This window comes from Xanthocytophaga flava (assembly GCF_030068545.1).
GTDB classification, from domain to species: Bacteria; Bacteroidota; Bacteroidia; order Cytophagales; family 172606-1; genus Xanthocytophaga; species Xanthocytophaga flava.
On record NZ_JASJOR010000007.1, the window covers coordinates 1 to 57,671 of the forward strand.

At 37.9% G+C, this 57,671-nt stretch carries 50 protein-coding genes (1 of these 50 running past the window's edge); 27 read left to right on the forward strand and 23 right to left on the reverse strand.

From position 1 onward, the window contains the following. Window positions 1-367 precede the first annotated feature (367 nt). A complete protein-coding gene (locus QNI15_RS12045; protein WP_314031935.1) occupies window positions 368-2,029 on the reverse strand; it encodes a TPM domain-containing protein in 1,662 nt (553 codons plus the stop codon). A 99-nt stretch (window positions 2,030-2,128) separates the two neighbouring features. Further along, a complete protein-coding gene (locus tag QNI15_RS12050; protein WP_314031936.1) occupies window positions 2,129-2,917 on the reverse strand; it encodes a DUF3667 domain-containing protein in 789 nt (262 codons plus the stop codon). Between the two features lie 215 nt (window positions 2,918-3,132). On the opposite strand from QNI15_RS12050, the gene QNI15_RS12055 reads away from it, so the two are divergent. Both QNI15_RS12055 and QNI15_RS12060 read left to right on the forward strand, forming a co-directional pair. Further along, window positions 3,133-3,693 carry an RNA polymerase sigma factor gene (locus tag QNI15_RS12055; protein ID WP_314001101.1) on the forward strand — a complete coding sequence of 187 codons (561 nt, stop codon included), beginning with the start codon at window positions 3,133-3,135 and terminating at the stop codon, window positions 3,691-3,693. Continuing rightward, window positions 3,683-4,312: a hypothetical protein gene (locus tag QNI15_RS12060; RefSeq protein WP_314031938.1), complete on the forward strand. Its 630-nt coding sequence runs from the start codon at window positions 3,683-3,685 to the stop codon at window positions 4,310-4,312. The genes QNI15_RS12055 and QNI15_RS12060 overlap by 11 nt, the downstream gene beginning before the upstream one ends. Before the next feature lie 17 nt (window positions 4,313-4,329). On the opposite strand, the gene QNI15_RS12065 is transcribed toward QNI15_RS12060, so the two are convergent. From QNI15_RS12065 to QNI15_RS12090, 6 genes are all read right to left on the reverse strand, one after another. Beyond that, window positions 4,330-4,653: a hypothetical protein gene (locus QNI15_RS12065; RefSeq protein ID WP_314031940.1), complete on the reverse strand. Its 324-nt coding sequence runs from the start codon at window positions 4,651-4,653 to the stop codon at window positions 4,330-4,332. A 147-nt stretch (window positions 4,654-4,800) separates the two neighbouring features. After that, window positions 4,801-5,385, reverse strand: a complete 585-nt coding sequence (locus tag QNI15_RS12070) for a hypothetical protein (RefSeq protein ID WP_314031942.1) — start codon at window positions 5,383-5,385, stop codon at window positions 4,801-4,803. A gap of 221 nt (window positions 5,386-5,606) precedes the next feature. Next, window positions 5,607-6,491 (reverse strand): CPBP family intramembrane glutamic endopeptidase, encoded by an 885-nt coding sequence (locus tag QNI15_RS12075; protein ID WP_314001109.1) that lies wholly within the window; start codon window positions 6,489-6,491, stop codon window positions 5,607-5,609. Between the two features lie 39 nt (window positions 6,492-6,530). Continuing rightward, entirely contained in the window at window positions 6,531-7,142 is a 612-nt protein-coding gene (locus tag QNI15_RS12080) for a hypothetical protein (protein ID WP_314001111.1), read from the reverse strand. A gap of 4 nt (window positions 7,143-7,146) precedes the next feature. Next, on the reverse strand, window positions 7,147-7,653 hold the full coding sequence (locus tag QNI15_RS12085; RefSeq protein WP_314001113.1) for an RNA polymerase sigma factor: 507 nt from the start codon (window positions 7,651-7,653) through the stop codon (window positions 7,147-7,149). Further along, complete coding sequence (locus QNI15_RS12090; RefSeq protein ID WP_314001115.1) at window positions 7,650-8,528, reverse strand: alpha/beta fold hydrolase; 879 nt, start codon at window positions 8,526-8,528, stop codon at window positions 7,650-7,652. The genes QNI15_RS12085 and QNI15_RS12090 overlap by 4 nt, the downstream gene beginning before the upstream one ends. Window positions 8,529-8,773: 245 nt before the next feature. Here QNI15_RS12090 and QNI15_RS12095 point away from each other — a divergent pair, with 245 nt between their 5' ends. The 3 genes from QNI15_RS12095 (at window position 8,774) to QNI15_RS12105 (ending at window position 11,286) form a co-directional block, all read left to right on the forward strand. Further along, window positions 8,774-9,571 carry an FxLYD domain-containing protein gene (locus tag QNI15_RS12095; protein WP_314001117.1) on the forward strand — a complete coding sequence of 266 codons (798 nt, stop codon included), beginning with the start codon at window positions 8,774-8,776 and terminating at the stop codon, window positions 9,569-9,571. A 66-nt stretch (window positions 9,572-9,637) separates the two neighbouring features. After that, a complete protein-coding gene (locus tag QNI15_RS12100; RefSeq protein WP_314001119.1) occupies window positions 9,638-10,054 on the forward strand; it encodes a lysozyme inhibitor LprI family protein in 417 nt (138 codons plus the stop codon). A 317-nt stretch (window positions 10,055-10,371) separates the two neighbouring features. Further along, window positions 10,372-11,286: a peroxiredoxin family protein gene (locus QNI15_RS12105; RefSeq protein ID WP_314031944.1), complete on the forward strand. Its 915-nt coding sequence runs from the start codon at window positions 10,372-10,374 to the stop codon at window positions 11,284-11,286. Between the two features lie 150 nt (window positions 11,287-11,436). Here QNI15_RS12105 and QNI15_RS12110 read toward each other — a convergent pair whose 3' ends face one another. From QNI15_RS12110 to murC, 5 genes are all read right to left on the reverse strand, one after another. Then, entirely contained in the window at window positions 11,437-12,063 is a 627-nt protein-coding gene (locus QNI15_RS12110) for an MgtC/SapB family protein (protein WP_314001123.1), read from the reverse strand. A 101-nt stretch (window positions 12,064-12,164) separates the two neighbouring features. Further along, window positions 12,165-13,574 carry a cell division protein FtsZ gene (gene ftsZ, locus QNI15_RS12115; RefSeq protein ID WP_314001125.1) on the reverse strand — a complete coding sequence of 470 codons (1,410 nt, stop codon included), beginning with the start codon at window positions 13,572-13,574 and terminating at the stop codon, window positions 12,165-12,167. Window positions 13,575-13,642: 68 nt separating this feature from the next. Continuing rightward, a complete protein-coding gene (gene ftsA / locus QNI15_RS12120) occupies window positions 13,643-14,950 on the reverse strand; it encodes a cell division protein FtsA (RefSeq protein WP_314001127.1) in 1,308 nt (435 codons plus the stop codon). Between the two features lie 143 nt (window positions 14,951-15,093). Beyond that, on the reverse strand, window positions 15,094-15,867 hold the full coding sequence (locus QNI15_RS12125; protein ID WP_314001129.1) for a cell division protein FtsQ/DivIB: 774 nt from the start codon (window positions 15,865-15,867) through the stop codon (window positions 15,094-15,096). Window positions 15,868-15,940: 73 nt separating this feature from the next. After that, window positions 15,941-17,332, reverse strand: a complete 1,392-nt coding sequence (gene murC / locus QNI15_RS12130; protein WP_314001131.1) for a UDP-N-acetylmuramate--L-alanine ligase — start codon at window positions 17,330-17,332, stop codon at window positions 15,941-15,943. A 653-nt stretch (window positions 17,333-17,985) separates the two neighbouring features. Here murC and mdh point away from each other — a divergent pair. Next, window positions 17,986-18,921 carry a malate dehydrogenase gene (gene mdh / locus QNI15_RS12135; RefSeq protein WP_314031946.1) on the forward strand — a complete coding sequence of 312 codons (936 nt, stop codon included), beginning with the start codon at window positions 17,986-17,988 and terminating at the stop codon, window positions 18,919-18,921. Window positions 18,922-18,956: 35 nt separating this feature from the next. Here the strand turns inward: mdh and QNI15_RS12140 are convergent, their stop codons facing one another. The 4 genes from QNI15_RS12140 to QNI15_RS12155 all read right to left on the reverse strand — a co-directional run bounded on the left by QNI15_RS12140 (window position 18,957) and on the right by QNI15_RS12155 (window position 23,201). Further along, complete coding sequence (locus QNI15_RS12140; protein WP_314031948.1) at window positions 18,957-20,462, reverse strand: oligosaccharide flippase family protein; 1,506 nt, start codon at window positions 20,460-20,462, stop codon at window positions 18,957-18,959. Between the two features lie 4 nt (window positions 20,463-20,466). Continuing rightward, window positions 20,467-21,228 carry a TylF/MycF/NovP-related O-methyltransferase gene (locus QNI15_RS12145; protein WP_314001136.1) on the reverse strand — a complete coding sequence of 254 codons (762 nt, stop codon included), beginning with the start codon at window positions 21,226-21,228 and terminating at the stop codon, window positions 20,467-20,469. Between the two features lie 177 nt (window positions 21,229-21,405). Next, window positions 21,406-22,509 carry a glycosyltransferase family 4 protein gene (locus QNI15_RS12150; protein ID WP_314031949.1) on the reverse strand — a complete coding sequence of 368 codons (1,104 nt, stop codon included), beginning with the start codon at window positions 22,507-22,509 and terminating at the stop codon, window positions 21,406-21,408. Next, entirely contained in the window at window positions 22,506-23,201 is a 696-nt protein-coding gene (locus QNI15_RS12155) for a class I SAM-dependent methyltransferase (protein WP_314001140.1), read from the reverse strand. Before QNI15_RS12155 ends, QNI15_RS12150 begins: the two co-directional genes overlap by 4 nt. A gap of 197 nt (window positions 23,202-23,398) precedes the next feature. Between QNI15_RS12155 and hemC the strand changes: the two genes are divergently transcribed. Further along, the gene (gene hemC / locus QNI15_RS12160) at window positions 23,399-24,346 is read left to right on the forward strand and encodes a hydroxymethylbilane synthase (protein WP_314001141.1); all 948 of its coding nucleotides are present in this window, start codon (window positions 23,399-23,401) and stop codon (window positions 24,344-24,346) included. A 41-nt stretch (window positions 24,347-24,387) separates the two neighbouring features. Here hemC and QNI15_RS12165 read toward each other — a convergent pair whose 3' ends face one another. After that, on the reverse strand, window positions 24,388-24,864 hold the full coding sequence (locus tag QNI15_RS12165) for a WbuC family cupin fold metalloprotein (RefSeq protein WP_314001144.1): 477 nt from the start codon (window positions 24,862-24,864) through the stop codon (window positions 24,388-24,390). A 219-nt stretch (window positions 24,865-25,083) separates the two neighbouring features. Here QNI15_RS12165 and QNI15_RS12170 point away from each other — a divergent pair, with 219 nt between their 5' ends. The 6 genes from QNI15_RS12170 (at window position 25,084) to QNI15_RS12195 (ending at window position 32,057) form a co-directional block, all read left to right on the forward strand. Beyond that, window positions 25,084-25,386 carry a FeoA family protein gene (locus QNI15_RS12170; protein ID WP_314001146.1) on the forward strand — a complete coding sequence of 101 codons (303 nt, stop codon included), beginning with the start codon at window positions 25,084-25,086 and terminating at the stop codon, window positions 25,384-25,386. Between the two features lie 29 nt (window positions 25,387-25,415). Next, window positions 25,416-27,530 carry a ferrous iron transport protein B gene (feoB, locus tag QNI15_RS12175; RefSeq protein WP_314001148.1) on the forward strand — a complete coding sequence of 705 codons (2,115 nt, stop codon included), beginning with the start codon at window positions 25,416-25,418 and terminating at the stop codon, window positions 27,528-27,530. A 14-nt stretch (window positions 27,531-27,544) separates the two neighbouring features. Next, complete coding sequence (locus QNI15_RS12180) at window positions 27,545-27,826, forward strand: DUF427 domain-containing protein (protein WP_314001150.1); 282 nt, start codon at window positions 27,545-27,547, stop codon at window positions 27,824-27,826. Between the two features lie 94 nt (window positions 27,827-27,920). Then, a complete protein-coding gene (locus QNI15_RS12185) occupies window positions 27,921-28,898 on the forward strand; it encodes an ABC transporter ATP-binding protein (protein WP_314001152.1) in 978 nt (325 codons plus the stop codon). Window positions 28,899-29,878: 980 nt separating this feature from the next. After that, the gene (locus QNI15_RS12190; protein WP_314001153.1) at window positions 29,879-30,799 is read left to right on the forward strand and encodes a nucleotide-diphospho-sugar transferase; all 921 of its coding nucleotides are present in this window, start codon (window positions 29,879-29,881) and stop codon (window positions 30,797-30,799) included. Window positions 30,800-30,809: 10 nt separating this feature from the next. Beyond that, window positions 30,810-32,057 (forward strand): glycosyltransferase family 4 protein, encoded by a 1,248-nt coding sequence (locus QNI15_RS12195; protein ID WP_314001155.1) that lies wholly within the window; start codon window positions 30,810-30,812, stop codon window positions 32,055-32,057. Between the two features lie 75 nt (window positions 32,058-32,132). Here the strand turns inward: QNI15_RS12195 and QNI15_RS12200 are convergent, their stop codons facing one another. Further along, on the reverse strand, window positions 32,133-32,582 hold the full coding sequence (locus QNI15_RS12200; protein WP_314001157.1) for a DUF7832 domain-containing protein: 450 nt from the start codon (window positions 32,580-32,582) through the stop codon (window positions 32,133-32,135). Between the two features lie 264 nt (window positions 32,583-32,846). On the opposite strand from QNI15_RS12200, the gene QNI15_RS12205 reads away from it, so the two are divergent. Both QNI15_RS12205 and QNI15_RS12210 read left to right on the forward strand, forming a co-directional pair. Further along, window positions 32,847-34,949, forward strand: a complete 2,103-nt coding sequence (locus tag QNI15_RS12205; protein WP_314001159.1) for a tetratricopeptide repeat protein — start codon at window positions 32,847-32,849, stop codon at window positions 34,947-34,949. A gap of 92 nt (window positions 34,950-35,041) precedes the next feature. Next, entirely contained in the window at window positions 35,042-35,986 is a 945-nt protein-coding gene (locus QNI15_RS12210) for a helix-turn-helix transcriptional regulator (RefSeq protein ID WP_314031950.1), read from the forward strand. Between the two features lie 37 nt (window positions 35,987-36,023). Here QNI15_RS12210 and QNI15_RS12215 read toward each other — a convergent pair whose 3' ends face one another. Next, window positions 36,024-37,748, reverse strand: a complete 1,725-nt coding sequence (locus QNI15_RS12215; protein WP_314031952.1) for a GAF domain-containing protein — start codon at window positions 37,746-37,748, stop codon at window positions 36,024-36,026. Window positions 37,749-38,216: 468 nt separating this feature from the next. Further along, on the reverse strand, window positions 38,217-39,557 hold the full coding sequence (locus QNI15_RS12220; RefSeq protein WP_314001165.1) for a sensor histidine kinase: 1,341 nt from the start codon (window positions 39,555-39,557) through the stop codon (window positions 38,217-38,219). A 299-nt stretch (window positions 39,558-39,856) separates the two neighbouring features. Here QNI15_RS12220 and QNI15_RS12225 point away from each other — a divergent pair, with 299 nt between their 5' ends. From QNI15_RS12225 to QNI15_RS12235, 3 genes are all read left to right on the forward strand, one after another. Further along, a complete protein-coding gene (locus QNI15_RS12225) occupies window positions 39,857-40,363 on the forward strand; it encodes a GNAT family N-acetyltransferase (protein ID WP_314031953.1) in 507 nt (168 codons plus the stop codon). A gap of 307 nt (window positions 40,364-40,670) precedes the next feature. Further along, complete coding sequence (locus QNI15_RS12230; RefSeq protein ID WP_313976947.1) at window positions 40,671-41,147, forward strand: Lrp/AsnC family transcriptional regulator; 477 nt, start codon at window positions 40,671-40,673, stop codon at window positions 41,145-41,147. A 59-nt stretch (window positions 41,148-41,206) separates the two neighbouring features. Next, window positions 41,207-41,791, forward strand: coding sequence for an NUDIX hydrolase (locus QNI15_RS12235; protein ID WP_314031954.1), 585 nt, complete (start codon window positions 41,207-41,209; stop codon window positions 41,789-41,791). Window positions 41,792-41,829: 38 nt separating this feature from the next. On the opposite strand, the gene QNI15_RS12240 is transcribed toward QNI15_RS12235, so the two are convergent. Beyond that, the gene (locus QNI15_RS12240; protein WP_314001171.1) at window positions 41,830-43,041 is read right to left on the reverse strand and encodes a tetratricopeptide repeat protein; all 1,212 of its coding nucleotides are present in this window, start codon (window positions 43,039-43,041) and stop codon (window positions 41,830-41,832) included. A 300-nt stretch (window positions 43,042-43,341) separates the two neighbouring features. Here QNI15_RS12240 and QNI15_RS12245 point away from each other — a divergent pair, with 300 nt between their 5' ends. The 4 genes from QNI15_RS12245 (at window position 43,342) to QNI15_RS12260 (ending at window position 49,736) form a co-directional block, all read left to right on the forward strand. Then, window positions 43,342-44,571 (forward strand): hypothetical protein, encoded by a 1,230-nt coding sequence (locus QNI15_RS12245; protein WP_314031955.1) that lies wholly within the window; start codon window positions 43,342-43,344, stop codon window positions 44,569-44,571. A gap of 89 nt (window positions 44,572-44,660) precedes the next feature. Continuing rightward, window positions 44,661-45,200 (forward strand): hypoxanthine phosphoribosyltransferase, encoded by a 540-nt coding sequence (hpt, locus tag QNI15_RS12250; protein WP_314001174.1) that lies wholly within the window; start codon window positions 44,661-44,663, stop codon window positions 45,198-45,200. Window positions 45,201-45,450: 250 nt separating this feature from the next. Continuing rightward, window positions 45,451-49,128, forward strand: coding sequence for a chromosome segregation protein SMC (gene smc, locus QNI15_RS12255; protein ID WP_314031956.1), 3,678 nt, complete (start codon window positions 45,451-45,453; stop codon window positions 49,126-49,128). Window positions 49,129-49,196: 68 nt separating this feature from the next. Beyond that, a complete protein-coding gene (locus tag QNI15_RS12260; protein ID WP_314001178.1) occupies window positions 49,197-49,736 on the forward strand; it encodes a DUF4240 domain-containing protein in 540 nt (179 codons plus the stop codon). 100 nt (window positions 49,737-49,836) lie between these two features. Here the strand turns inward: QNI15_RS12260 and QNI15_RS12265 are convergent, their stop codons facing one another. Then, window positions 49,837-50,628 (reverse strand): hypothetical protein, encoded by a 792-nt coding sequence (locus QNI15_RS12265; RefSeq protein ID WP_314031957.1) that lies wholly within the window; start codon window positions 50,626-50,628, stop codon window positions 49,837-49,839. Window positions 50,629-50,874: 246 nt separating this feature from the next. Between QNI15_RS12265 and QNI15_RS12270 the strand changes: the two genes are divergently transcribed. From QNI15_RS12270 to odhB, 5 genes are all read left to right on the forward strand, one after another. After that, window positions 50,875-52,452: an ABC transporter permease/substrate-binding protein gene (locus tag QNI15_RS12270; protein ID WP_314031958.1), complete on the forward strand. Its 1,578-nt coding sequence runs from the start codon at window positions 50,875-50,877 to the stop codon at window positions 52,450-52,452. A 98-nt stretch (window positions 52,453-52,550) separates the two neighbouring features. Further along, window positions 52,551-53,051 (forward strand): endonuclease V, encoded by a 501-nt coding sequence (locus tag QNI15_RS12275; protein WP_314031959.1) that lies wholly within the window; start codon window positions 52,551-52,553, stop codon window positions 53,049-53,051. A 36-nt stretch (window positions 53,052-53,087) separates the two neighbouring features. Next, window positions 53,088-54,023, forward strand: a complete 936-nt coding sequence (locus QNI15_RS12280; RefSeq protein WP_313976935.1) for a succinylglutamate desuccinylase/aspartoacylase family protein — start codon at window positions 53,088-53,090, stop codon at window positions 54,021-54,023. Between the two features lie 699 nt (window positions 54,024-54,722). Continuing rightward, the gene (locus tag QNI15_RS12285; RefSeq protein ID WP_313976931.1) at window positions 54,723-57,467 is read left to right on the forward strand and encodes a 2-oxoglutarate dehydrogenase E1 component; all 2,745 of its coding nucleotides are present in this window, start codon (window positions 54,723-54,725) and stop codon (window positions 57,465-57,467) included. Window positions 57,468-57,506: 39 nt separating this feature from the next. After that, window positions 57,507-57,671, forward strand: partial view of a 2-oxoglutarate dehydrogenase complex dihydrolipoyllysine-residue succinyltransferase gene (odhB, locus tag QNI15_RS12290; protein WP_314001187.1) — the beginning only. Its footprint extends 1,389 nt past the window's final position; the window shows 165 of its 1,554 coding nt (coding positions 1-165); its start codon is at window positions 57,507-57,509; its stop codon lies off the right edge, out of view.

The window sequence follows — 57,671 nt, forward strand, 5'->3', positions numbered from 1 at the left end:
TGTCGGATGAAATTTTGAGGATTCGCTCGATGTTCAATCTTGAACTGTTGGCTCATTAGCAAAGTATGAACCGTAGAAAAGAGGGTTTGTATTTTCGTTTCCATACTTACTTAACCCAATACTTAACTCTTAAGTTGACAGCATTGAGCGGACGCTTGCGCCAGAAACTTTCTTTATTTCCAGAAAAGATATGGGACACGATAAGGCCGATCCTTGCGGTGAGTTCCACTCAGAAAATATTTTGCCGTGAGTTATGCGCTAAGACTGTCCGTGCCGTGAACTATGCGCAAACGGCGGGATATGCGCAAACAAAAAACCTCTAAAAGAAGCGGCTTCTTTTAGAGGTTTTGGGAGGATTTATTCAAAATCAGTTTAGTAAGTCATAGCTAATGAGGCTAAAGCTTAGGGTCATCAAAGAATTTTCACGTACTACAAAAGAATACTTTTTGCCTTCGATAAGCTTGGCAGTCATAAGCGATTGGATATGAGGTGGCACATATAGTAATAATACCTTTCCATCGTCAGTTTTCATTTCCATTACCTGAGTTCCTTGTGGCATACCAATCATCACCGGATCAAATTTTGATTCCTTCTTTCCAGAGATTGATGTCAGTGTACCTTTTATACGTGCCATAGTTTTATGGTAGCCGGAGCGATAGTTAGGGTCATCACGTCGCTCTCCTATGGGTGTTTCCAATTCCTCCTGGGCTACTTTTTCCATAGCTGCAATATTTTGAAAACGGATGTCCCAGTTGTAATAATTGGTATTGCTATAAACTATATTGAATGCGTCTTCAAGAAAATTACTATTGTCATATTTGCCATTGGAACGTCGATAAGTGTCCGCAAATTCATTGTAGTGTTGCAATGTTTGCTTGAGTGTGTTTACAGTAGTTTCATCCAATTGTTCCGAAATACCAGGCATAGACGCCACACCTACTTCTTTTTGCTGAGGCGCTGCTACCAGACACACTCCATTGCCTAGTTCCAGCTTTCCAACTCGTAACTGACGTAGCATGGCCAGAGCATATTCATCACCCGACTTGCCCTGTAAATCTTTAGCTATAATAAAAACAACCTCCAGACCTTTCTCTTTCGTATAGTCAAATAACCTTTTGGATAGACTTTGTTTGACTGCCGGACTTACCAAATTTAGTTCATCAATGACAAAGCGGTCAAACTTAGTAGGAATAGCGGTCTCACTCACCTGTGGCAATACATCAGCACGTTCGGTCGTGGCCAAAGTAGCATCTGGTGATGTTTCGGAGGTAGTAGGTAATTCCGGGTTAGTTTCACCTGTAGTTGTAGTAGCAGTACTGTTTTCAACTTTCATTGCTGCAATCAATCCACTACAATCTGTTGACTGTTGCGTACAGGCTTGTTTCCAGCCATCTTCAATAGCATTCAACCGCTTTGGCCTGCCGGGATGGGTGGGGCCATCTTCTACTGGAATGAGTGTATTGATCGCTTTCTGCGCATCGGCTAGCACTGCCCCCATTTTATACAACACAAATCCACTAAACTTATCGGCTTCCAGTTCAGTTGGGGGTTGGCTACCACCTGGCATGATAGTATGTCCACAGAGGTGATGACCAATCTCATGAGCCAGAACGCTGATGGGTGCCCAGTTGCTATTTTGGGTTGCTGTGCGTACTTCGTTCATAAACTGTTTATTGTATGCAATAACCCGATGAGGCAAGTTGTCTTTTCCCATTACAATGATAGCTGCTGCATTAGGCACATCGGCTTCCATTACCTCAAAGTTTTGTGGCAACCCGGTAAATTTCATGATTTCACCAACTACAGCAGCGGCATCGGCATTGGTTCCAAAGTTAAGATTGTCAGGAGATAACGTTAGGGGTGCGCCATCATAAGAGCAGGCTTGTAATGCACCAGCAATATCTGCCACCATCTTTTTCTCATTGTCACTGGCCAGACCACTGGTATCTGATGAGCTTCCACAAGCCCATAACACACCTGTCAAAGTGGAGAGTAAAAGTGTTTTCTGAAAAGTTCTTTTTGTCTGCATAAAAAATTAATTTGTAATGTTTGAGTGAAAGGTTTGGTTTAGAAAGTTTGTCATGTCTTTTGTTTCCGAAATGGCGTTTCCGAAAAATAAAAAACAGTATTATTTAATAATCTGATTCATGATGAGTTTGACCAGTAGCCAGGCATAAAGATAAATCAGTCCCCGTTTGATACTAATGTATAAGACCAAAGCAATCAGAAGCTTCCACCATTCGGTGCGAAGCCGCAAAAAGAAAAACTGAGTAAATGCTATTGCTAGAATCACAACATCTACAATATCCATATAGATCTGTGAGTAGTGTTTGTGCCATAACTGCCATTGGGCGTCATTGATAAATAAATTAGGTAATAGATTCAGGATATTCAGCGCAATAATAACAAAGTGACAATAGGTAGCCAGTACCAGGTGCTCGGTAAAGTTATAGCGCAGGCGTTTCCAGAAAACCGTTAAGGTACCCACGGTAATGGCGATAATGCCCAATGAAAACGACCATTTCCCATACTCTTTTACCAATTCAATAACCCGGTTGGTTGCAGTATCGGCTGAGTGAATATAATTAGCCTTATCAATGACCAGCATTAGAATTCCAAGAGCTACGAGTAGGAGTTTTAGTGGATGCTGGTGTTTTTTTCGCATTCCCATCACATACTCACGGGCTACCAGACCGGGCTTGGTGAGAAGTTTGTATGCGGCCTGAACCAATTCCATTTCAAACCATCGCAGTGCCTGCCATATCTCATCCAAAATAAATTTGTAAGTAATACGCTTTACCTTACTTTGTCCGCACTGTATGCAATAATTTCCAGTTAAGTCTGCACCACAATTGCGACAAACATCCTCTGAAAAGTATTTTTTAGTAACTGAAAGATTGCTTGGATTATAGGCCATTTCTTCTGTTTTCTCCTCTTGATTGCACTACAAACCCAAAGGTTAACAGGTTAACAAGAATAATCTTGAAAAAAAGATGGAAATAAATACAGCACAGATGTGAATACCTATGGATAATGAATGGGCAATGCTGAAGAAACCTTGTTTTTTAAAGACAGTATGTCTTTTTTTGTGCTTTATGCCAGCGGCAGTGTTAACTTTTATAGTTTTAGGCAATGAAGCAATATGAGAATCCTGATGATGCTACACTAGTCAGGCAAATCCTGCAAGGAGAAGATTGGGCACTGACCCATGTGTATCATACGCATTGGCCAATGATTCTAAGGTTGGTTCAGCTCAATAGTGGAACAGAAGAAGATGCCAAAGATATTTATCAGGAAATAATCATTCATCTATACGAGAAAATCAAGGAGGGTAATTTTATACTTACCTGCCAGCTCAAAACCTATCTGTATGCTGTAGGCCGCAAGAAATGGTTGAATCGCCTGCGAGGAAACCATTTTGTAAGAGACTCTGAAGAAGTGCTGGAAGACCTGCCAGAAATTATTGAAGAAGAATCATTTATGCCTGAGCCAGCTCAATTGCAAAATGGTATAGAACAACTGGGTGAACCCTGCCGGACTCTGCTGATTTATTTTTATTATGAAAAGATGAGTCTGGAACAAATTGCGTCTCATATGCAATATGCCAGCCCAAATGTGGCAAAACAACAAAAATTCCGCTGCATCGAACGATTAAAGAAAAACTTTTTAAGCCTGCATACCAATGGATTCTGAGAATAATATAGAACGAATAGAGCGATATCTGCTGAATCAACTCAGTGAGCAGGAACGGATAGTATTGGAACAGCAGATGCATGCTGATGAGGTATTTCGGAAAGAAGTAGAGGCACAACGCTGGGCAATGACACAGGCTCGACAACTAGGTCGTGAGCAACTGAGATTAAAACTCAATTCCATTCATCAGCAAATGGATACGAATACAAATAAGCCATCTACAAAGCCAACACCTGCACCTTCCATCCAATCCACATGGATGAAGTATTGGCCGGTGGCAGCAGCTGTTGCTGCATTAGTTGTGGTGCTGGGAGTGATCTATACTACACGTACTTCTGATGAGATCACATCTGATCCAAAACCTGAACTAGTAATGGTGCCAGTACAGAATACAATTGGCTCAGGCTATGCAGGTACCGATTCACTGCCTAAAGAACCGGTACTGGTCTATCCTGACTCTGTGTTTCACTACCTGTTTTCGGATACATTACATATCTATGGACCTTTAGATAAATCCAAGATTGAGCTATTTTATGATGGTATTCAGCGCACCTATTTTATTCAGATTGATAGCCAGCGATATGCCATACATAAAGGAGGAGAAGGGAAACTACAGTAGACGATATGCCATGCAAATCATTTTCCAGCTGTACTGATGATGAAAATAAGTACGAGTAAATAAATAGAGGATGCAGGAATTGTCGTAATCCAAAATGCAGTCTTGAATTTCCATTCTGTATTATTTCGTTTAAAAAGCTGTTTATATAACCAGTTCATCAAGGCTGCTATTATCCAGAAACCAGCCAGAATAGCCAGGGTAAAACCAATCATCACACCTGAACGATCTTCACCACAGCAGCTATCACCTGACAGAAAGATCGCAAATAAGAACACCGGTGTAGCAATCAGCGCTATAACAGATAAAATGATAGAAAAAAGGTAATGCTTAAATTTAGACATACAATGTAACTCTTTTGGGTTTTGATTTTTGGTCGATTTAGCCACTTACTATATTGTATACAAGCTGGTGAAGATACAGAAATTTCGGTACTGACATACGAACAAAACCGGCCCAGAGGCCGGCTTGTTTGATAACAGAAGCAAAGCTTAAATCACATCTGCCAGAATGAGAATAGCCCATAACACGGCTGTACTTAGCGCCAAAGCGCCCAATATGTATACAATACTACTGGTAACTGCCAGCCCAATGATCAGAAGTAATAACCCTCCTGCACCTAACAACAATGGGGACTTATAATCAGAAAAACTCTTTTTACTTTTCTGTACAGAGTTTTCCTGTCGAAGGTTATTTTTTACTTTTTCTTTCTCCAGCTTTTTAATTACTGCTTTTACTACCAGGCGCTGTGCTACATTCAGTTTCTGGGTTTTCACCTGCGCCTTTAGTCCATGTTGTACCTCAGTGGTAGCATCCTGGGTTGTATTACTGGCTAGTACTTCTTCTGTTGGACTTTCATCCAATGCAGGAAGTGATTCTGCTGCTTGAAACTCTGCTTGAACAGATGTTTGGGCGGCAGCGACTGATTCTCTAGGAGTGTTCTCGATTTCCAATGCCAGTTGATGAGCCTGTTCTGGTGTGAATTGCTGACTTACACGAGAAGTGGTACAACTGGTTGCACTTACTAACAAGGCTGCTACCATCCAGGTGTAAAAAGAAGACATACGTTTTTTCATGTGGCGTAATGTTTTGAAATGATAGTGAAAAATGATAGTCAGAAGAATATCTATCTGCTGACAATGCTTGATTACAAGAGCCACCTGAGGTTAACAGCAGAAATAGTTTTTTTTCCAAAAAGGAAGTGCAAACCATTTTTCATGTTGCACGAGGTATAAAATAGCTACGTCAAATACACTACGTTCTGTTTATAGCTATAGTCACAAAGTTTATATGGCCATCAGGCCGACTTTAGAGGTTGTATCTTATAGGTAAAAGAGGATAATGACTGCCAGCGGATGTAAATCCAGCTTGCAGCAATCGTCATTACCAAAACCCCAATTAATCCATAGGAACCTGCCCATAAAGAAGGCATTTTAGATGTATCGACTAGAAAGTGTGTAAAGGTGTTGGTTGTCCAGGTAAGTGCGCCATGCATAAGAGCTGGCACAAAGATACAGCGGCTCCTGACATAGAAATATTGAAGAATGATACCTGTGGGTACACAAAAAAGAACCATCATTATGTTTCCGGCAATAGGCTGACCTGGATATTTCAATCCCAGTAAGATACCTATTGCCTGCCAGATAGCCCATATAAACCCGCCCACAATGAGTGCTGTTGCCTGCGGATATATGCACATCAGCCTGGGTAACAAAAAGCCACGCCATCCGATTTCCTCACCCAAAAACAAAAAAATATTGAGCATTGGAGCCAGAAATAAATTGATAAAAAACACAAGGCAGATGGTAGAGGCTGTATTGCCTGTGAATAAAGTGGTGTGCTGTGTCTCAATTTGAATGGCTTGTAGTGACTTTCGCATTTCAGGATACACTAGTACCGAAAGCGAAAAGCTGCAACTTACCAACAGAAACACCAGGACAGGCCCTAGTATCCAGTATCGGTTGAAGCGTATCTGTAGTTTGCTAAAACTATTCCAGAGTAATGTTCTTTTTCTGCAAGCATATAGTATAAATACCGTTAGCCCTGGAACATATACAGTATAAAGGGCTACAGGAAACTGATGAAAGCCGCCTTTTTCATAAGCAATGGCACCTAGTCCATAGGTAATTACAAATACAGGAATCAAAAACTGAATAATTTCTTTCTTTAGTTCTTTTGCCATAGATGGGTATCTTTTACGAAGATTTGCTTATGCAAACTCCTACAGTGCAGGGTTTTCGAGTATGCCCCGGTTTTTTTGAAGCAACTGAATAGTAGTAATGATCTGTTGATATTCCTTATAAAGAATCCGCTTACGGATTACAAACCAACAGACAATAGTCCAGAGTGTATATCCTATGCCTGAAACCCAATGGACTGTTGCAGATTCGGTTTTTAATATTTCAATACCTAACAATACCATACACACATTCAGGACAATGATATAAAAGTTACCATGTATATGGAGTATTTTCCGTCGCAGATCAAAGTAATTCTGCCAAAGTAGAATGTGTTCTGACGGTATCTGTAAGGAATTGATTCTGAGAAGAAAAAATACACAAACCCATTGTAGTATACTTTGCAGCAGGCATAGACCAACCAGCGTAAAGGCAGCTATATAACTGGTGGAATAATATAAATTTATATTGCCGTACAAAAACAGGTAGGCCAGAAATAAGGTTGTTGCCAAGAAAGTCACTCCTGAGAAAACAAGCTGGCGAATAAGCTTGTGTCTGGTAGATTGTGACTTGAGGAACAAGTCCTGAAATGCAGGAATAGCCACAGGTGCTTTCTGTGTTTTCCATAAGGTTTGTAGTGCATCGAACTCGGTCATGTTTCTACTGTTTTTGTAACTCTGTGAAAATGGTAGCCAACTGTTTTTTTACACGATGAATTTTAACCCGTAAAGTCCCTTCCTGAATACCTAGCGCTTCAGCTATCTGTTCGTAGGGTAATTCCTGAAGCACCATCCCGATGAGCAGGCGGTCAGGTTCAGGCAGTTGCTGAATGGCCTGGTATAACAGTGTAATGGATTGTTCATCGTCAATATTCTGGTCATCAGAATGGTGAGTCAGTAATGTTTGCGTTAGCGAATCAGTTTGTTTGTTTTGGGTACTACGTATATGGCCCAAACAGGTATTTACCGCAATGCGGTAAATCCAGGTTCGGACTTGCGCCTCTCCCCGAAACTTAGTACGGTTTTTCCAGACCAGAATAAAGGTTTCCTGTAACAAGTCATTGGCCAGATCCCGGTCGTTGCAATAACTCAGGCATAACTGATAAATTTGGTGGGAATACGACTGATACAATGCGGCAAAAGCTGCGTCAGATAGTAATTCACTCACAAGGGTTTATTGATAAAGGTTATCACTTCTTTTACGAACCAAGCCGGCTCATCCCAGTGCATAAAGTCTTTGCCAGTTTCGGTAAGGACAGTTTTGTGGTTTGGCAGTGAACTAAAAAAGTTCTCATGCATTTTATAGCCCTCTTCCAGAGGCATTTTTTTCAGGTTTTTACCAAAATACCAGGTACCTATTGTCAGTACTGGAATTTTGATAGAAGGTAATTGCGCCCGCAAATCTGTCTGAAGTTGATCAGCCAGTACACTGGCAATGGTTTTTCGGTCTGACTGTGTAAGCCAATGCGCATATTGTCTGGCTTTGACAGTATCATGGGTGATCATCCCTTTCCCTGTTTGATACATCATCTGTGCAAAGTCAGTAGCCGATGCTGCCAGATAGCCACTCTTCGCCTGAGAAGCATAGGTAGTTGCATCAGTTGCGGTGGCAGCCGGATTCAGAATCTGTGCCAGGAACGGGTAGGTATCTATGACAATGAGTTTAGATACAGCTGGTTGATTATGGAGTTGAAGTGCCAGAAACCCGCCATAGTTCATACCCAACAAAGTAATTTCCTTCAGTTTTTTTGTTTTTATGTAATTCCGAATCTGAGTCAGATATTGCTGAGTGTAGTTGCTGTCAAGTGGAGTTTGCCCGGCAAAGCCAGCCAGAGAAATGATATGACATTGGTAGGTTTTTCCTAATTCGTTGGCTACATACTGCCACATTTCACCAGGGCAGCCAATATGAGGAATAAATAAAACAGGCTTGCCTTTACCTGAGACTTTTACTTCAATGGCTGGTATTTGCGAATAGCTGAAAGTAATAAGGCAGATGAAAAACGAAAGTGTAAATGTGATGGATTTGTAACTGACTTTCATGGTGTAGTGTGTTTTTTGGAAGGTTAGATGTAGGCGGTTTGTGATTGTTACAGAAAAAGAAATATTTTTTTTAGACAAGCTCTAAAAATCAAACTTCTGGCAAAAGGCTACAGCCGAACAGATCTTAAATACACTCCTAACTAACTACAGAACTGATTACAAAATATTTTGTACTAACTCCTGTTAACCATTTCACCTATCTGCAATAGAGCTATATAAAATCAGTTCTTTTAATTATCAAATCTATGAGAAGTCTATTTTCTATTCCATTTTTAGTTGTAAGCACTTTATCTGTTTTTGAATCACCTTCTGTTTCGCCTGTTGCTGAAAAACAACCAATTAGTGTATCTGGCAACATCACTTCAATCAAACATGAATCCGGATTGCCGCAGTTGCCTGTAAAGATCCATTATACTTTTACCAGTGATGGATTTGTACATGCTACGGGTATAGTTACTAACACTACTGGTCATTGGCTTAGCAATGTATTTTTACGGATTGATATAGTTGATGCACAAGGTAAAAAATTGAAAGTCAGGAATCTGGTAGAGGAAAATTTTAAAAGTGGTGCTTCTGATGACTTTTCTCTAGCCATATCCTGTATCCCTCCCAATGCTGAAGTTCCATTTGAATATCTTCGAGACATGAAACGTATTGAGGGGGTATATAACAAACTAACTCTGAAAGCCGAAGGGGTCATTGTCAATGGAGGTGGTACCGAACTATCAATTACTCAAACCGAATCAAAAAAAGAATATGGTGCTATTATTAGCCGTGGCACTGTTGCATTGGAGTCAGGAAGCTGCCATACACCAGGTGTGGTCGCTGTTGGGTATGACAAAATGGGTAAAGTTCAAAAAGTAACGTCTAACGTAGTGTATAAAAATAATGATGGAAATGCAATGGGTGAGTCATTTACTGATTTTTCAGTAGGTGATAAGGGATACTTTAAAATTACCTTACGACCATCCTATAATACTAAAGGAAAGCCTGTTGGTGAATTGCAAACTGTAAAGTTGTTCAGTACCTGTAAGTGCCAGTAACTACAAAATAGTATCTTTGAAAGCTCAAAAAAATCTGATATCATTCGCTTATTATCAATGGCCTGTATGAAAAAAAATAGTGTAATTATTTCTCTTTTCTTCTTTTGTTTCAGTTTGGTTATTCAGGCTCAAACGCTGAAATCTGTCACTGATATCGAAAAAAAATACAAAGACTGTGTAGCACCTGGATATGGATTTATTGATTGTAGCAATACCTACTATGACAATCTGGATGATTTGCTGAATGTGGCTTATAAGAAAATACGTAGCACAATGACTCCTGAACAAAAAAATGCATTGAAAACCGAACAAGTCAAATGGTTAGCCAAACGTGATGCTTATTTCAAGAAGCTGGATAACCAATATTTTGATGCTATGGAAGCTGGTGGTGGTGATGAAATGGAGCGCTCAGCAGCTATTTTTGATAAAGCCGAATATGTGAAAGTGCGAGTAAAAGAACTGATCCAACGACTACCCAAATAAATTCCCCCCACTTAGAATAAATCCGGTCTCTGATAAGAGCCGGATTTATTTTTTGTATTTACTCTAACTCTGGATTAAGGCTTCCTGTTTTGACTATTTTTCCAGATCTCATTTGTTGTATAGTGCATATAATTTGCATTTCTATTAGGCTAAGGAATGACAATATTCAGAGTTTATAGCTTTATAAAAAACGAAATAAGTTATTATAGGTGATTACTTTACTTTTTTACGGCATTAGTTACTATTTTCAAAATAATTTAAACACTTTTTCGTTCTAAGGCAAATAAACACCACTTAACCTATATCCACTAACTCTTATGAGAATACTTACTGTCTTATTTTTTTTAAATATTGGTACACTATGTGTTGCGAAGGAAATCGTATTGAAGGGACAGTTTTTGAAAGGAAGGGTTCCTGATAAAGTCGCAATTACACTTTTTTATGGTACTATCTCTGGAAAAGGCGATTTCGATGTTTTAGTTAAGAATGGGCATTTTGAATTAAAAGGTATATTATCTCATCCTTGTCTCGCTTTGGTAAAAGCGACTGGTGCACCTCAGGAATTTGGAATCTGGTTAGATGATGGTACAATTGATGCAACCTTTGAGATCTATAATCATCCATCAATGAATAGACCTTACCTGGCTACTATCTCTTCTACAGGAACTGTCGATACTGAATTTTACACCCAGCTATATAATCATCTTAAAGTGTTAAGCCAAAAAGATAAACTTACTGGTGCTACTATTTACAAAGAGTTACAAAAGGATATAGAGCCTCATATTGAGCGATATCCTTCTTCCTATTTATCCTTAATATTAGTGGGAAATTTTATGGATGAGCTAGGAGAAGCTTGGGGAAAAAAATACATGAGTTATTTAGACCAGAGTCTGTTTAATTCCAGACCTGGAAAAGATTTACTACGCAAGATAAAGAGAGATGCAACCAATCAGGTAGGTTTTAAAATGGCTGATTTTGAGTTGCCAGATACAACAGGTAAGCCTGTTTCATTGAAAGACATACACTCAACGTATACTTTATTGGATTTCTGGTCTTCCTGGTGTGGCCCTTGTCGTGCAGAGAATAAGTTATTGGCAACGATTTATACAAAGTACAAAAGTAAAGGGCTTGAGATTGTGAGTATATCAATGGATCAAACAAAGAAACCATGGCTTAACGCAATCCACAAAGATGGACTTACCTGGCTTCAGTTATGTGATTTTAATGCCTAGAATGGTGTAGTTGCCAAACAGGTTAATCTCACCAGTATTCCTTACAATATATTGCTGGACAAAGATAAGAAGATTGTTGCCGTAAATTTAAAGGATGGAGAGTTAGAAACGATGCTTGAAAAATTGCTATCTAATTAAACTGCGGATAGCCTAAAATTCAAATTCGTGTATCTCTGGGTTGTCAAATATCTCCTGAGAAAATTCCTTGTGATTCTTTTCAGAACCGGTAACTGTCCAGGTGGCAGTTACCAGGTTTCCTATACGGTTGTGTTTAGATTGTTTAATTTTTAGGTCAAATCTGCGAAGCTCTTTCTCATAGTGTTTTATACTACCCTGGCCTTGTTTAAAAACAATTCTATAATTTCGAATTTGTTGCTTATGGTCAATAAGTCTTTGAACGTACACCAGCAAGAATAAAATAAACAGCACTAAAACAACTCCAACCATTGCTATACTATAATAGCCACTTCCGATACACATTCCCAATGCTGCTGTAACCCACACAGTTGCTGAAGTGGTCAAGCCACGAACATGACTTTCTTCTCTGAAAATAATACCTGCGCCCAGAAAGCCAATACCAACTACTATATTTGAAGCAATACGTTCAGTACCTTTGCCTATGTAGTTAGACATAATTGTGAATAGGGTTGCTCCAACACAAATAAGAGCAATTGTTCGCAACCCAGCAGACTTACTTCTATATTCCCGTTCCGCTCCAATTACCGAACCTGCCAGCAAGGCCATAAACAGTTTAAAAAAATCTTCGTAATGCATCATAAGAATTGAAAGGATGTGTTTCAAACATACTCAGCTATACCTTAAAAACTACAAAACCCTGACCTTCTGCCCAGGGTTTTGTAGTTTTATAGACGTTCGGATTAATCATCCAGATTATGCTTTGTGATATTCGGCTCAGAGGGTGGTTCGAAGATATGAATACCCCGACGAACGTAGGCTGGAGTCTCTGTTTTTTCTCGTATGTCTTCCAATGTAAGCGTACTGTTTAATTGTCGTAAGTCCTTTCGCTCTCCTAACTTTTTACGCTGTAAAAAGAGTTCAACTTCTTCTGACGGCTGAGATATGGGAGCAATTGGCTTTTCCTCAACTACTGATGAGGATTCCAATACTACAGGTGTAGGACCACCTACTGTAGATTTATCTTCCAGTGAAAATTCAAAAGGTAATGGCTTATTTACCTGTCCAGCAGGTACATTAACAACAACTTCTGGCTGAGAAACAGGTATCACCTCTACTTTGACTGGTTGTACAGGCTCTGATTCTATAATTGCTTTTACCGCAGTGTTTTCAGGTGCATCAAAGCCAGTAGCAATAATGGTTACCCGGATATGTTGTCCTAAAGAATCGTCAATAATATCACCATGAATCAATTCATCTACAAGGATACCTGTCTTCTCCTCAATATATTTCATGATTTCTTTAGTCTCACCCATGGTCATTTCAGCTTCCTGGCTGTAGAACATCGTAACCAGGATCTTTTTCGCCCCACGAATATCTCGACTATTCAATAATGGAGAGTTTAAAGCTGCCTCAATTACTTTTCTTGCACGACTTTCACCCTGAGCTGTTGCAGATCCAATCACCGCTTGACCTGCGTTTTTCATTACTTTCTTTACATCTTCAAAATCGACGTTTACATAACCAGGAACGGTAATAATTTCCGCAATACTTTTTGCTGCGTTAGTTAAGATATTATCTGCTTCTGCAAAGGCCTTACTTTTGGGAAGGTCTCCAAATATCTCAAGAAGTTTATCATTGGAAATAAGCAGAACTGTATCACAGTATTGTTTCAATTCATCAATGCCTTTGAATGCATTCTGAATTTTAATACGGCCTTCAAAGCTGAATGGTGCTGTGACAATAGCAACAGTCAAAACACCCATTTCTTTTGCAATTCGAGATATCACAGGTGCGGCTCCCGTTCCCGTCCCGCCACCCATACCGGCAGTGATGAAAACCATCTTTACATTGGGAGTGAATAATGCTTTAATATCTTCTTCACTTTCCAACGCAGCGGCTCTGCCTTGGTCAGGATTTGCACCTGCACCTAATCCTTCCGTAAGACTTGCGCCTAACTGAATCTTATATGGTACAGGACTAGATGTTAATGCTTGTGCGTCTGTGTTACAAACCACAAACTCAACATCCCGGATTCCCTGCCGAAACATGTGGTTAACAGCATTTCCACCACCACCACCAACACCAATCACCTTGATAATGGACTGATTATTGATGGGTAAGTCAAATTTTACGTTGCCTATATTAAACATATCGGTTGTGTGGGCTCTTAAATAATATCTTTCTAAACTTTAACTAAAACCGCTGATATCAATAACATTTAATAATCATTCTTATCCTCCAGATCTTCTGACAGCCATGTTCGGATTTTTCCAAATAATCCCCCTCCATTGTTTGTCTTAGGTGGATCATTGCGTGGTGTAACGGTTGGTTTAATTTGCTGATAACGGTTCTCTCTTGCATCTAGTGCATGAAATCCAACTAAGACCATCCCGACAGCTGTGGCATAGCAAGGTTCTTTGATAAAACTAACAGGACTTAATCCCAAGTGTTCTCCTGAATTACCAATTCGTGTTGGCATATCCGTTAGTTCTTCAAATAATTTATCTATATTCTGAAGTAATGCAGTTCCTCCTGTCAGTACGATCCCCACATTCCGAATACGGCTTTTATAACCTGACTTTTCAATTTCCATGTACACCATCTCAATTATCTCAGTCAGACGTGCTTCTATGATTTGAGCTACATTTTTCATGGACACCAGTGTAGGTTGGCGATCCCGTAAGCCAGGAACAACAATCCGGTCTTTGTGGCTTGTGAACTCAGGCGTTGCCATGCCGTATTTAACTTTCATTACCTCAGCCTGATTACGGGTTACTCCACATCCATGAGAAATATCCCGAGTAATTACATCTCCTCCAAAAGGTAATACAGCTACATGTCGAACAATTCCCTCATGGTAGATTACCACATCTGTAGTTCCTCCTCCAATATCAACCAGTACAACACCTTGTTCTTTTTCATCTTCACTCAATACTGCAAGCCCTGAAGCCAATGGAGAGAAAAATACTTTATTTACTTCAAGGCCTGCACGACGCATACAAATCCCCAGATTTTGCATCACAGTTGACTGCACACTGATTACATAAAAGTCTGCATCAAGTCGTACTCCCAGCATTCCAACAGGGTCTATTACTCCACTCTCTCCATCCACACGATATTTTTGCGGAAGTACATGAATGTTTTGGCTGCCCAATGGAGGTGTGACACGCTGCATATCTTCATTAAGCTGAGCAACATCCTGAATACTAATCTCCTCCTGCGTATTCCGGCGGGTCAATCCCAGCCGATGTTGTATACCCTTGATATGTATGCTGTCGATATTAACATTTACCTCTCCCACACTAATGTGGCCTTCCACACTGGTTTGTAGTTGATGTATTGCCTGATGAATCGCTTCTGATGTACGATCAATTTTTGTAACAATGCCTGAACGAACCACTCCCTCTTCCAGAGGTGCTTTACCAAACCCCAGAACCTCTATTTTTCCATACTCGTTTTTACGGCCTGCAATAACACACACCTTGGTGGTGCCAATATCGAGACCCACTACAATTTTATCGTCCATGTTGCTGCTCTTATCCCGCCTTTGTCGGGATGAGTGTTATTTCTGTAAGACTAGTCAGTTGCCCTCCTGTTTCAGAAACTTTTTTGAATGACCTAAATAGTATTTTTTAATGCAAAAAGTCTGCTTTTGTAAACTCTGCCAGATTATTCACAGACAATCTGATTCTGATACGCAACATTCACTCTTCTGTACCGGTTCCATCCCTGAGCAGGCATCACTTTCTGGTAAAAAATCCGAATCTTTTCAAATTTTCGTTTAATATCAGTTGGAGTACCAAACTCAATAATTTGTCGGCCAAGTTGAGGATACATCTGAATTGTACCGTCCTCTAATATTACTACTTGTGTTATTAACGCTTTAAAAAAGCGCTCATTATCAATCTGCTGTAATAATTCAAAATATTCCTTTGCTGTGCTATCTGCTTGTAAATTTTTATGGAGCAGCTTCTTTAGACCTCTTCCCTCTACTAATACAACCCTTGCTGTAAATCTTTCAGATAGAGGTAATATTTCTCCATCTTCACTAATGTATGCATCTGGAACATGGCTATCCGTTACACGGGCAATAGGTCGATTCTGCTGAATTATAACATTCAGCTTTCCCATCAGATCCACATATACCTGGCAACTTTTAACGAATTTATTGGTTTTAAGCCTTAATTCCAGATTTTTCAAATTTATTTCCTTAAAGGATTGACCATCAATTCGTTCTGTTCCGTTATTTGTTAATAAAGCTAAAACATCGATATCATTGATGAAATAGGTATCATATGCATCCTCAATGTGAATATTAATTCCCGAACAAACTTTATTATGTTGTTTATTTTCTACAAAGCCAATCAGAATAAAAAAGCACAATGCTCCTGCTAGTATCTTTACAGGAGTTCTTAGCTTGATCTTCCCTAAACTACCAAACATAGAAAGCTTGTGTCTTAAATGAAAAATTTTAATCAGGCCTAATTCTAGTCTTTCGTTGCCAGACTAACAACCTCTATTTCTTTTCTGTTTCTGTAAGCCAGTCCCGGATTGGAATAATGAATGTGTCAATATCCCCTGCGCCCATCGTTACCAGAACATCCCGTCTTTTTTGTGTTAACACCTGCATCAAATCACTTTTACGGCAAAGTTGCTTCTCGGGTGACTTAATTTCGTTAAAAATTATTTCTGATGTCACTCCTTCTATAGGCTGTTCCCTTGCAGGATAAATATCTAAGAGTATAACTTCATCTGCTAAGCTAAGGCTTGTCGCAAATTCTGATGCGAAATCCCGGGTACGACTATACAAATGTGGTTGAAAGATTACAGTTACCTTCCGATCCGGATATAAAGCCTTTGCTGACTTAATAAAAGCTTCTGTTTCTGCCGGATGATGAGCGTAATCATCAATATAGATTGTTGAATCACTCCGATAGATATATTCAAACCTGCGCTTCACTCCCAGATATGTTCGCAAACCTTCCCGCACATTGGTTTCAGATACACCCAGCAATAAAGCTACTGCTGCTGCTGCTGTAGCATTCTCTACATTGTGAAATCCAGGAACCTGGATCTGCAGATCTTTAATTTTACCATTGGGTGTATCCAGATCAAATGTGAAATAAGGAGCCTCAATACGGATATTTATTGCTGAAAAGTCTGCTGGTTGTCCACAGGCATATGTGTATCCGTGAACATGCTCAGGAATTGCTAATTCCAGTCCTTTTTTTACGATAACAACTCCATCATTTTTGATCTGGGCCACAAACTCATGAAAGGATTTTTTTATTTCATCGTGAGTGCCATAAATATCCAGATGGTCAGCATCCATAGAGGTAACTACTGCCACATTTGGAAATAGGGTCAAAAAAGATCTATCAAATTCATCAGCTTCTGCTACAACCAATGGATCTTCATTACTGTCTGCCTTGCCCAATAATAAATTTGTGCCATAGTTTTGGGTAATTCCTCCCAGAAAAGCTGTACAGTTTTTTCCTGCTGCCGTCAAAAGATGGGCAGTCATGGAGGAAGTTGTGGTTTTACCATGGGTGCCAGAAATGCCAATGGTAAATAAATCCTGTGTGATTCGCCCCAGAATCTGTGAACGTTTCAATTCAGAAAATCCATTGGTTCGGAAGAAAATCAACTCTTTATGATCAGATGGAACTGCAGGAGTATATACAATCAGACAGTTCTGAGGGGCCCGGAATGATTCCGGAATAAGATTTACATCATCAATATAATGAACAGCGATACCTTCTTTTTCCAACTGTTCTGTAAGAGTAGTACGTGTGCGATCATAGCCAGCCACTTCGCATCCATAGTGACGGAACCAGCGAGCCAAAGCACTCATACCTATGCCTCCAATACCGATAAAATAAACTCTGGAAATATCTTTTAAGTACAAGGTTCGTAAGGGTTATTTGATTGGCGCAAAGGTAGTGAAATTTCGCGTATGGTTTTTTGCGAAAAAACAGGTTTTTAATTTTGTTTTATAGAAAGAACGAATAGCAATACTTTTTATTTAATTCCTTAATGCAAGTGTGACAAAAATTATAGTCATGTTTTTTATATTGTTCTTTCTTCTATCTATCTGTTAGTCAAATTGAAATGGCAATAAAGAAAAAAGAAACCTATTCAAAACAACAAAAAGATCACATAGTAATAAGCAATTCTCCTGTATTCCTTAAAGATCACTCTGTTATGATTACTAAAAAACTTATGTACAATTTTAGATGTATACTGTATAAGGTATACGGTTAAAAGGATATTACCAAAAAAACTTTTGTACATAATGGTAATATCAAAGACATTCACTTTGTATCAGGTAATGCGAAGAAAGGAGTATTGGGAGTTAGTATGGAAGTAAAGAATAATGGATGTAGATCTAACATATAATAGGAAAATACATACAATTCTCAATTTGCAAAGTGGAGAAGTATACACTATGTTAAAAGGGAAATATTAATTTTCCAATTAAAGTTTGCTTTATAATTATTTTCTCACCTAATTTCAAGTATAAGAAAGTACTATCTCTTTAACCCAAACCAGGTCATTTTTATGAAAATAACAGTTGTAGGTGCAGGAGCTGTCGGAGCTACCACCGCTGATAATATTGTTCGTCGCGAGCTGGCAGAAGAAGTTGTATTAGTAGATATCAAAGAAGGATTAAGTGAAGGAAAAGCATTGGACATGTTTCAGACAGCCACGTTGCTGGAATTTGATACCAAAATCACCGGTTCAACAAATGATTACAGTAAAACTGCCGGATCAGATGTAGTGGTAATTACATCAGGTATTCCACGCAAGCCAGGAATGACCAGGGAAGAGTTGATCGGGACCAATGCCGGAATTGTAAAATCAGTAGTAGACAACGCCTTAAAATATTCGCCAGATGCCATATTTGTCATAGTCTCTAATCCTATGGATACTATGACGTATCTAACATTGAAAGAATCTGGACTACCCAAAAACCGGATCATTGGTATGGGAGGTATTCTGGATAGTTCACGCTTTAAAACTTATCTGTCATTGGCTATAGGATGCCAGCCTAATGATCTGCATGCTACTGTAATTGGTGGTCATGGAGATACAACCATGATTCCATTAACCCGACTGGCAACCTATAATGGAGTACCTGTAAGCCAATTCTTATCAGCAGATCAATTAAAACAAGTTGCAGCAGACACAATGGTGGGAGGAGCTACACTAACTAAGCTGATTGGTACATCTGCCTGGTATGCCCCTGGTGCTTCTAGTGCGCTGCTGGTAGAAAGTATTGTCAGAGATCAGAAACGTGTATTCCCTTGTTGTGTTTATTTGGATGGAGAATATGGTCAAAGTGATATTTGTCTGGGCGTTCCGGTAGTGATTGGCCGTACAGGATGGGAGAGGATTATAGACTATAAACTAAACTCGGAAGAGCAAGATGCATTTAGTAAGTCGGCTGATGCAGTACGTAATATGAATAACGTTTTAGCTACATTATCTCTGTGAAATATAAAAAAGGATAAAAGCCTGTATATAGGCTTTTATCCTACAAAAGATTTTATAGTCTTCCATATAGAATTTGTAAGATTATTTACATCTGGAGATACACGGAATCTTAAGATAAGAAATCCAAAAACAAGCAAGATCAATACAGAGCGTAAAAATAATGTAAGGATTACCTGTAATGTATTTGCTGTTGGAAAAGGCAAAAAAAGAATACTTGCTAAAGTAATAGCTGTTATAACGATTATGCTTAGAGTTTGCCTACTAAAAGGATGAATTTTAAATTTATCCCATACATACCAAACCCGTACAGAACAATAAACCAGAGTTGTTAGTGAGGTTGCCCATGCTGCACCATTGATATCATATAACGGAATGAGAATCTTGTTTGCTGCAATACTAAAGATAGCCATAATGATTACAAAAGTTGTAATTACACGATAATAAACAGAGTAAAGTAGTATTTCAGCATTTAAGCCCGTTGACATATCTAGCAGTTTCGCAATACAAATACTTAGGACTACATACTTGCCTTCACTAAAAACATCTTTTCTTGGTATAATACTAAATATCTCATCAATATTGCACCAAATACCCAGAAAAAATAAACAGCCAATAATAGCCTGATTAAGAGCTGTCTTCTGATATAATTCTTTCATCTTTCCTATGTCATTTTGTTGGATTGCGGCAGACAGAATAGGAACTGAGATTTGTGTTAATGTTTTTTTGGGTATCTCAATAATACTGGCGATATAAGTAGTGATTACAAAAATCCCTGTACTTCTAAGCCCACTTTCGCCGGCTAGCATTACTCTATCTACAAAGAGCACAATGTTTTGCCCAAGTCCTCCCAGAATGATAAATGTACCAAAAAAAAACATAGACTTAAATAGACTCCCTTGAAAATAACGCTTATCAAATGCAATAAAGAGCTTACCTAAATTCTTAATATATAGAAACAAAATAATAACTCCAATTCCATACGAGGCTACAAGCAGATACATCATAAGCTGAAAATCAATCCAGCCAAATGCGAAAATAAGAATCAACAGTATGTTTGCAATCTTCAGATATATTTCACGAACAATAGTAGGAACTGTAATACGGGCATGATTGCGACAATATACCTCAAGTACAGAAATATAAACCCAGAAAGCAGTTAGGGGGATACTCAAAAAATGATACTGGAGAATTAAAGGAGATTCTTTTGAGAAGTAATTGGCAATGACATCCTGAAAAAGCACATACAAACCTGTAAATGCTAGTATACCCAGCAATGGATACAGTAATAAAAACACCAAAAAGCCATGATGTTTCTGAACTTCGTTTCGGAATTGAGAAAAGAATTTATCAGCAATGTAAGGAGTTCCTAAATGTGAAATTGCTGCAAAGAGTATACTATTTTCAAGCAAAAGCCTGGATAAGGCCATTTGCTCTACAGAAAGATATTTTGTTGAAACAAAGAGTTGATTAATTACTCCAATTCCTACTCCAATATATGCAACAATGCTAGCCTTAAGACTCTGACGAATGATGACACCCATGAAATTATATTTTTATCCCTACTCTGCCTGTGTAATCAATTCTGTTTAAAAGCATTGTTACATTCTTTTCTTTAAAATAAGAGTCCACTGCTTCTCTGGCACCCTGCCAATGTCCATAATCGTCAATAATTAATACCCCATTTTTAGAAAGTATTGGGAAAAGATGTAACAACTCGTGATATGTAGAATCATACCAATCAGTATCTAATCTTAACAAAGCAACCTGATCAGGTATTACTCCTGGAATGGTATCTTCTACCTTACCTTTTACAAATTTTATATTATCAGGTGAATATCCTGTACCCAATATATTTTTCTGTACTTCATCCAAGGGTGAATAGCACCAAGTATTTTCCTGTGTGGTTTGGCTATCCTTCCAAGTACCAAATGCAGACTCTCCATCTATCGTTTTATCCTTAGTTGTAGGCTCTGACATTCCTTCAAATGTATCATATAGATATATCTGACGATTAGTAATTCCACGAGCAAGTAAAGTATAAATCATTACCATTGTACTCCCTCCTTTCCAGACACCACATTCTACAATTGCTCCTGTAATATTCTGTGAAATAATGTATTCAGTTGCTTTATAGGCAGCATACATTCGTTCTACAGATGTCAGTGTATAAGGACGACACTTTTTATAAATCTCAATAAACTCCTCCTCTAGTTCATTCCCAACAATTTCATTATAGATTTGTTGCTTATGGCTAATAACTCTTAATCCAGATTTATGAAGGATGTTTTTCAGAAGTGTTTTAATCATGATAAGTAGATAGAATTTATAAATAGGTTGTTACAAAGTAAAACAGGTAAAATAAATAAACAAAAGATCTTGATTTTTGAGCAAATGCAAAATAATTATCACTCTAATAAGCAGCACTTATCTTACTCTGAATTTGCTGATCAAAACCATTACTACGATCTTATTCTTCTTTGCAACTTATACTTTTTTTAAAACAGCTGTCAATTTTTGAATCTGCAATTTCATATCATATTCATGAATCATCTTTTCTCGGGCTTGAGCCCCCATTTGGCTCGCCAAAGCTGGATTCTCGAGTAATGTTATCATATGACTAGCCATAGTTCGAAAATCACCTTCATTTACAAGGAGGCCTGTTACACCATGTGTCACAGCATCCTTTATACCAGCATGGGTAGTACTTACTATTGGTAAACCCATAGAAGAAGCTTCTAAAACAGATGTAGGAGTTCCTTCTGAATCATTATTTACTGGATTAAACATGGAATGTTGTACAAAAAGTCTTGCTTGTTTCAGATAGGACATTATCTCATCAGGCGTTTTAATACCAACTAATTGGATAGAGCTTTGCAATCCCATCTCCTGGATCATTTGCTGGCACTCATCCCATAGTTCACCCTTTCCAATCATAACAAGTTTTGCATTCGGGCATTTTTCGAGAACAAGCTGAAATGCTTTAATCGTGAGATGTGGTGCTTTTTTAGGCGTAAAACGTCCCACTGCAACAACCAACTGTTGAGCATTTTCAGGATCAGCACCCCTAAACTTCTCTGTAATGACTCCACATGAAATAAAGTGCACCTTTTTTTTATCGGCTCCTAACTCTACCAATTGATTTACCATATCTCTGGATACAGCAACAATTGCTTTGGCATATATGAAAACTTTTTTATAGGAAGAACCGTATTGTTCAAGCGTGTTCTTATCAAAGGCATCAAAGCCGTGAAAATGAACAACTAATGGGATATTTCTTTTCTGACAAATATCCAAAACACTACATCCTGTTATTCCATACTCAGCTAAAACAACTTCTGGCTGTATTTTTAACAAATACTTATCGAGAAAGGAGTTATATAATGAAGGATAGAGGCCTGAGAATACTCTCTTTGTAAAAATACGTATAGGCTCAGATAGTGGAAAATCAAAAATTGATTTATCAGATTGATCTAAATATGGTCTCCAACCTCCTGTTAGTGTTGCAACTGGTTTTAAATATGCTTTATGATATTGAATGAATGTTTCAGAATACGCTTCTTTATTAGGATATAAAAGACAAAGTTTCATTTCTTGGCCCTCGCTACTACTATATATGTACAGGCATCTGCATCCTTACTTTTTTGTGAGGTTGTTTTATCAAACAAGCCAATGAGAGGTTGCATAAAGAGTGCCAATAGTGGACGTGAAAATTTAGGAATTTTAAACAAAAATCCATCTTGGAAGAGTTGTAAGCCCATCGCAGCTCTTCCAATAATGCCTTTGAAATAGATAACCTCAAATCCATTTTCTGATATGAGCTTTTGTAATCCGGCTGATGTCCAACGCCAATAATCTGTAGGATCAGGATGAAACATCCAATATCCATGTGTTGTCAAGATGAGCATTCCATCTGATTTCAAGATCCTTTTGGCTTCTGAAAGATAAAATGGAGGGTCTACCACATGTTCTAATACTTGAGTTGATAATACAATATCAACTTCATTATCTCCCATCTGAATTTTACCTGTTGGAGTAATATGGATAGCAGCCCGTTTATTCTCTTCCAAATCTATACCGATATACTCTTTTACATGTGGGTGTAGAAGAGGTTGGTATGGAGTATTTCCACAGCCATAGTCGGCAAGAACCAGGTTTTTTGAATTTTTTAAAAACTTTTGAATTACTGTTTCAATCAATTTACGTAATTGAATTAAATAATACCACCTAGGATTTAAAAAACCAGGATATAGTCTCTGAACGCCCTCTTCCCGTTCATGCATAAGAAATAAAAATGTTATTTAAGTGAAAACAATTCTCAAAACTACGTATTAAAAAAAGATCTTCAAAGCTTGAAACTTTTGTCACAATAGAATCTTTATCAGTAGTTATATATCTATCAGTATTCAATAATGAAAAATATACCTGTATAATCTATTATACACTAAAACGATGTGTAAATTTGGCCAAAATTTAAATTATGGAAGATATTATTCGTATTGGCACCCGAGGGAGCGCATTAGCCTTGTGGCAAGCTTACCATATTTCAGACTTGTTAGCTAGTGGGGGATTATCTACTGAAATTGTTAAGATAGAAACACAGGGCGATAAGATCCTGGATCGGTCACTCTCCAAGATTGGTAGCAAAGGTGTATTTACAGCTGAGTTGGAAGATGCTTTGTATACTAATCGAATTGATATTGCTGTGCATAGTGCCAAAGACTTGCCCTCTGAATTACCAGATGGATTAGAAATTATTGCTTTTACAGAGCGGGAACGTGTAAATGATGTACTTGTAAGCTTTAATAAAGAGATTTCACTCACAGATGGCAAGCCCTGGATAATTGGGACTTCATCCACACGTCGTGTAGCAATGCTTCAGCATTATTATCCTTACTTAAAAACAACAGATATGCGAGGCAACCTGCAGACCAGAATGAGAAAACTGCAGGAAGGTCAATGTGATGCACTAGTATTGGCCTTTGCAGGAGTACATCGTATGGAGTATGACGAGCATATTGTGGCTTATCTGCCTACAGATACCTTTACACCCGCGGTAGGGCAAGGTAGTGTAGCCGTTGAGGCTTCTGTAAAGTTGGAACCGTCAAAACGCCAGAGAATCCGGACCTTGGTTAATCACCCAACTACTGAGATAGCACTTCGTACAGAACGGGCTTACCTTAAAAGACTACAGGGAGGATGTAGCATTCCTTCTTTTGGATTGGCTAATTTTGATTCACAGGAAGATACAGTAACGTTACAGGCAGGTATTATTAGTTTGGATGGAACACGGCTGGTTGCTAAATCTCTGCAACAGTCCTCTGCTAATGCTGAATTAATGGGCTATCAAATGGCTGATGAGATTTTAAACTCTGGTGGTGCAGAAATTTTGCGCAAGATCAGAGAACAACAGATGCTTAATAAATAAAAAATCAGGAAGAACCATAGTAACATATGGTTCTTCCTGATTTAAGTAAGTGCAAGTTGTGTTAACAATTGTTTCATATAGTTTGCAGATTCTGCTGATCCTTCCGCTGGAGCCCAAGGGGCAAACTGTTTGTCATTTAATACATTATAAGGGCCATCTTTTAACTCATATACTACCGTTCCTGCTTCTAATGTAATTAGTGTATGATACGTACGAGGAGGAATTTCCAGGCCAAAGTTGCCTTTTAATGGATTTAACTCCATATGATCAATGATGTTGCCCATATCATCAAAGGCTATCACAAGTAATCTGCCCCGCAAGATTAAAAATGCTTCTCTTTTATCTGGATTTTCATGCTTGTGAGGGTGTACATATGTTCCTGGCTCCATCGCATTCAACATTCGATTCAACAAGTCATCGGGTGTATGATGGAAATTGTGATTCATTCTCAAGCGTAGTGACTTCTGGGCTTTTTCCGACACCTGATCTAACAAAGCTTGGTTGATAGGTATAAACATTATGGATAGTATGTTTGATTCTTTGTAAAGATATGGCTTAATATAATATATAAGATTGATATATTTAAGTTTTGTCATTCAATAAAACTTTTCAATCAAGTTAGTCAATCTGGCTATAGATAAAGACTTCCCTGATAAATACTTTTTGAAAAGAAGACGTTTTATCCTACCTTGCATTGTTTATAATAATTCTAAATACCAACATTAAATTAAATACCATTGGATTCCTCACAGGTTAAGACCATAGCAGATTTGCGTAAAGGTGAAACCGCTATTATATCTAAGATTGTTGATAATGAATTGGCATTGAAGCTTTTAGAAATGGGCTGTCTGCCAGGTGAATCTGTTACGCTACAACATATAGCTCCATTAGGAGATCCTATCTGTATTCGGGTTTCTGGCTATAGTTTGTCGTTACGTAAGAGGGAAGCTTCTGCAATTCAACTAGATAATGGCAAAAGTCATTCAGAACCATCCAATAATCATACTTCTGTGAGGGAAACCTCTAACTGGGTTTCATAATTTATTTAGTTAATTAGCTTGTTGTACCTGTGAAGTCTCATTATAAAATAGCATTAGTAGGAAATCCTAATGCTGGTAAGTCATCATTATTTAATCAACTAACTGGTTTAAGTCAGAAAGTAGGTAACTTTCCTGGTGTTACCGTTGATAAAAAAACCGGAACATGTCATCTCAATGATGTACATACTGCTGAAATAATTGATTTACCTGGTACATATAGTCTCTTTCCAAAGTCGCCGGACGAGCAGGTTGTTACAGATATACTTCTTAATCCCAAAGATGAGTGGTATCCTGATATGATTGTTGTAGTAGCTGATGCCTCTAATCTGAAACGTAATCTGTTATTATTTAGTGAAGTCAAAGACTTAGGAATTCCCGTTTTGCTGGCACTCAATATGATGGATGTAGTAAAGAAATCTGGTTTCCATATAGATCTTTCCTCTTTACAAAATAGCTTGAGAGTAGCAGTTATTACAACTAATGCACGTAGTGGAGAAGGGATTAAAGAATTAAAGCAGCAAATTATTACTACTCTTTCAGAAAAGAAACCACAATTATCTTCAGAAATCTTTGTTGATACTATTCAATTTCCGGAAGGTCTTACACAAAATATCCGGTCAAAGTTTGCTCTGCCTAATGACTATACAGCCGTTCAGTATGCACATCAGGCACAGGATGCTCACTTTCTGGATGATCAATCCCAACAATTTCTTGAGGAACAGAGACAAAGATATGGTTTTCAATCCCGCCAATGGCAAACAGAAGAGACATTGGCCCGCTATGCTAAAATTCGCCGGATTGTATCTGATGCAGTACATAAACCTTCTGCCTCTAAACAAAATCCTCTCACCACTCAATTAGATAATATACTCCTACACAGAGTCTGGGGATTTGTTATTTTTTTTGCTATTCTATTTTTAATCTTTCAGGCTATTTTTGCCTGGGCTCAATATCCAATGGATTTTATTGATGCAGAGATTGCTCAATTCACTGGATGGTTACATTCTGTATTACCACAGAGTATGTTAACAGATTTGCTTACAGATGGCCTTATTGCAGGTGTTGGAGGTGTCCTTATCTTTATTCCTTATATTGCTATCTTATTTGCTTTTATCAACATATTAGAGGAGACGGGATATATGGCACGTGTGGTCTTTATTACGGATCGTATCATGCGTACTTTTGGATTGAATGGTAAAAGCGTTGTACCACTTATTTCCAGTGTTGCCTGTGCTGTTCCTGCTATTATGGCTACCCGTAATATTGACAACTGGAAAGAACGCCTTATTACCATTATGGTCACTCCATTAATGAGTTGTTCGGCTCGAATACCTATCTATACTATTCTGGTTGCACTGGTTGTACCAGAACAAAAAGTGTTTGGTATATTTAACCTTCAGGGTATTATACTAATGGCGCTTTATCTACTGGGCTTTGTTGCGGCACTTGTTTCTGCATGGATTATGAAATTTTTTCTTCAGCGTAAAGATCGTAGTTTTTTGATCATGGAACTTCCTGATTATAAAACACCCAGATGGGGGAATGTAGGCTTGACAATACTGGAGAAAGTAAAAACATTTGTATTTGAGGCAGGCAAGGTAATTGTTGCTATCGCCACTGTACTATGGGTACTGGCTTCTTATGGGCCAGGTAATCAGATGGCTGAAGCAGAACAAGCTGTTCGGAGCCAGGCTAAAGAATCGACAGAACTGGAAGATCATGTTGCCGCAGCAAAGTTGGAGGCATCTTATGCAGGGCATTTTGGTAAATTTATCGAACCGGCAATACGTCCGCTGGGATATGACTGGAAAATAGGGATTGCCTTGATCAGTTCATTTGCGGCTCGGGAGGTTTTTGTTGGAACTTTATCTACTATTTATAGTGTAGGTAGTGAAAGCGAAGATATGACTACTATTCAGGATCGGCTTCGTTCTGAGGTTAATCCCCAAACAAATGGTCCTATGTATACACCAGCAGTAGCTTCTTCGCTTCTTCTATTTTATGCATTTGCCATGATGTGTATGAGTACTCTCGCAACGGTCTACCGCGAAACCAAAGGGTGGAAGTGGCCTATCATTCAGCTTGTATATATGACAGGTATTGCTTATCTGTCTGCATTTATTGTATATACTATTTTAAAGTGAAATTTTAAGGTTATATGAAAGCAATCTGGAACGGACAAATTATTGCAGAAAGTGATCAGACTATTGTCGTAGAAGGAAATCATTATTTCCCCCCACAATCAGTTCGAACAGAATTTTTTATACCTAGTTCAACTCATACTACCTGTCCATGGAAAGGAATTGCCTCTTACTACACGCTAGATGTTGAAGATAGTCAAAATAAAGATGCTGCCTGGTACTATAAGGAACCTAAGGAAGCCGCTCAACAGATAAAAGATTATATAGCGTTTTGGAAAGGCGTAAAAATAACAGAATAGTTTACCCTTACTTATCTCCTTGCTATTAGTATGTAGAAGTACTTGTGTCTAAAAGGTAGATTTGCCTACTTACAGTTTATTATCTTGTATTTCCATGATTCAAGTAGAGACGGTTACCAAATACTTTGGCAATAAAGTTGCTGTTAATGATGTTTCCTTTGAAGTTTCCAAAGGAGATACATTGGTCTTACTTGGCACAAGTGGTTCTGGAAAGACAACAACTCTACGAATGATCAATCGCCTTATTGAGGCTGACAAAGGCGATATATTTATTTCTAATCAGTCTATATATTCTCAACCTCCTGAGACCTTAAGAAAAAATATTGGTTATGTAATCCAGCAGGTGGGATTACTTCCTCATTATACAATTGCAGAAAATATTGCAATTGTCCCTAAATTACTGGAATGGAAAAAAGAGGACATTCAATTGCGAATATATGAATTATTACAAATGTTTCGTCTTCCAGAATCTGTTCTGACACAGCATCCTTCTCAACTTAGTGGTGGTCAGCAACAACGGGTGGGTTTAGCAAGAGCCCTCGCAGCCGATCCTCCTATTTTATTAATGGATGAACCCTTTGGTGCTTTAGATCAACTAACAAGAAATGCCATTTGTAAGGAATTTAAAATGTTGGCTGCTCTCAAAAATAAGACCATTGTATTGGTGACTCATGACATACAAGAGGCATTTGAACTTGGTGATAAAATAGGAATAATGGACAATGGACACATCCAGCAAATGGGTTCTTCTCAAGAGTTGCTCTTAACGCCTTCCCATGCTTTTGTGACCAAATTTTTGTCAGATCATCGGCTGATCTTAGAAATGAAAGCTACTAAGCTAAAGGAATTTTTTCCATTTGAGTCAGCATCCTCGAAATTATTAGATCAAACAGAAGAGATCACAGCAGATGCGTCTTTGTGGGATGCATTACAAAAGATTGCTGCCATAAATCATAAGAAGGCTTCATTTTTGAAAATGAAATCAGATAACACATGGTATCTTGTGGATACAGAGAAAGTGTGGCAAAAATTCTACATAAATAATTTTTTGGGTAGTAAAGAGAAAAAATAACCATGAACTCTTATTCTATAAGAATACATTTTAACAATTTGATAATAATATAATTTTTTATAACCAAGTAACTAAAAAATTATATTGCTCCTTTATAAACTATGTTTGTAACTTACCATAGAGTAAGTTAAATGTCATTAGTATATAACATTTTCTTAGTAAACTCTAAGAGATTGAATCTAAAGTACTGTCTGGCGTTATTATTGGATTAAATTTTTCTTGTATCTTCGGATTGCTTGCTGCCAATTGGCATAAACATCCTAAAATTAGTGAATTGTTTACAGTTAAACCGTTTCAACAAGCAATTCTATCAATAGTATCTAATTTCTATTCCCCAGCTTTCGTTTCTTTGAACATTCTCGTTTACCAATTCTCCCCATTAAAGCATTAAGTATGTTATTGCAGTAATCAAAGGAATATGCCTGATGTATATGTGTATAGTAAGATGGAAAAATTATATTCTAGCTTGTTTACCAGATATAATAACACTCTCAGAAAATTACCAATACTATTAAATTACCAGTAATATTTCTTACTGTTAGGAATTTAATATAAAATTAAGAATCAATAGGATACTTATAGTAATCCTTTTTAATTCATACTAATTAGAACTATTGTGCTCTTTTAAATCCAAAAATTATATTTAAGTTTGTGTGAGCCTTCTGTTAAAATATCTTTGAGTTTTTATAAAAGCTTTATATGGTTAATATATTTACCTATACACTTTTTAAAAGACTAATTTCCGTTTGAAGGATAATAATATAAAACCAAATCTAAGCAAGGCATTATTTTTACTACAGATTAGTAAAATACTTATCACTTATACAACCTCGCCTCTTTGCTTTACGTATATAGTTCAGAAAAATGCTATGTAAAAGAGGAATGTGTGGTTTTAAGTGATTATATCTATCAATTTATTTATGTAATAATCTGAGCTGTGTAGCCTCATGGTTTGTTTAACAAACCTTTTTTATATAAAAATGGAATATCAACTCAAAACCCCAGTCATCTTCATTATTTTTAATCGGCCTGATACAACAGAAAAGGTTTTTAATGCGATACGAGAAGCAAAACCTAAACAGTTATTGGTTGTGGCAGATGCGCCCCGACCAGATAGGCCGGAAGATATTGAAAAATGTGCTGCTACACGTGCAATCATTAATCGCGTAGATTGGGACTGTCAGGTCCTGACCAATTATTCAGAAGTCAATCTGGGTGCTGGTAAAAGACCAGCTACTGGTTTTGACTGGGCATTCAGCATCGTAGAAGAAGCTATTATTCTTGAAGATGATTGTCTTCCAGATCCTAGTTTCTTCAGATTTTGCGAAGAATTACTGGAGCGTTACAGATATGATTCACGTGTTATGTGTATCTCCGGACAGAACGTACAGTTTGGTCAAAGTAGAACTCCTTACAGTTACTATTTCTCACGATATAATCACGGATGGGGATGGGCAACCTGGCGTCGTGCGTGGCAACATTTTGATTTTCAAATGAAACTTTGGCCAGAGGCTCGGGAGAACAATTTGCTGGCAAGCGTTTTCGAAAATGAAAAAGGATTAAAGAACTGGACTGATACTCTTCAAAAAACATATGAAGGACAATTACCTGCTTGGGATTATCAATTTACGTTTGCGTGCTGGATGCAAAATGGGCTTAGTATATTATCAGATGTAAATCTGATCTCTAATATTGGCTTTGGTGAAGGTGCTAGTAATACTATGGATACACATAGTCCATATAATGCCGCAAAGACTTATCCAATGACATTCCCATTAAAACATCCTCCCTACCTGATTAGAAACAAAGAAGCGGATGCTTTTACTGAAAATACCCTATTTGATTATCACCCAAGTATACTTAAAAGAGTAAAACGCAAGCTACAGAAAGTGCTTTTGTAACCAAGCCGCTATGAAAATCTTACACTTTAATCAACGGGATGACGGAGGTGCAGGTCGGGCAATGATGCGCCTGCATCAGGGGCTACGAGCTAACAAAGTTGAATCATTTGCTTTTGTACAGGTCAAGACCTCAGATGACGAGTGGGTTTCATCCCCCCAATCTCTGATTGGTAAACTTTCTGCAAAACTTAAACTTAGCGAACATATTGCGCATCTTCCGCTACGTTTATACCAGGATAAGACGGATGGACATTTTTCTCCGTCTTTTGCACTTGAATCCCCTGTAACAGTCATTAAAGAACGTGATCCGGATATTATTCATCTTCATTGGATTAATCACGGATTTATTAACATTGAAGCACTTGCCAAGCTGAATAAGCCGATAGTATGGACACTTCATGATATGTGGCCTTTTACAGGAGGTTGTCATTACAGCAATGAATGTACAGCATACAAAAGCCAATGTGGAAGTTGTCCTGCCTTAGGTAGCCAGAAAGAAAATGATCTTTCCCGAACTATCTGGAAGCGCAAAAGTAAAGCATGGAAAAATCTGAATCTTACAATAGCTGCTCCCAGTAACTGGATGGCGAATTGTGCAAGGGAAAGCTCTCTATTTGGTGAGTTACCAATAGAAGTGATACCTAACGGGTTGGATACAAGTGAGTTTAAACCTGTTGACAAAAAAATGGCTCGCCAATTGATGAATCTTCCACAGGATAAACATCTGGTTTTATTTGGAGCGGCCAATGTACAGGATGTGCGAAAAGGAATGCATTTACTATTGCCGGCATTGGACAAATTGCATAGTAATGGATTAAAAGATAAAATAGAGTTGATGGTGTTTGGTGCAGCCTCTACTCAAATGCAGGATGTGGAGTTTAAGATTAATTCTCTGGGACGCTTGAATGATAACATTTCACTATCTCTGGCATACTCTGCAGCAGATGTATTTATAGCACCATCTCTGGAAGATAATCTTCCAAATACGTTGGTAGAATCATTAGCTTGTGGAACACCTGGAGTTGCATTTAATGTTGGTGGAATTCCAGATATCATTGATCACAAACACAATGGTTACCTGGCTACACCGTTTGAACCAGAGTCTCTGGCAGAAGGTATCCGGTGGGTATTACAGGCTGATGAGAGCCATGCACTACGTATTAATTCTTATCAGAAAGCAGAACAAATGTTTGAGTTATTATCACAAGCTCGTCATTATAAAAAGTTATACGATACTATTCTCGCAAAGAAAAAATAATTAAAAGAAAGGGCTGGTATTTTAATAGTACCAGCCCTTTCTTTGATTAAAGAGAGTATAAGTATATCATCAGCTTTAAGCGTTATCTTTTTTCCATTCCTGAAAACGTTCATCTATTTTTTTCTTCATAAGATCATAGTTCTCCCAACTATCTTCTACATGATACATAGTAGGGTATGACTTACATAAAGTTGCAATGTAATCGTCTACATAATCTCCTATCAGGTAATAGTCTTCAGAGAAGTCATTTCCTTCCTTATTAAACATATCAGGACCGAGATGTCCATCCCAGATCTCACTTAGTACAGTGCAGCTTATCTGACGATTCTGAAAACGAAACATTTGAATTTCAGATTCATCTAGAAAGAACTCACTATAGAGATGATTCTCAATCATCCAGCCAATGTATATCCCAATATGTAAATATGCTTGCTCTATAGGCAATTCACTGGGAAATTTTCCTAAAAAGTGCTCTTTCGCCTGATCGTAAACCGTAGCAGCCTGAGAATTTGTCTGATTCTTCATAGATAAAGGAATGATTCAAAAGAATGCTAAAATTAACTATTTTCTTTGATACACTATCTATCAGGTTGCAATTCATATAGCTATTTATCAACTATATAAGTAAGATTGCAAGAGTTTTGTAGAAACATTGGGGTCAGATTACTATTTATATTAACACATTTTTAGTAATTTGAATTTGATTCTTTCTTTTTTACAATCATAAGTGTTAGTCAATGGCAGTTTTTGAGGCTGTGACTTATTCTTTGCAAATTTTTTTGCAGATAAATGGCAGTGTGTCTTTTTTCTTCTTTTTCTCTTAAAAACAATTATGCGCATTTCCGGCAAATAGCTGGAACATTGTTGGTTATTGCCATTTGCATAGTAAATGTAAGTGTGCTGGCTGCCCAAACCCCCAATGTGGATACATTAAATGCACAGTCACAAAGGCTCCTTGAAAACTCTCCCGAACAATCCCTCCGGTTAAGTTTACAGTCAGTACAACTTTCCCTCAAAACAAATTATTTATCGGGTCATACAAAAGCACTTAATCTGGCAGGCTTAGGATATTACCACCTTAATAACTACAAGAAATCACTTCAATATTTCTCTCAAGCCTTAGATAAAGCCCTGGTACGTAGACAAGACCCGGAAGCTGGGGATGCTTATGAATATCTTGGGCAGGCTTATTTTGGGTTTGGGGATTATGATCAATCTCTAAGTCTGTTTTTTAAATCCTTACGTATTCGTGAAAAAATTCGGGATAAAAAAGGCACTGCTCAATCTTTAACTCTGATAGGTAGTGTATATGAGGCTTCTGGAAAGCTGGATAAAGCACTGGAGTATTACCAGAAAGCATTAAAATTATGGACTACATTGGAAGATGCTACAGGCCTTGCAATAGTATATAATCATTTGGGACAGTTATACGATAAACGTTCTGAATATAGCCATGCCCTGGAATATCTGACAAATTCCCTGTCCATCTATCAGAAACAGAAATCGGAGCGAGGGATCAGTCAGGCTTTACATTCTATAGGAGAGGTCTATTTCCATCAGAAAAAATATGACTTTGCGATCAATTATTATTTTCGGGCTTTAAAACGAGAGCAACGTCTCCAGCTTTTGCATGCGGTAGCACGCAGTTATAACAGCATTGCAGCTTGTTATTATGAAACAGGCAAATATCAACAGGCTATATTTTATTATGAGAAAGCGATTGTGAAAGGTCGCAGGGCACAAACCAGGGATCCGCTAATGAATGCTTATCTTGGACTTGCTTCCAGTCAGGATGCCTTAAAGAATTACAAAGAGGCATATAGTAACCATCGTATTTATAGTCAGATCCGGGATTCTATATTCAATGCCCGGACAAATGTTGAAATTGCAGAGGTAGAGGCCAAATACTTGCTTGAAAATCAACAGCAGGAAGTTGAGCTTCTCAGAAAGGAGAAACGTATTAACACAATTACATTGCGAGAAAACAGAAACCTGACATACCTGATGGGTGTATTGCTGGTTGCACTACTATTTTTAGCAATAGTATTAATAAGTCGCTTTAGGATTAAACAACGCTCAAGTCATTTACTGGAAAACAGAAACCAGATTATTTATACCCAGAATGTAGAATTGCAGGAGACCAATCTGAAACTTACCGAGTCAGAAGCCAGTTTGCGTAGTTTGATTGCAACTAAAGACAAGTTCTTTACAATCGTTTCACATGATTTACGGGGGCCGTTAAATTCGCTGGCTGGTCTATTTCAGGTACTGATAAAACATATTGACCATTTTGATAAAAACGAACTGAAAAAGTTTGTTCAGGATATGAATACCAGTGTAAAAAGTGTATTGGATTTAGTTGAAAACCTTCTGCACTGGTCCCGAACACAACGTGGTGGTATCCGATATGAACCGGAGCTACTTTTACTAGATGATATAATTCATGAATTACTATCAACAGTAGGAGTAATGGCCTCCAACAAAGGAGTACATCTTTTAGTAGATGTATCCTCAGATAATCATATCTATGCAGATAAAAACATGTTATTGTTTACTCTTCGAAATTTAGTTGATAATGCTATCAAATTTTCGCACATAGGGGGAAATGTGATTATTTCAACGAATTACAAAGATAACCTGATCGAAATCTCTATCGCTGATAACGGAATCGGTATTTCACCGAATGATTTGCAGAAACTATTCAGGATAGATACATACCATACTACAAATGGTACAGCTAATGAGAATGGAACGGGGTTAGGTCTGATATTATGCCAGGAATTTGTAAACAGAAATGGTGGCGAAATTGGAGTTGTCAGTGAAGTAGGAAAAGGTACTACATTTTGGTTTACAGTACCAGCCCAAGTACTAGTGTCCACAGAAAGACAATAATTGTTTTCCTTCAACTTTACTCTTTAACAATTCTCCTGAGAAATTGTAAGTTTTTGTACTTTTGCTAAAAGTTTTATCAAAAAGATTTCTCTATGTCTGAAGTTATCGCCAACAATATCAAATATCTTCGTAGGATGAACGGGTTAACACAGGAACAATTTGCCCGTAAGATTGGAATAAAACGATCCTTGTTAGGTGCTTATGAAGAAGGTAGAGCAAATCCAAATCTGGAGAATCTTACTAACATAGCTAAGATTTTTGGTACTACAGTAGATAATCTGATAAAGAATGATATTCGGAACTTACGGGAAAAGCAAGGGATACCTATACCTCAGCCTGCACCACAGTTAATGGAACCAAATGATCCTAATCCTCCTAAACCTGTAGCATCCATTATCGACAAATATTATCAGCCACAAGCTGAGAATCCGATACTTACTTCTCCAACATTTACACCTACACATAAGACTGAACCCGTTAATACTAATACACCCTATACTCCTCCATCTAATGATTTGTTCCAAAAGCCACAATCTTCTCTGTTTCAGAAAAGTCTGAATGAAGAGGTTTTCTGGATTGCTCAAAAAGATGTTGCGGGCTATCTTACAGGTTATGCATACAAAGACTATCTGGAAAAGCTTCCTCAGCTTTCACTACCTACTTTGCCATCAGGAAAATATCGGGCATTTGAAGTGGGAAGTGATTTTCCTGTAGCCGGAGCTACTGTAATTGGAGAATTTACTCCTAACTGGTATGATATTCGGGATGGACAACACTATATTATTGTATTACACAAACAAGGTATTTTATACAGACGTATTTATAACCATGTAAAGATCAAAGGAACAATTCTGTTGTTGTCAGACTCTGCAACTATTCCTACCATTGAAGTGCCTGTAAAAGACGTATTGGAATTATGGGAAGCACGCCAATATATTGGCTTATCAATGCCAGAGCCTAAGACTTCTTTGCCGCTGGAAAGACTAATGGCATTAGTAGCCGAGCTGCAGCGAGAAATAGAAAGTCTTCAAAAATAAGCAAATACTTATCTGTAAAGGTTGACGTTCATTCTTGTTAAGAAAGTTTGTTTTTGTGCATCTCAACTTCTTGTTGTAATGTATTTATCTTCTGCTGCATTTCACTTTCTTTTATTTTTTGTTTATCAAGCACTTTCTGCATAATCTTCTTTTGCGACTCAATCAGTGCATCTGCCCGTGCTTTTTCTTCTTGTTTTGTGCGTTCAATCTCACCATTCTTTATCTGAAGTTCTTCTTTGGTCAGTTGAATCTCCTCCAGTGTTGCCCGTAATGTTTCTTCTTGCTGGCGTAATTGTTCCTCATTTCTATGAGCTTCATGCAATAGCTGTTCAATTTCAAGTTGTTTTGTTTCCATCTCCCGCCGGGTAATTTCCAGTAACTCCAAACTATTTACAAGATCACTCTCTCTTACTTTTGATTGAGCATATAACTCCTCCATCTCTCTTGTTTTTCGCTCCATTTCTTCTTGTGTTGCCGCCAGTTCTTCCATGTTCTGGCGCATTTCTTCTTCCTGACTGCGCATTTGCTCAGTTTGCCACTGAGATGCTTCCAATAGTTGTTTGGTTCTTTCGTTGATTCTTGTAGTTGCAATCGTAGAGGCAATACTTTCTCCTATTTTTTCCAGAAATTCCCGTTGATATAGAGGAATTTCTTCAAATGATGCTATTTCTAGTACACCTTCAACTTTGTCATTTACTTTCAGTGGAATAATTGTTAAACAGGTAGGATTCGCTTTGCCTAACCCGGAGGTAATCTGGATGTAATCCTGAGGAAGGTCTGTTAAGTATAATGTGTCAATTTCCTGTACTGCTTGCCCTACCAGACCTTCACCAATTTCAAGGCGCTTTTTTAGGTATTTCTTTCGTTCATAAGCATAACAGGCAATCAGTTCAATAAACGCATCCTGAGTATTCTCACTTTGAACCAGAAATAATCCTCCCTGGTTTGCGTTGATGTATTTTACCAGTTTGGAAATTAGTATTTCATAGAGATGGACTGTATCATTACTCTCTTTGCGTAATATATCTGCAAACATGGCAAGTCCATCTGATACCCATTGCCGCTGTTGATTTATACGTTGATTCTCTTCTACTTCTTTAACATAGCTATTCAGCTTCTCTTCTTTCTCCTGTAGTAAAAGTTGCTGAGACTGCATTGTATCAATTAGTTTACTACTATTTGTAATAGTATTCTGATGGCTTTTTTGCAAAACGTATAATCCTGCTGAAAGAACCATAATACTAGTAAACGCATATAAGAAGATCTGTTCTGATGTTTGAATAAAAGAATAATCGACTCCTGTTTCAATCCAATCTCCTCCAATATGAATGCACAACAGACAAATGATATGAATACTTAGTGTAAATGTAAGCTTCCATCTTTCTGAAAGATCAAATAATAGCCAGGGAATGATTGTGATAATGACCATTACAATGATTAAACCTGTTATATATTCTCCATTGGAAGGTTGGAGCAAAATATACAATAATGTGGTAGATATACTTGTAAACAAGCAAGTCATTATTCTAGAAAAAGAATAAAAGCCAAAGGCATTAAGAGCCACAATTACTGCAAAAAACACAGAGTTAACTATGTAACCATTTCGTAAGACATCCGAATGATTATAGGTAACCAAAACGTTCACAAAGGAAGCCACAAAGCCAATCAATGCAACTGAATTAGATATGCGAATCTTATCCTGTATATACTCGGTTTGAGTTGCTTTGACACCAGTACTGGTAATAATGGTTAATACATTCATTTGATTACCCGTTTGCCTTTAAGAAAAGGAGATTTAAACAAATTTCATGATAACCGATCTGAAATAAGAATCATATACAGTACTTTTATTACACATATGGCATTTGTTTATATTATGTTATTGATAGTACTTTATAATGATTTTCTTTAATAAGGTTAAGTTTCTTTGAGTAAGATCCTGTTAGTTATACTAAATGGTTGTAGGATGCTAAATATAGAGTTGAATATAGTTTCTATGCAGGATAAGTAATTGCACTTCTACACGTAACAGATTGAATACGCACTATAAACTAGTGTAAATCAGAAAAATAATATTTTCTCTGAAATTTATCAGATAGATAAAGATGTGAGATTTTGACAGAAGAATTAATAAGTTACTTAAGGATCTACAAATTTGTTACCAATCAAACTTATATCGATTCAGGAAAGATAGATGATTTATATCATACTCTAGATCTGCAATAACAAACTACCTACCTAGTTTAGGTAAAGAAAACGTGAATATAGATCCTTTGCCTTGTTCGCTGGTTACACGAATTGTACCATTGTTCTTTTCCAGAAGTTCCATGCAAAGTATAAGTCCAAGGCCGGAGCCTTTCTCATTTGAAGTCCCTAGTGTTGTAAAATGATTACCTAGCTGAAAAAGCTTATCAGTTGTGTCTGCATCCATTCCTATTCCATTATCTATAACAGATATTTCTACCTGATCTGGTGTTTCTTTTGCCTGTATCTTAACTGTTCCTGATTGATTGGTAAACTTGATGGCATTCACCAAAAGATTTCGCAGTACCATCATAATCATCTGATCATCTGCAAATGCATACGTTCTGGGTGATACCTGATTTTTAATTACTATGGCTTTGTCTGCTGCCATGGTTGCAATTTGTGCCACACTTTCATTGGTAAGATTGTATAGATCTACAGGGGCTGGCATAAAGTCAAGACGTCCCATCTGGAACTTCGCCCAACTAAGCAGGTTCTCTAATAGCTTCTGTAGGTTCTGTGCTGCCTTATGCAGATGTAATGTCATTGATTTTTGATCTGTTTCGGCTAGATTCGGTTCGAGTAGAAATTCAGAAAGGCGTACAATATTTGATGTTGGACCTCTTAGATCGTGGCTAATGATTGAAAAGAATTTATCTTTATTCAGATTCAGTTCTGTTAGATTAGACTCTACTTTCAAACGTTCTTCTCTATCACGGAAAAATATAAAGAGACTAACTATGCCAAAAAGTAATGCAATGCTTACAGATACAATATTTAAATACAAGGATCTTTTTTGCTGTTCAATAGCCGCTCTACGAAAATTATTCATTTTAAGCGTTTCCAATTCTGCCAGCTGAGCAGCAGTCTCTTTTATTTTGACAACATAAACAGAATCTGTTAGTGTGTTTTTTTTGAGGCTTTGATTTTGTTTTATCTTTTCCCACCTGTCTGTTACCAATTCTCCCAGAGCAGTAATGTTTACTGTTTGATAAGGATCTGTTACAACTCTAAGTGCTATAGTATCAATTAAGTTTTCAACATTTTGATAATCAATGCTGTCTTTTTGTTTATTATGGGTGTAAGCTACTCGGGTTGCTTCGTTGAGAAGAATAGTGTGCATCAACTTTTCTGTATCATTTATTACTTCTTGAGATGCCATCATTTTTTCCAGATCACTATCCTGATTATAAAAACTTTTGTAGCTCAGATGCAATACAACCGCTAGAATAACGGTCACAACTAACAGTACAATAAGTATAAGACGGTTTTTGGGTGGATTTTTTACAGATATGAATTTGTTAAAAATCTCTATTATTTTTTTCATTATTCTCTGCTGTCGAAATAAGTATTATTAAAAATACATTTAATTACAGGCCATTAACTGTGCAAAACATATCATTACCTTACATTTTACAGAGAAGTTGTGAGTTAAGTATTTAATCAAAAATAGATTATTTGCAAACGAGAAGCAAACAGACAATCTATTGAAAATGAAAGTGATAAAAAAGAGTTGCTTTTTGTGGTTATTACTTCTGTTTTGCATGTTTACAACATACTTTCTTTTCTTCTTACCTTTGATACTATAAATAGACTCTAACCTACATCTGATTTTCTGTCATAAACATGAATGCAACAAATTTTCCCAATATAATTATACGGAAGGGTACACAGGAAGATATTCCTTCCATGCTGAAATTAGTGAAAGAATTGGCTGAGTATGAAAAAGCTCCAGACGAAGTAGAAAACACAGAAGAAAAAATGCTGGAAGATGGTTTTGGGCCACAACCTATATATGGATTGATTGTTGCGGAATTGGAAAAAAAAATAGTAGGAATTTCTGTCTACTATTTTAGATATTCTACCTGGAAGGGGAAGCGCTTATATCTGGAAGATATCGTGGTAACAGAGTCACATCGTGGAAAAAAAATAGGACGCATGTTATTTAATGCAACCATGCAGGTTTCATTGGAGACAAACTGTAATGGAATGTTATGGCAGGTCTTAGACTGGAATACTCCTGCTATTGAATTTTACAAGAAATACAATGCACATTTTGATGGGGAATGGATTAACTGCAGCCTTAGTAAGTTACAGATTCAAGAACAACTTTCCTTTGCAAAGCCGGATTAAGCAATAGTATTGTCGTTATACTATTCTGGGCTTACTAAATAATAGTAGATATTTTTTAATTTTGCCTCTGTTGAAAAAATATTTTTACATTGATAGCTTGCTGTTATTCAATAGAGTATTTGTACTTAAACAAATAATAAGCTTTAATAACAGAATACTACCTGGTTTTATTTTGCGTTATTCTAAAATAGTTAGAATAAAATATGTTATTTTTGCATAAGTAAAGATTTGTTTATAGGCAAATTTTAATTTTATAAAGAAAAAATTATATAACTAATTACAGGTACCAAATTTTATTTTTTCACCCATGGCTTTCAAACTTGATCAGATAGACCGTAAAATACTTGAAATTTTACAGGCTAATGCCAAAATTACAAATGCACAACTTTCCAAAGAGATAGGCCTTTCTCCAGCGCCAACACTCGAAAGAGTTAAGAAACTCGAAACTGCCGGGCTTATACGAAGCTACCATGCCCAATTAGATACAGAGAAAATAGGTTTAGGTGTTACCACTTTTGTACAGGTAACTCTTGTTGGCCATAGAAAGTCATATATTGATGCTTTCGTACGTAAAATTAGTGATATTGACGAGATTATAGAATGTCACCATATCACAGGTAGTGGTGATTTTTTGTTAAAAGTGATCACAAAAGATATTCCTTCTTACCAGAAATTAATGCTGGAAAAGGTAAATGAAATTGAAGAAGTAGACAGTACTCAGTCAATGGTGATTCTGTCTACTTTTAAGAACAGCAAGGTGCTACCAATCCCGCCTGATAAGTAATAACTCTTATAGGGTTCTCTAGTCTGATAAAAAAATATTTTTTCATCAGATGCCTATCTTTGTTTTCAACTTCAACTATTTTACCTCCTTTGACTACACCAGATCCTCAACCATGGAAGGTCCTGGCATCCGAGTATATTGCCAAAGAGCCTTGGTTTACTGTTCGCAAAGAAAAAGTAGAAATGCCTAATGGCAGCCAGATTGCATCGTATTATGTATCTGAGTTTCCGGACTGGGTTAATGTAATTGCTGTTACAAAAGATCAAAAGATAGTGCTTGTAAAGCAATACAGGCATGGTATAGGTAAAGTGAGTTATGAGCTTTGTGCAGGTGTATGCGACCCTACAGATAAGTCTCCATTAGAAAGTGCTCAGCGTGAGTTGATGGAAGAGACAGGATATGGAGGAGGTAGCTGGCAGGAGTGGATGGTCATATGTCCTAATCCAAGTATACAAACAAATTACACGCATTGTTTTCTGGCAACAGATGTAGAATGGCTTCAGGAACCAACATTGGAGCATACGGAAGATATAACGGTGCATTTGCTCTCAAAGCAGGATGTGAGAGCTCTGTTAAATAACAATGAAATTTTACAGGCCCTGATGGCGGCTCCGCTTTGGAAATATCTGGCGCTATTTCCTTAAAGTATAAAAGAGAAATAGGCTATACTTAGTAGTATAGCCTATTTTCTTTTCTGTCTACGTTCTTCTTTCCTCTGCTCTTTTTCTTTTTTCTGTATATCTTTCAGGTATCTCTCTGCTTCTTTGCGCTGATCAGATTTCTTTTCTGCTCGTTTCACAACCACTTCCAGGTATTTCTTTGCTTCAGGCAGATTTTCTTCTTTATAATATATCTTACCAAGTGTAATTAGCGAACTATGGTAATAGGCGCTTTCATACGCCTTTAGTAATTCAGAGTATGCAATTGCCTTTTTAAACAGCGATTTTGCTACTTCCGTATTTTTGTGTAGCTGATACTCAATATAACCTAGATAATAACTAGCATACCGGCCACTCATAGCTTCATAGCCAGGCATATTCTGGTCAATCTTTTCCAGGATACTTCTCGATTCTTTTTCTACTTCTGGTATACGTCCCTGCGCATAAGCACTACGTGCATAATAGCGATGGAAGTAGGCGTTATCAGGAAATGTCTCGTGTAGGTATTTAGAAAGTTCGTATGCTTTCTGTAGCTGATTTTCCACACTATAAATCCGCATCAGATGATACTGAGCTTCTGTTCGGGTGTAAAAAGCGTTGTTGGAAACTTCTTTCAACTGCTTGATTCCTTCTTCTTTATTGCCTTTTGGAAATAGCCAAAGGATAGTTTTCAAAGCTGGAAAGTTTTCAGGGATCCAGTCTCTATAGTAGTTGTAAAGTCCATCGCCAAATAAGAATTCTGGGCTAAGGTCTCCCTTGGAGCGGGACTTTTCAAGGTATTTTAATGCGTTTCTGGACGCCCAGGCTGCTTTTCCCCAATCTTTCCGGTCAGAATACAGTCTGCCTTTGAATGCATAGGCAGCTGCAAGAAAGAAGGATGCTTCTGTATTCTCCTCATTTTCCTCATAGAGTTTATCTGCCTTGGTAATAGAAGTGTCCATGTACGCCAGAAATGTTGCATCATATTCTTCATTGTCTTCGTTAGGCATGATTTTCCACCAAGTGCTTAAACCCATAAGAAAATAGGGAAGTGGATGGTCAGGGTATTTAAACTTGAACCAGCGGAATTCAGACTCAGCTTCGGCAAATTTGAAATTATACATATTGTTTACTGCATGAGTCGAAACAACCTGCATATCCATGTTTTCCAACAAAATTGGTGGACCTACATTTTTCTGGGCAAGTACCATGCAGGAATAGACCAAGGCAATAAGAGTAACAGTAAGCTTTTTCATTGTCTGATTTTTCTATATCTCTCGCAATAATCGTACTACAATTATACATATAAAAAATTGTAAAAGCTTTATGTAATATTTGGCTGTTATTTTGTGTGTTTCAATTAGTTGTAAAAAAAATAAAGACTCATGTTTACTTTTAATCTATTTTGCATACTAATATATGATACTGAAAATCTGATAGTTATAAAATTTAACTTGTTTTGTTTTTAGTTTTAGTTACCTTTGCAACCGAAAACTCGTCTTCAGTAATTATGTAATAATTGAAGGCGATTTGTTCAAATAGTTTTTTTATACTTTATGCGTAACAACCTAAGTAATGAAATCGCTGTATTGCTCAACGTCATTTTTGGTCGTTCTGGTTCGTTGGCAACGTTGCGTACTCCGTTTTCTGTAGCTGTAACGCAGAAACCTTTCCGCCCCAATTTTAAGATGTGGGCGGCTCGTTCGTACAAACCACTTACGGTATTTGTATTGTCCGCGTTGGTACTGCTTCTTTGTTATGTTAAAGCTGGTTTTGAGATTTTGAGTGTGGCTCAAACCGCTATTATGGCAGGAGCAGGTTGTATTATTTTAAGTATACTGCTGAGTCCGGAATGGACCAGAAAGGCAGTTATTAAATTTGCCAAAAGCGCCCTTTCTTTATCCTTGCAGTTATCTCCCAGCAAGGCATTTTCACATGTAGGCAGTCTGCTTATTAGTATGAACGGTTTGATGTTGGTATATGCCAACCATCATAGCCAGTTTGCCTGGACGGTTTATCCTACATTGTCTTTACTTGGTGGATTTGCATTAGGTAGTTCTGCTATTATGCTACTGATAAATGCATTGGATCGGGAAGATATACATAAGCCAGCAATGGTGCGTTCCGAGGTATTGAAGAAAGCACACCACCTGGGAGTATTGCCTGAAAGAATGGACGTTCTTGGCGGTGCTGTAGTGGCGGGAATACTTCTGGGTACAACTCTTGTCGAAATCAATGCATCCAATATGGATGATTTAAGCCTTACAGCAGGTGTTGTTTGGCTACCAGTAGTATTGGCATGGTGTGGCATATGTACATCTGTTGTGATGGGTTATATGCTAAAACATGCAGATCTTCCTGCTGCTATTAAACGTATATTGAATGTTTTGGTAATGATGGTAGTGGCATATGCATCTGTTGTAACCATAATGCCTGCTTATTGGGTGGTAGAAGGCAAAGAAATTCTATCATCTGAAATCTTTCTTGCTGCTGGTATAGGTACTATTGGTAGTTTTCTTTTATGGGAAGCTAACTATGCCTATCAGTGGTTACGTACCCATTATTATGATTGGGTAATAAACAAGCTGCAAAAAGAGTTCTGGTATTTACGTCCGCTACGTCATATGTTTCGTATTATTTGTCTTACTATTCCAGTTATACTAATTGGATGGTTTATGAAACAGGCATTCGACCATGTTGGCTTATATGGAATTATAATTGCAACAATTGCATTGTTGTCTAATCTGAATGTGCAATTGCCATTCAAAAGAACGATCACACTTTAATTGTAATTCACACTCATTTTTAAAAATAGCGGGCAAAATTATTTGCTCGCTATTTTTATTTTTGCACCTTCATTCAATCCTCCTATTTTATGGTGCAGATCAAAGACAAACAATTTGACATATATATTCCTGAAAGTAGCATTCTGGAACGGGTTTCAGAATTGTCGAATCAATTGAACCAGGAATATGCTACCAAAGAACCTGTTTTCATTTCAGTACTGAATGGTTCTTTTATGTTTGCAGCAGATCTGATGAAAAGAATTTCTATTGCCTGTCATATCTCATTTATTCGGGTCAGCTCCTATGAGGCTACTCAAAGTACAGGGAAGATTACAGAAATTATTGGCCTTCAGGAAAATATCAAAGGTCGTCATGTAGTTATTGTAGAAGACATTGTGGATACAGCATTAACTATGTCACAGTTACTGGTACAATTGAAACAACACGAACCTGCATCATTGGAAATAGCTACACTCTTGTGCAAACGTGAAGCCATGCAGAAAGATATCAAGCTAAAGTATGTTGGTTTTGACATTCCCAATGCATTTGTAGTAGGTTATGGCCTGGATTATGATGGTCTGGGCAGAAATCTGCCAGATTTATATGTAGTAAAAGAGGAAGGCTTCTAATCTCTCAGCTTTCTATCGGATAAATAGAACAGCTTTAGTCTCAGGCCTATAAAGGACTACTTTACAGATAACTTCTAAGTGATAATCGGCTTCTGATTTATCTATTCTAAAATCACTGTTTTTCACGTATCTTTGAATAAATTTAAAGAGGTATGACCAGGGTTCTCAAGACTCTTCTCTGCTCATTAGGAAATAACTCAGCGCAGTAAATTCAAAATCAAGAGAAACCAGTAAACACCGATTAACCTAAATGCAGTTACATCAGTTAGAGATCAAAGGATTCAAAAGTTTTGCAGATAAGGTTCTCATCAATTTTGATAATGGTATTACAGGTATTGTTGGGCCAAACGGATGTGGAAAGTCAAATGTAGTCGATGCTATTCGCTGGGTGTTAGGTGAACAAAAGACGAAAAATCTCCGGTCTGAAAAGATGGAGAACGTTATCTTTAATGGGACAAAGCGCCGAAAACCTCTGCAAATGGCAGAAGTATCCCTGACTTTTAACAACACCAAAAACATTCTTCCTACTGAATACTCTCAAGTCACAATCAGCCGTCGTTATTATCGTGTAGGAGAAAGCGAGTATTTGCTCAATGGGGTTCCCTGTCGTTTGAAAGATATCAATAATCTGTTTATGGATACAGGTATTGGTCCTGACAGCTATGCGATCATTGAGTTGAAAATGGTCGATGAAATTCTCAATGATAAGGATAACTCACGACGGGGATTGTTTGAAGAGGCAGCCGGTATCTCAAAGTTTAAAGTTCGTAAAAAAGAGACGCTGAAAAAACTGGAAGATACAGATGGTGATCTGGAACGGGTAGAAGACTTGCTTCATGAAATTACCAAAAACATGAAGTCGCTGGAACGTCAGGCTCGCCAGGCTGAAGAATATTTCCAGATCAAAAACAAATACAAAAGTTATAGTGTAGCACTGGCTCATCAGTCTGTAAGCCGTTTTCAGGAGACACTGGATAAATTAAAAGGGCAGCTGGATGCTGAGAGTGAAAAACGTATACGGGTTCAGGCAGAGACAGCTCAAAAGGATGCGGGTATTGAAAAGCTGAAAGCTGATTTGTTAAACAAGGAGAAACTGCTGGCATCACGTCAAAAAGCTCTCAATGAACATGTAAACCTGATCCGGCAACATGAAAGTGAAAAGAAAATTAAGAATGAACGCCTAAAGTTCCTGACAGACAAAGCACATTCGTTACGAAATCAGATTACAGAAGGACAACGCCAAAAGACAGAGGCTGAAGAGAAGATTACACGACTGGAAGCAGAAAAACAAGGAATTGAAAGACAGGCCAATGAACTTATTGCTCAAGTAGCAGAACTAAAAAGTGAATACGAAGCACAAAAGGTAGCTACTGCTGAACTGCAGCAACAGCTTACCAGCAAAAATGCTGCGTTTCGCCAACGGCAGGATGAATTGTTTTCGTTGACAAAATCACTTGATATCAAGCAGGTTCAGATCTCAACTATTAAACAGGAATTAGAAAAAACCACCTCTGACAATGCTGCACAAACGGCTGATCTGGAAGCTATGGCAACCACATTAGGTGAAGCAAATGTGCAACTCCGCCAGAAGATGGACGAATTGCAGCAGACTCAGCAGGAGATTGAAAGTATACAGGATCAACTGGACTCGCTGGAAACTGAGAATGAGTCTATTCGCCAGGAACAGATCACGACACAACGACAGCTGGACGCAAAACAGAATGAATACAATCTAACCAAATCAATGGTGGATAGTCTGGAAGGTTTTCCTGAGGCTGTACAGTTCTTGAGTAAAAATCCGAAATGGGATAAAAAAACACCATTGGTATCGGATATCATTGCCTGTCCGGACCAATACCGTGTGGCTCTGGAAAATTACCTGGAAGTGGTTCTGAACTACTATGTTGTAGAAACTTCAGAGACTGCTTTTTCTGCTATTGCCTTATTAAGTGAGGCTGGCAAGGGTAAGGCCAATTTCTTTATTCTGGAAAAACTTCAGCATGCAACCTATCGGAAGCCGGATGCTATAGGCCTTCCTGATGGGGCCGTTTCTGTACTGGACATTGTGGAGTATGATAGTCGTTATCAAAAACTGGCCGAACATCTGCTGGGAAATGTATTTATTGTTCCGGATCTTGCTATTATATCTAATTCGACTGGTAACCTTATCTTTCTCACAGAAAGTGGAAAGGTGATTAACCGTTCAGTAAGTATATCCGGTGGATCAGTAGGGTTATTTGAAGGAAAGCGAATCGGTCGTGGTAAAAACCTGGAAAAGCTTCAGGATGAAATAGAGAAGCTTCGATATACTATCGATAAAATAACAACTCGTCAGTCTGATCAGAAAATTGCCAGAGAAGAGTTGCTGGTGCGTAAAAACAGTATCCAACGTAAAGTACAGGCACTTCAGTCAGAGATTAATGACCTGAACCGTCAGCAGATTACTTTAAAAGCTCGTCAGGAACAACTGACACTTATGTTGCAGAACCAGTCTTTGCGACGGGAAGATTTCCTGAATCAACTGGAAACATTGACGGAAGAACTAGCTATATCCCGTCCCCAAACGGAAGCGAAACAAGCTGAACTTCGTGAAGTGGAACGACAGATTATGGATCTGAACGAGGAACTGACATCACAGAACGAGCAAACCTCTGTAAAGTCCAATGCCTATAATACTGAAAATATCCGGCTGATTCAGCAGCAAAATCGGCTGAATAGTATGGAACAGGAAATTCGTTTCTCTGAGGATACACTAAGAAACAGCCAGTTTCGCCTTCAAAATAATCAGAATGAACTGGAACGTACAGAAACAGATATTTCGACGCTAACTGAGGCAGAGGAAGTAGGGGATGAGGAACTGGTTGAGATGTACAAAGAGAAAGAGGCGATTGAAGCAGGGCTAAATGAAGCAGAAAGAGATTATTATGCCGCTCGGGGAGAAATCGATAAAACAGAAAAAGAAGTTCGTGATCTGACAAGACAACGTGAACTGGCAGATAGCCTGACTATGGAGTTGCAAGGAAAACGCAACGAAACGCAACTCCAGATTACCGCTATTAAAGATCGTTTGTCTGTTGAGTTCAATGTTAATCTGGATGCGCCTGAAGAGCCTGTAGAGGAAGTAGTGATACAGGAAGCAAAAGAACCACAAATAGATGAGAATGGAAATTCGGTTGTTTCAGAAGAACCTAAACCTGCGGCTCCTAAAAGCAAGATGGGTAAAACCTGGAATTTTGAAGAAGCCAGAACTTTGTTTGGAGAGCGTGAAGACGAACTTCGTGCCCGGGTAAATGAATTAAAAGCTCGTCTGGACCGCCTGGGACCTATCAATCCAATGGCACTAGAGGCGTATGAAGAAATCAAACAACGGTTTGACTTTATAAACGGACAGAAAAATGATCTGCTAAATGCGAAGAATTCCTTGCTGGCTACCATTTCGGAGATAGATACAGTTGCCAGAGAAACCTTTATGACTGCATTTACAACTATTCGGGAGCATTTTATCCGTGTATTCCGTTCGTTGTTCTCAGATGAAGATACCTGTGACCTGAAACTGGTCGATCCGGAAAATCCATTGGATTCCAGCATTGATATCATTGCCAGACCAAAAGGCAAGCGTCCTTTGACAATCAATCAGCTTTCTGGTGGAGAGAAAACATTAACAGCTATCTCACTGTTGTTTGCTATCTACCTGTTAAAGCCTGCGCCGTTTTGTATCTTTGATGAGGTAGATGCCCCACTGGATGATGCCAATATCGATAAATTCAACAATATCATCCGTAGGTTTGCTAACGAGTCACAGTTTATTATTGTGACACACAATAAACGTACAATGGCATCCACTGATGTAGTCTATGGCATTACTCAGACAGAGGATGATACAGGAGTGTCTAAAGTAGTCCCTGTAGATTTACGGGCTCTGGCATAAAGAAATGGATAGTCTATCTTGATACATATATTTTCAAATTAAGTCAAATCACTGATTTGTCTGAATGTATGAAAGACCAAAATTATTGGGATTTAATTAATGAGGCTTGTCTCTGGGTTGGAGAACCTTATTTTAAGAACAATGAAGATAAGGCCAACTATTTAGTGAATAACTTATCAAAGCTATCAAAAGAAGAATTAATTGGTTTTGAACGATTTGTTGTGAGTAAAGTTGTAGAAGCTGACCATTACAATGTTCTTGCACTACTTGAAATTACAGTAGGATTATCTGGGTCTGATGATTCCTATCTCTATTTTAGATACCAATTAGTGGTGCAGGGACAAAAAGTTTTTGAAGATGCTATATCCAACACCGACTCTCTGGCTATGATCTTAAATCAGCATTTCGATTATGCAGATGGAGAATGGTTTATGTACATGGCTGATAAGGCATATACTAATAAATTTGGAGAGCCTGAGGATTGTTATGAACTTCCTAATGCGCATGCAGAGGATATTGGTGGTTATACAAAAGGTGAAGCATGGGAAACGGAAGATTTACCAGTACTTTTTCCAAATCTTTGTAGAAAGTTTAATTATACTGCCTAGCATACTATACACACATATACTCTGGTGTCGATTTTCAGGGTGTTTTGCCCAACTGTCAGTGTTGAGTGTACTACACTAGCTGGTAAAGTTTTGATCTCTATTATCGCAAATCTGAACAAGACTCTCTTTGTACCAATATAACTGATGTTGCTTTCGAATTGGGACTGAATGCACGCTCGAAACAGTGGTTCAAAATGTCAGCCTCTGCTTTGATACTACAAAGAGTTTTAGAAAAATCCGTATTATGACGAGATGGAATAACAGAATCCACGTTTCTGGTAGCGTAAACAACTGGAATAAAGCGAGTTGCTATTTCTGCTGGTTTGGATAAAGATGTCATTATATTTTTGAGAGCCTCTTTCACCATAGTTTCTTTTTGAACAGCAGCTTGCTTTATTTGCTTAACAAAGTATAAAGCCTGAAACATTTCAAAGTCCATAAACTCATACTGCTCTTCCTGCTCAAGTCTCTTCCAGATATCATATGCTGTTTTAATACGAATACGTACTGCATCGCGCTTTAGTTCTTTGAGAACATACTTAGCTGCATTGTCTTTGTCCTTTTTCTTTTCCAGCACAGCTAGGTGATACTCATTGCGTTTGTATTTGGCATTAACTTCCTTATACTCTTTTTCCGCTTTTTTGAGTTGCTTATCACGTTCTTTGGAGGCAGGTTGGGCTTCCAGTTCAGCCTTTTGCTGTGTTGCATGTGTCAACAGTTTAGTCAGAAGGATTTGGTCTGCAAGAGATTGTTTCTCATCTTCCTGAATGGCTTTAATACGTTTCAATAGATGGTGAAGCTGCTCATTTAAACGAGCTTCATGCACCATTAAGCGATGGTATTCAGATTTATATTTGCGGATTGCAGTTTCGTTTGTATGATATTTTGACATAAAATAGTTTCTCTGGTAATTAAATTGTAGTGAATTATTATGTTACAATATACATAAAAAATACGTACAGATTACGTGAGTGCGAAATAAAATATGTTAGGGGATAACAAGTTTACAATCAATAGAATATAGCTTTTGAGTGTGCATTAAAACGAGGATAAGACTTTGTTTTGAGCACTATATTTTATAATTAGAGTTAACTTTCATCAGATAGTATCAATCAAGCCATTGCTTATAACCTCCTACATGATTCAATTCTTCTACGAACAATCTGACAAAATTCTTCAGCAAACCCTTACACACATTGGCTTAACCTTCCTGGCATTACTGGTTGCATTAGTTATTGGGGTTCCTTTGGGTTGCTGGATTAGTCATAAACCTAGAGTTGCATCCCTTGTGATAGGTTTTACTGGCGTTTTACAAACTATACCCAGCATTGCTTTACTGGGTATTCTTATTCCTGTGTTAGGAATAGGAGTGAAGCCTGCTATTTTTGCTTTGTTTCTGTATGCCTTGCTTCCGATTGTACGAAATACGTATGTGGGTATCAGAGAAGTAGACGCCTCTGTTAGAGATGCTGCATTAGGACTGGGTATGAACCAATGGCAAATTCTGACCAAAGTTGAAATTCCTCTGGCAATGCCTGTAATCTTTGCAGGCATACGTACAGCAACAGTTATTAATGTAGGTGTAGCTACACTAGCTGCTTATGTAGCTGCAGGTGGATTGGGTGAATTTATTTTTGGAGGTATTGCACTTAACAACTCAGCCATGATTATGGCAGGAGCGATTCCTGCAGCATTACTGGCTGTTTTATTTGATAGTTTGTTGGGTTGGTTGCAAAAACGCACAGATTACAAAACACACAAGTCTGCTAAATCCGGGTTGAAAATAAGTGGTTGGATACTGATAGGTATACTTTGTCTGTCGGGTCTCTATATAATCCCTAAAACAAAACAAACCCGTTTACTGGCAGGCTTTGCTCATGAGTTTGCTGGACGTGATGATGGTTACCCGGGACTAATAAACAAATATGGATTATCAATCAGTAATTTGTTACTGGATCAGTCTCTTATGTATGAGGCTATTTTTCATGAGAATGTAGATGTAATCAGTGGGTACTCCACAGATGGCCGTATCAAAGCCTATCACTTGCGTGTGCTGGAAGATGACAAGCAGGCCTTTCCTCCTTACCAGGCGGCCTGGGTGGTAAGAAGGCAAACCTTGGTAAAATATCCTCAGCTACAAGCTGTATTGGGTGTGTTTTCACATTCCATCAATGATTCAGTCATGACTGCTTTAAACTATGAGGTCGATTACCTGCACAAACTACCTGCTGAGGTTGCCAAACAGTTTATACAGCAACAGAAAGAATTTCATCTGGAAAAAAGTACAGGACCTGAAGGTACTATCAGTATTGGTTCGAAAGTATTTTCAGAGCAATACATTCTGGCTGAGCTCTTAAAGCAGTTAATCGAAGGCTACACGAATTTGCAGGTAGTTACCAAAACCGGATTGGGAGGAACTAAGATTTGTTTTGATGCACTGAACGCTGGAGCCATTGACTTATATCCTGAATATACAGGAACAGGCTTACTTGTTATTTTACAGCCAGAAAGCCAGAAGCTGGATTCTCTTAAAGGAGATCCGGATAAAGTGTATACATATGTAGCTCAGGAATTTAACAAGAGATATGAGTTGGAATGGCAAAAGCCTATTGGATTTAATAATGCCTATGCTTTAATGATGCGGGAAGCAGAAAGTAAAAAGCTACATATACGAACCATATCTGAGTTACAGAGATATCTCGTGTCTGAAAGATAAATTATATATACAGTTATTGGGGACTATTGCTAAATATATGCTTTATATCATAGTTGATTAGATTTTGACAGTTTCGAATTTTTGATAACCTATTTTTTATGATTGCTTGTCTTGATGTTGACTACCGGGATGATCACGCAGCGGTAGCTTGTCTGCTCTTTACTTCCTGGGCGGATGAAACGGAAACACAACAGATTAGTAAGCGTATTGATGATGTAGCACCTTACGTATCTGGTGAATTCTATAAACGTGAATTACCTTGTCTGCTTGCTGTACTTGAACCTATAGCTGAAATGCTGACCACTATTGTAATTGACGGATACGTATATCTTACTCCGGAAAAGAAAGGCTTAGGAGGATATCTGTTTCATGCACTGAATCAGAAGATTCCGGTTGTGGGAGTTGCCAAAACCCGATTTCACGAAGCTCCTTCTGTGGCTGTACTACGAGGTGACAGTCAGAATCCCTTATTTGTCACATCCGCCGGACTGGATATACAACATGCAGGTGAGTATATAAAACAGATGCATGGTGAATTTAGATTACCTACTTTACTTAAAAAAGTAGATCGGTTATGTAGGGACGCTGTTTTTGCGTAATCTTGTGGCATCTGAGATTTTCTTTGATATAATTCCATGTCTGACATCTACATTTACAATACACCTGTTCCTGTAGGAAAAGCCGTTTCTATTAAGATTCCTATTGCCCGACTGCCATCACATACATTGATTGATCTACCTGTATATGTGTTTCGTGGCAAGACAGATGGTCCTGGTTTATTGCTAACGGCTGGAATTCATGGAGATGAGATCAATGGAATAGAGATAGTAAGACGGCTTATCAACGAGAATTACCTCATGCCTGACATGGGAACTGTGATAGCTATACCACTGGTCAATGTATATGGATTTATTTTCAATTCCCGTAATCTGCCAGATGGTAAAGATCTGAATCGTTGTTTTCCAGGATCTGCCAATGGTTCACTTGCCAATCGAATGGCACACATTCTTATGACAGAGATTTTACCTCATGTGCACCATGGGGTTGACTTTCATACAGGAGGTGACCGGATAGCTAACTTTCCTCAGATTCGTTGCAATCTGGATCATGCAAAGAACAAAGAGCTGGCATCAGCTTTTGGGGCTCCCTTTATTGTCAATACTGAATTAATTGATAAATCATTTCGTAAAGAAGCCTTAAAGACAGGCAAATCCATTCTGGTCTTTGAGGGTGGTGAATCATTACGACTGGATGAGCATGCTATTGCCGAAGGCAAAGCGGGTGTAAGGAGAATCATGCACTATCTGAAAATGCGGGATCAGGAGGAGAAAAAACAGATTCCGATTACTATTAAAAGTACTACCTGGATGAGAACCAAAGATTCCGGTATTTTTAATCCATTTGTCATTTCAGGCTCTAAAGTGGTAAAAAATCAGCCTTTGGCAACTATTACAGATCCATATGGTGAGTCTCAGGTAACAATTAAGAGTCCTTATGATGGATATATTATTGGTTTGAACAATATGCCAGTTGTAAACTCTGGTGATGCTCTTATTCATGTCGGAAAATAAATCATTCTCAGATCTGCTTATGAAAAAGCTGGCTTCTTGTCTGATAGAGGTTGTCTAATCTATTTTTAACGAAGTTTAACAATCAGTTTTTATAGCAAGCCTCAATTCGCTACAGATTGAAAAACATGTGAAGATAAAACACAAAAGATGCCTTTGTAGCCCTTACAAAATGATTTGTATAGCCTTTTAGAGGTTGTTTAAACTATTCTTAAAGGCTGCAAAGGCATCTTTTGTGCTACGATTTCGTCCATTTTTCGGCCCGTAGCTTTTGCTACGCCCCTCAAAATGGCCTCATCTCGCTACAAAATCTGCTCTTTTCGCCTCTTTAACAATAATTTAGACAACCTCTTAAATTCTTTTAAAATTTTTTCTGCCAATAAATCTTTTGCTTTAAGAGAGTTTCCTTCCTAAAAACCTATTATTTTTTCTTTCTTATATTATAATTGTCTAGGTTTGTTCTAAAATTGAATGAAAACTTAACTGATTCATACATTGTTTAATCTGTATAAACGCTTTGGCAATTATGCTATAATAGAGCGTTTTGTAGCTTTGCATAAAATTAAGCTATTTTAAGATAAAAGTGGATTAGTTATCAGTTATTTACCTTTTATTCAGAGATTCTATTTCTGGTAAAAGGGCGTTTAAATATATAAATATACATTCTAATATCATCTCTCAGAAAACTAGTGTTTTGTAATCATGGATAAATATTCTTACATCGCCAATGCGCATGGTGCGTATATTGACGAACTCTATCGGGCATACAAAGAAAATCCTGACTCGGTAGATACCAGCTGGCAAAAATTCTTTGAAGGATTTGAGTTTTCTAACCAATATGGAGGAAACGGCAATGGAACTGCCGTGAATGGAGCAACTAAGACAGGAACAGATGTAAATATACAGAAAGAGATTGCAGTTCGAAATCTGATTCATGGCTATCGTATGCGCGGGCACTTAAAATCAGATACCAATCCTGTTCGTCAGCGTCGGGATCGTAAGCCTATGCTTGATTTAAAGGATTTTGGTTTGACAGATGCTGACTTGGATACCACATTTGAAGCCGCCAGAGAGGTATTAGGTGCACCAGCAACATTACGGAAGCTGGTTGAATCGCTGAAAAAGATTTATGAAGGAAAGATCGGATTTGAGTTTATGTATATTCGTGAGCCTGAGGTTCTGGAATATTTCAAAGGGAAAGTAGAAAAAGAAGCACTTGCGTTTACCTTATCTCTGGATGAGAAGAAACGTATTCTTACCAAGCTGAATGAGGCAGTTGTGTTCGAAAATTTCCTGCATACAAAATATATTGGTCAGAAACGTTTTTCACTGGAAGGTGGAGAAACTACAATCCCGGCATTGGATGCCATCATTAGTGAGACTGCAGAACAAGGCGTAAATGAGGTAATCATTGGTATGGCTCACCGGGGTCGTTTGAACATCCTGGCAAATATCATGGGTAAAACCTATGAAAATATCTTTAACGAGTTTGAAGGCGCTTATACACCTGACCTGACTATGGGCGATGGTGATGTGAAATACCACATGGGGTATGCTTCTCAGATCGAAACGCCAAAAGGAAAGAAAGTTCAGTTAAAACTAGCTCCTAATCCCTCTCACCTGGAAGCAGTTAACCCTGTAGTAGAAGGATATTCCCGTGCAAAAGCCGATGTTCTGTATCAAAGTGATTATGATAAGGTATTGCCTATATTAATTCACGGTGATGCTGCTGTGGCAGGACAGGGAATTGTGTATGAGGTAACTCAGATGTCAGCACTACCAGGGTATTATACAGGTGGAACTATTCACTTTGTGATTAATAACCAGGTTGGTTTCACTACTGACTTTGAAGATGCACGTTCCAGCATCTATTGTACAGATGTAGCTAAAATTGTAGACGCACCTGTATTACACGTAAATGGTGATGATCCGGAAGCAGTAGTATTTTGTGCTAAGCTGGCTGCTGATTACCGTCAGCGTTTTAACCGGGATATCTTTATTGATATGGTGTGTTATCGTCGTCATGGCCATAATGAATCTGACGAACCGAAATTTACACAACCAACCTTATATAACGTTATCTCCAAACATCCTAACCCACGTGAAATCTATAACAAACAGTTGATTACACGGGGTGATGTAGATGCGAAGCTTGCGGAGAAGATGGATGAAGAGTTCCGCAATATGCTGCAGGATCGTTTAAATATGGTTAAGCAGAAACCTCTGCCATATTACTATCAGAAAAATGAAGAAGCATGGAATGCATTGCGCAGATCAGCTCAGGAGGATTTCGATAAATCTCCGGAAACAGGTATAAGTCTGGATGTAATAGAAAAAGTTGGCCAGAAATTGGTTAATATTCCTGCAGATTTCCGTCCGTTAAAACAGATTGAGAAGTTGTTGAAAGAAAGAAAGGAAATGTTCTTTGAGAAAAAACAACTGAACTGGGCAGCAGCAGAACTATTGGCGTATGGTTCTATTCTGGCAGAAGGAAAGATTGTTCGTTTAAGTGGACAGGATGTACAGCGTGGTACTTTCAGCCATCGTCATGCTGTGTTGCATGATGCTGAAACCAATCAGGCATATAACAACCTCGACTTTACAGCAGAAGGAAAAAATAAATTCATGATTTATAATTCCTTGTTGTCTGAATATGGTGTACTTGGTTTTGAATTTGGCTATGCTATGGCAAACCCTAATGCACTGGTTCTTTGGGAAGCCCAGTTTGGCGATTTTGCTAACGGTGCACAGGTTATGATCGATCAGTTCATTGCTCCATCTGAAACCAAGTGGCAACGTATGAATGGTTTGGTAATGTTACTGCCACATGGCTATGAAGGACAGGGACCAGAGCACTCAAATGCTCGTCCGGAACGCTTCCTGCAACTAGCTGCTGAAAATAATATCGTAGTAGCAAACGTTACGCAACCAGCTAACTTTTTCCATTTATTGCGTCGTCAGCTGGCTTGGGAATTTCGTAAGCCATTGATTGTAATGTCTCCAAAATCAATGTTGCGTCATCCATTGGCTGTATCACCGCTGGAAGAGTTTACAACAGGAAGCTTTAAAGAGGTAATTGCAGATACTCAGGCAGATCCTAAAAAAGTGAAGAAAGTTTTATTGTGTTCTGGTAAGCTGTATTACGAATTGTATGAGGCTCGTCAGGAACAAAAACGTGATGATATTGCTATCATAGCATTGGAACAGTTGCATCCATTCCCAGCCAAGCAGGTACATAATTTGTTGATGCAGTACGACAAAAAAGCTAAAATCTGCTGGGTACAGGAAGAACCTGAGAACATGGGATACTGGTCATATGTAATGCGTACGTATAAGTATGTGGCTATGGAAGTGATTGCTCGTAAGGCAAGTGCTTCTCCTGCTACAGGATATGCCAAAGTACATGCTCAGGAACAAGCGGATATTATCAAAAGAGCTCTTTCATAACTATTTTTAAGAAACCTAATCATTCTATATTATATTTTTATGGCTTTAGACATCAAAATACCTGCTGTCGGTGAATCTATTTCGGAAGTAACTATTTCGAAATGGAACAAGAAAGATGGCGAGACTGTACAAATGGATGAAGTTCTTTGTGAACTGGAATCTGATAAAGCGACATTTGAATTAAATGCCCCTGCTGCGGGTGTA

Excerpts from the sequence above, each read along its gene's own strand:
- QNI15_RS12220 (WP_314001165.1), bottom strand. The coding sequence starts at position 39,557 with ATGAAAAAAATAATAGAGATTTTTAACAAATTCATATCTGTAAAAAAT.
- QNI15_RS12150 (WP_314031949.1), bottom strand. The coding sequence starts at position 22,509 with ATGAAACTTTGTCTTTTATATCCTAATAAAGAAGCGTATTCTGAAACA.
- QNI15_RS12280 (WP_313976935.1), top strand. The coding sequence starts at position 53,088 with ATGTCTGACATCTACATTTACAATACACCTGTTCCTGTAGGAAAAGCC.
- hpt (WP_314001174.1), top strand. The coding sequence starts at position 44,661 with ATGGTGCAGATCAAAGACAAACAATTTGACATATATATTCCTGAAAGT.
- QNI15_RS12105 (WP_314031944.1), top strand. The coding sequence starts at position 10,372 with ATGAGAATACTTACTGTCTTATTTTTTTTAAATATTGGTACACTATGT.
- QNI15_RS12265 (WP_314031957.1), bottom strand. The coding sequence starts at position 50,628 with ATGTCAAAATATCATACAAACGAAACTGCAATCCGCAAATATAAATCT.
- QNI15_RS12155 (WP_314001140.1), bottom strand. The coding sequence starts at position 23,201 with ATGCATGAACGGGAAGAGGGCGTTCAGAGACTATATCCTGGTTTTTTA.
- QNI15_RS12230 (WP_313976947.1), top strand. The coding sequence starts at position 40,671 with ATGGCTTTCAAACTTGATCAGATAGACCGTAAAATACTTGAAATTTTA.
- QNI15_RS12055 (WP_314001101.1), top strand. The coding sequence starts at position 3,133 with ATGAAGCAATATGAGAATCCTGATGATGCTACACTAGTCAGGCAAATC.
- QNI15_RS12245 (WP_314031955.1), top strand. The coding sequence starts at position 43,342 with ATGCGTAACAACCTAAGTAATGAAATCGCTGTATTGCTCAACGTCATT.
- mdh (WP_314031946.1), top strand. The coding sequence starts at position 17,986 with ATGAAAATAACAGTTGTAGGTGCAGGAGCTGTCGGAGCTACCACCGCT.
- QNI15_RS12075 (WP_314001109.1), bottom strand. The coding sequence starts at position 6,491 with ATGGCAAAAGAACTAAAGAAAGAAATTATTCAGTTTTTGATTCCTGTA.
- QNI15_RS12165 (WP_314001144.1), bottom strand. The coding sequence starts at position 24,864 with ATGTTTATACCTATCAACCAAGCTTTGTTAGATCAGGTGTCGGAAAAA.
- QNI15_RS12080 (WP_314001111.1), bottom strand. The coding sequence starts at position 7,142 with ATGACCGAGTTCGATGCACTACAAACCTTATGGAAAACACAGAAAGCA.
- QNI15_RS12100 (WP_314001119.1), top strand. The coding sequence starts at position 9,638 with ATGAAAAAAAATAGTGTAATTATTTCTCTTTTCTTCTTTTGTTTCAGT.
- QNI15_RS12060 (WP_314031938.1), top strand. The coding sequence starts at position 3,683 with ATGGATTCTGAGAATAATATAGAACGAATAGAGCGATATCTGCTGAAT.
- QNI15_RS12125 (WP_314001129.1), bottom strand. The coding sequence starts at position 15,867 with ATGTTTGGTAGTTTAGGGAAGATCAAGCTAAGAACTCCTGTAAAGATA.
- QNI15_RS12210 (WP_314031950.1), top strand. The coding sequence starts at position 35,042 with ATGTCTGAAGTTATCGCCAACAATATCAAATATCTTCGTAGGATGAAC.
- QNI15_RS12050 (WP_314031936.1), bottom strand. The coding sequence starts at position 2,917 with ATGGCCTATAATCCAAGCAATCTTTCAGTTACTAAAAAATACTTTTCA.
- QNI15_RS12195 (WP_314001155.1), top strand. The coding sequence starts at position 30,810 with ATGAAAATCTTACACTTTAATCAACGGGATGACGGAGGTGCAGGTCGG.
- smc (WP_314031956.1), top strand. The coding sequence starts at position 45,451 with ATGCAGTTACATCAGTTAGAGATCAAAGGATTCAAAAGTTTTGCAGAT.
- QNI15_RS12275 (WP_314031959.1), top strand. The coding sequence starts at position 52,551 with ATGATTGCTTGTCTTGATGTTGACTACCGGGATGATCACGCAGCGGTA.
- QNI15_RS12065 (WP_314031940.1), bottom strand. The coding sequence starts at position 4,653 with ATGTCTAAATTTAAGCATTACCTTTTTTCTATCATTTTATCTGTTATA.
- QNI15_RS12140 (WP_314031948.1), bottom strand. The coding sequence starts at position 20,462 with ATGGGTGTCATCATTCGTCAGAGTCTTAAGGCTAGCATTGTTGCATAT.
- QNI15_RS12145 (WP_314001136.1), bottom strand. The coding sequence starts at position 21,228 with ATGATTAAAACACTTCTGAAAAACATCCTTCATAAATCTGGATTAAGA.
- QNI15_RS12190 (WP_314001153.1), top strand. The coding sequence starts at position 29,879 with ATGGAATATCAACTCAAAACCCCAGTCATCTTCATTATTTTTAATCGG.
- QNI15_RS12240 (WP_314001171.1), bottom strand. The coding sequence starts at position 43,041 with ATGAAAAAGCTTACTGTTACTCTTATTGCCTTGGTCTATTCCTGCATG.
- QNI15_RS12285 (WP_313976931.1), top strand. The coding sequence starts at position 54,723 with ATGGATAAATATTCTTACATCGCCAATGCGCATGGTGCGTATATTGAC.
- QNI15_RS12185 (WP_314001152.1), top strand. The coding sequence starts at position 27,921 with ATGATTCAAGTAGAGACGGTTACCAAATACTTTGGCAATAAAGTTGCT.
- hemC (WP_314001141.1), top strand. The coding sequence starts at position 23,399 with ATGGAAGATATTATTCGTATTGGCACCCGAGGGAGCGCATTAGCCTTG.
- QNI15_RS12180 (WP_314001150.1), top strand. The coding sequence starts at position 27,545 with ATGAAAGCAATCTGGAACGGACAAATTATTGCAGAAAGTGATCAGACT.
- QNI15_RS12090 (WP_314001115.1), bottom strand. The coding sequence starts at position 8,528 with ATGAAAGTCAGTTACAAATCCATCACATTTACACTTTCGTTTTTCATC.
- QNI15_RS12045 (WP_314031935.1), bottom strand. The coding sequence starts at position 2,029 with ATGCAGACAAAAAGAACTTTTCAGAAAACACTTTTACTCTCCACTTTG.
- ftsZ (WP_314001125.1), bottom strand. The coding sequence starts at position 13,574 with ATGTTTAATATAGGCAACGTAAAATTTGACTTACCCATCAATAATCAG.
- QNI15_RS12225 (WP_314031953.1), top strand. The coding sequence starts at position 39,857 with ATGAATGCAACAAATTTTCCCAATATAATTATACGGAAGGGTACACAG.
- QNI15_RS12205 (WP_314001159.1), top strand. The coding sequence starts at position 32,847 with ATGGCAGTGTGTCTTTTTTCTTCTTTTTCTCTTAAAAACAATTATGCG.
- QNI15_RS12095 (WP_314001117.1), top strand. The coding sequence starts at position 8,774 with ATGAGAAGTCTATTTTCTATTCCATTTTTAGTTGTAAGCACTTTATCT.
- QNI15_RS12215 (WP_314031952.1), bottom strand. The coding sequence starts at position 37,748 with ATGAATGTATTAACCATTATTACCAGTACTGGTGTCAAAGCAACTCAA.
- QNI15_RS12110 (WP_314001123.1), bottom strand. The coding sequence starts at position 12,063 with ATGATGCATTACGAAGATTTTTTTAAACTGTTTATGGCCTTGCTGGCA.
- ftsA (WP_314001127.1), bottom strand. The coding sequence starts at position 14,950 with ATGGACGATAAAATTGTAGTGGGTCTCGATATTGGCACCACCAAGGTG.
- QNI15_RS12200 (WP_314001157.1), bottom strand. The coding sequence starts at position 32,582 with ATGAAGAATCAGACAAATTCTCAGGCTGCTACGGTTTACGATCAGGCG.
- QNI15_RS12070 (WP_314031942.1), bottom strand. The coding sequence starts at position 5,385 with ATGAAAAAACGTATGTCTTCTTTTTACACCTGGATGGTAGCAGCCTTG.
- QNI15_RS12260 (WP_314001178.1), top strand. The coding sequence starts at position 49,197 with ATGAAAGACCAAAATTATTGGGATTTAATTAATGAGGCTTGTCTCTGG.
- QNI15_RS12270 (WP_314031958.1), top strand. The coding sequence starts at position 50,875 with ATGATTCAATTCTTCTACGAACAATCTGACAAAATTCTTCAGCAAACC.